Source organism: Tomitella cavernea (genome assembly GCF_016599145.1).
Taxonomy (GTDB): domain Bacteria; phylum Actinomycetota; class Actinomycetes; order Mycobacteriales; family Mycobacteriaceae; genus Tomitella; species Tomitella cavernae.
The window spans coordinates 57,232-114,902 of the sequence record NZ_JAENKO010000005.1; the positions used below are offsets into that span (position 1 = coordinate 57,232).

Annotated in this window: 47 protein-coding genes (2 of these 47 only partly in view); 23 read left to right on the plus strand and 24 right to left on the minus strand. The window is 68.6% G+C overall.

Annotation, left to right across the window (positions count from 1 at the left end; all coding sequences use genetic code 11):
* Nucleotides 1-27 carry the 5' portion of an SDR family oxidoreductase gene (locus JJ683_RS03660; RefSeq protein WP_200171335.1) on the minus strand. Its footprint begins 669 nt before the window's first position, so only the first 27 of its 696 coding nucleotides appear in the window; its start codon is at nt 25-27; the stop codon falls past the left edge of the window.
* A 78-nt stretch (nt 28-105) separates the two neighbouring features.
* Here JJ683_RS03660 and JJ683_RS03665 point away from each other — a divergent pair, with 78 nt between their 5' ends.
* Nucleotides 106-660 carry a flavin reductase family protein gene (locus tag JJ683_RS03665; protein ID WP_200171337.1) on the plus strand — a complete coding sequence of 185 codons (555 nt, stop codon included), beginning with the start codon at nt 106-108 and terminating at the stop codon, nt 658-660.
* Between the two features lie 19 nt (nt 661-679).
* Here the strand turns inward: JJ683_RS03665 and JJ683_RS03670 are convergent, their stop codons facing one another.
* The gene (locus JJ683_RS03670; RefSeq protein WP_200171339.1) at nt 680-2,035 is read right to left on the minus strand and encodes an MFS transporter; all 1,356 of its coding nucleotides are present in this window, start codon (nt 2,033-2,035) and stop codon (nt 680-682) included.
* Entirely contained in the window at nt 2,032-2,589 is a 558-nt protein-coding gene (locus JJ683_RS03675) for a MarR family winged helix-turn-helix transcriptional regulator (RefSeq protein WP_200171341.1), read from the minus strand. The genes JJ683_RS03670 and JJ683_RS03675 overlap by 4 nt, the downstream gene beginning before the upstream one ends.
* Nucleotides 2,590-2,695: 106 nt before the next feature.
* On the opposite strand from JJ683_RS03675, the gene JJ683_RS03680 reads away from it, so the two are divergent.
* A complete protein-coding gene (locus JJ683_RS03680) occupies nt 2,696-3,523 on the plus strand; it encodes an alpha/beta fold hydrolase (protein WP_200171343.1) in 828 nt (275 codons plus the stop codon).
* A gap of 117 nt (nt 3,524-3,640) precedes the next feature.
* On the opposite strand, the gene JJ683_RS03685 is transcribed toward JJ683_RS03680, so the two are convergent.
* From JJ683_RS03685 to JJ683_RS03695, 3 genes are all read right to left on the minus strand, one after another.
* Nucleotides 3,641-4,450 (minus strand): LLM class F420-dependent oxidoreductase, encoded by an 810-nt coding sequence (locus JJ683_RS03685; protein ID WP_200171345.1) that lies wholly within the window; start codon nt 4,448-4,450, stop codon nt 3,641-3,643.
* Nucleotides 4,451-4,582: 132 nt separating this feature from the next.
* Nucleotides 4,583-6,535: an arabinofuranosyltransferase gene (locus JJ683_RS03690; protein WP_200171347.1), complete on the minus strand. Its 1,953-nt coding sequence runs from the start codon at nt 6,533-6,535 to the stop codon at nt 4,583-4,585.
* A gap of 124 nt (nt 6,536-6,659) precedes the next feature.
* Nucleotides 6,660-7,061: a PaaI family thioesterase gene (locus JJ683_RS03695; protein ID WP_242474374.1), complete on the minus strand. Its 402-nt coding sequence runs from the start codon at nt 7,059-7,061 to the stop codon at nt 6,660-6,662.
* Between the two features lie 130 nt (nt 7,062-7,191).
* On the opposite strand from JJ683_RS03695, the gene JJ683_RS03700 reads away from it, so the two are divergent.
* From JJ683_RS03700 to JJ683_RS03725, 6 genes are all read left to right on the plus strand, one after another.
* A complete protein-coding gene (locus tag JJ683_RS03700; protein WP_200171350.1) occupies nt 7,192-8,010 on the plus strand; it encodes a helix-turn-helix domain-containing protein in 819 nt (272 codons plus the stop codon).
* A gap of 91 nt (nt 8,011-8,101) precedes the next feature.
* On the plus strand, nt 8,102-9,265 hold the full coding sequence (locus JJ683_RS03705; protein WP_200171408.1) for an ABC transporter ATP-binding protein: 1,164 nt from the start codon (nt 8,102-8,104) through the stop codon (nt 9,263-9,265).
* Between the two features lie 157 nt (nt 9,266-9,422).
* On the plus strand, nt 9,423-10,712 hold the full coding sequence (locus tag JJ683_RS03710; RefSeq protein WP_200171351.1) for an ABC transporter substrate-binding protein: 1,290 nt from the start codon (nt 9,423-9,425) through the stop codon (nt 10,710-10,712).
* 55 nt (nt 10,713-10,767) lie between these two features.
* A complete protein-coding gene (locus JJ683_RS03715; RefSeq protein ID WP_200171352.1) occupies nt 10,768-11,865 on the plus strand; it encodes a carbohydrate ABC transporter permease in 1,098 nt (365 codons plus the stop codon).
* Nucleotides 11,866-12,029: 164 nt separating this feature from the next.
* On the plus strand, nt 12,030-12,842 hold the full coding sequence (locus JJ683_RS03720) for a carbohydrate ABC transporter permease (protein WP_307810672.1): 813 nt from the start codon (nt 12,030-12,032) through the stop codon (nt 12,840-12,842).
* A gap of 40 nt (nt 12,843-12,882) precedes the next feature.
* Complete coding sequence (locus JJ683_RS03725) at nt 12,883-13,107, plus strand: hypothetical protein (RefSeq protein ID WP_207279923.1); 225 nt, start codon at nt 12,883-12,885, stop codon at nt 13,105-13,107.
* A gap of 50 nt (nt 13,108-13,157) precedes the next feature.
* Here the strand turns inward: JJ683_RS03725 and JJ683_RS03730 are convergent, their stop codons facing one another.
* The 7 genes from JJ683_RS03730 to JJ683_RS03760 form a co-directional block, all read right to left on the minus strand.
* Nucleotides 13,158-14,711: an endoglycoceramidase I gene (locus JJ683_RS03730; RefSeq protein WP_200171353.1), complete on the minus strand. Its 1,554-nt coding sequence runs from the start codon at nt 14,709-14,711 to the stop codon at nt 13,158-13,160.
* Between the two features lie 127 nt (nt 14,712-14,838).
* Complete coding sequence (locus tag JJ683_RS03735) at nt 14,839-15,318, minus strand: nuclear transport factor 2 family protein (RefSeq protein ID WP_207279907.1); 480 nt, start codon at nt 15,316-15,318, stop codon at nt 14,839-14,841.
* Nucleotides 15,315-16,244, minus strand: a complete 930-nt coding sequence (locus JJ683_RS03740; RefSeq protein WP_200171354.1) for an LLM class F420-dependent oxidoreductase — start codon at nt 16,242-16,244, stop codon at nt 15,315-15,317. The genes JJ683_RS03735 and JJ683_RS03740 overlap by 4 nt, the downstream gene beginning before the upstream one ends.
* 85 nt (nt 16,245-16,329) lie before the next feature.
* Nucleotides 16,330-16,941 carry an FKBP-type peptidyl-prolyl cis-trans isomerase gene (locus JJ683_RS03745; protein WP_200171355.1) on the minus strand — a complete coding sequence of 204 codons (612 nt, stop codon included), beginning with the start codon at nt 16,939-16,941 and terminating at the stop codon, nt 16,330-16,332.
* A gap of 142 nt (nt 16,942-17,083) precedes the next feature.
* Nucleotides 17,084-18,598, minus strand: coding sequence for an MFS transporter (locus tag JJ683_RS03750; RefSeq protein ID WP_200171357.1), 1,515 nt, complete (start codon nt 18,596-18,598; stop codon nt 17,084-17,086).
* Nucleotides 18,599-19,005: 407 nt separating this feature from the next.
* Nucleotides 19,006-20,106: an inositol-3-phosphate synthase gene (locus JJ683_RS03755; RefSeq protein WP_200171359.1), complete on the minus strand. Its 1,101-nt coding sequence runs from the start codon at nt 20,104-20,106 to the stop codon at nt 19,006-19,008.
* The gene (locus JJ683_RS03760) at nt 20,099-20,695 is read right to left on the minus strand and encodes a PadR family transcriptional regulator (protein WP_200171361.1); all 597 of its coding nucleotides are present in this window, start codon (nt 20,693-20,695) and stop codon (nt 20,099-20,101) included. The genes JJ683_RS03755 and JJ683_RS03760 overlap by 8 nt, the downstream gene beginning before the upstream one ends.
* Nucleotides 20,696-20,885: 190 nt before the next feature.
* On the opposite strand from JJ683_RS03760, the gene JJ683_RS03765 reads away from it, so the two are divergent.
* The 5 genes from JJ683_RS03765 to JJ683_RS03785 all read left to right on the plus strand — a co-directional run bounded on the left by JJ683_RS03765 (nt 20,886) and on the right by JJ683_RS03785 (nt 27,925).
* Complete coding sequence (locus tag JJ683_RS03765; protein ID WP_307810668.1) at nt 20,886-21,290, plus strand: DUF5318 family protein; 405 nt, start codon at nt 20,886-20,888, stop codon at nt 21,288-21,290.
* A 254-nt stretch (nt 21,291-21,544) separates the two neighbouring features.
* The gene (locus JJ683_RS03770) at nt 21,545-23,947 is read left to right on the plus strand and encodes a transglycosylase domain-containing protein (RefSeq protein ID WP_242474375.1); all 2,403 of its coding nucleotides are present in this window, start codon (nt 21,545-21,547) and stop codon (nt 23,945-23,947) included.
* Nucleotides 23,948-24,015: 68 nt separating this feature from the next.
* Complete coding sequence (locus JJ683_RS03775; RefSeq protein ID WP_200171367.1) at nt 24,016-25,647, plus strand: glycosyltransferase family 87 protein; 1,632 nt, start codon at nt 24,016-24,018, stop codon at nt 25,645-25,647.
* A gap of 55 nt (nt 25,648-25,702) precedes the next feature.
* Nucleotides 25,703-26,449, plus strand: coding sequence for a peptidylprolyl isomerase (locus JJ683_RS03780; RefSeq protein WP_372435232.1), 747 nt, complete (start codon nt 25,703-25,705; stop codon nt 26,447-26,449).
* A 366-nt stretch (nt 26,450-26,815) separates the two neighbouring features.
* Nucleotides 26,816-27,925, plus strand: a complete 1,110-nt coding sequence (locus JJ683_RS03785) for an N-acetylmuramoyl-L-alanine amidase family protein (RefSeq protein WP_242474376.1) — start codon at nt 26,816-26,818, stop codon at nt 27,923-27,925.
* Nucleotides 27,926-28,000: 75 nt separating this feature from the next.
* Here JJ683_RS03785 and JJ683_RS18875 read toward each other — a convergent pair whose 3' ends face one another.
* The 3 genes from JJ683_RS18875 to JJ683_RS03800 all read right to left on the minus strand — a co-directional run bounded on the left by JJ683_RS18875 (nt 28,001) and on the right by JJ683_RS03800 (nt 31,093).
* The gene (locus JJ683_RS18875; protein ID WP_242474386.1) at nt 28,001-28,303 is read right to left on the minus strand and encodes a helix-turn-helix transcriptional regulator; all 303 of its coding nucleotides are present in this window, start codon (nt 28,301-28,303) and stop codon (nt 28,001-28,003) included.
* A gap of 801 nt (nt 28,304-29,104) precedes the next feature.
* Nucleotides 29,105-29,482: a response regulator transcription factor gene (locus tag JJ683_RS19590; RefSeq protein ID WP_307810670.1), complete on the minus strand. Its 378-nt coding sequence runs from the start codon at nt 29,480-29,482 to the stop codon at nt 29,105-29,107.
* Between the two features lie 180 nt (nt 29,483-29,662).
* Nucleotides 29,663-31,093: a glycosyltransferase family protein gene (locus JJ683_RS03800; protein WP_200171372.1), complete on the minus strand. Its 1,431-nt coding sequence runs from the start codon at nt 31,091-31,093 to the stop codon at nt 29,663-29,665.
* Nucleotides 31,094-31,254: 161 nt separating this feature from the next.
* On the opposite strand from JJ683_RS03800, the gene JJ683_RS03805 reads away from it, so the two are divergent.
* The 7 genes from JJ683_RS03805 (at nt 31,255) to dnaB (ending at nt 38,260) form a co-directional block, all read left to right on the plus strand.
* The gene (locus JJ683_RS03805; protein ID WP_200171374.1) at nt 31,255-32,655 is read left to right on the plus strand and encodes an MFS transporter; all 1,401 of its coding nucleotides are present in this window, start codon (nt 31,255-31,257) and stop codon (nt 32,653-32,655) included.
* 6 nt (nt 32,656-32,661) lie between these two features.
* Nucleotides 32,662-34,233, plus strand: a complete 1,572-nt coding sequence (locus tag JJ683_RS03810; RefSeq protein ID WP_200171376.1) for a pyridoxal phosphate-dependent decarboxylase family protein — start codon at nt 32,662-32,664, stop codon at nt 34,231-34,233.
* Between the two features lie 163 nt (nt 34,234-34,396).
* Entirely contained in the window at nt 34,397-34,684 is a 288-nt protein-coding gene (rpsF, locus tag JJ683_RS03815) for a 30S ribosomal protein S6 (RefSeq protein ID WP_200171378.1), read from the plus strand.
* Nucleotides 34,685-34,887: 203 nt separating this feature from the next.
* A complete protein-coding gene (locus JJ683_RS03820) occupies nt 34,888-35,397 on the plus strand; it encodes a single-stranded DNA-binding protein (RefSeq protein WP_200171380.1) in 510 nt (169 codons plus the stop codon).
* Nucleotides 35,398-35,507: 110 nt separating this feature from the next.
* Nucleotides 35,508-35,762 carry a 30S ribosomal protein S18 gene (gene rpsR / locus JJ683_RS03825; RefSeq protein WP_182348395.1) on the plus strand — a complete coding sequence of 85 codons (255 nt, stop codon included), beginning with the start codon at nt 35,508-35,510 and terminating at the stop codon, nt 35,760-35,762.
* Nucleotides 35,763-35,778: 16 nt separating this feature from the next.
* Nucleotides 35,779-36,240: a 50S ribosomal protein L9 gene (gene rplI / locus JJ683_RS03830; RefSeq protein ID WP_200171381.1), complete on the plus strand. Its 462-nt coding sequence runs from the start codon at nt 35,779-35,781 to the stop codon at nt 36,238-36,240.
* Between the two features lie 622 nt (nt 36,241-36,862).
* Nucleotides 36,863-38,260, plus strand: coding sequence for a replicative DNA helicase (gene dnaB / locus JJ683_RS03835; RefSeq protein ID WP_200171383.1), 1,398 nt, complete (start codon nt 36,863-36,865; stop codon nt 38,258-38,260).
* A 237-nt stretch (nt 38,261-38,497) separates the two neighbouring features.
* Here the strand turns inward: dnaB and JJ683_RS03840 are convergent, their stop codons facing one another.
* The 7 genes from JJ683_RS03840 to JJ683_RS03870 form a co-directional block, all read right to left on the minus strand.
* Nucleotides 38,498-40,324 carry a sacsin N-terminal ATP-binding-like domain-containing protein gene (locus JJ683_RS03840; RefSeq protein WP_200171385.1) on the minus strand — a complete coding sequence of 609 codons (1,827 nt, stop codon included), beginning with the start codon at nt 40,322-40,324 and terminating at the stop codon, nt 38,498-38,500.
* Nucleotides 40,321-41,226, minus strand: coding sequence for a hypothetical protein (locus JJ683_RS03845; protein WP_200171387.1), 906 nt, complete (start codon nt 41,224-41,226; stop codon nt 40,321-40,323). Before JJ683_RS03845 ends, JJ683_RS03840 begins: the two co-directional genes overlap by 4 nt.
* Before the next feature lie 146 nt (nt 41,227-41,372).
* Complete coding sequence (locus JJ683_RS03850) at nt 41,373-46,355, minus strand: DEAD/DEAH box helicase (RefSeq protein WP_200171389.1); 4,983 nt, start codon at nt 46,353-46,355, stop codon at nt 41,373-41,375.
* A gap of 113 nt (nt 46,356-46,468) precedes the next feature.
* Entirely contained in the window at nt 46,469-48,649 is a 2,181-nt protein-coding gene (locus tag JJ683_RS03855) for a TniQ family protein (RefSeq protein ID WP_200171390.1), read from the minus strand.
* On the minus strand, nt 48,649-49,671 hold the full coding sequence (locus tag JJ683_RS03860; RefSeq protein ID WP_200171392.1) for a hypothetical protein: 1,023 nt from the start codon (nt 49,669-49,671) through the stop codon (nt 48,649-48,651). The genes JJ683_RS03855 and JJ683_RS03860 overlap by 1 nt, the downstream gene beginning before the upstream one ends.
* On the minus strand, nt 49,668-51,581 hold the full coding sequence (locus tag JJ683_RS03865) for a TnsB C-terminal domain-containing protein (protein WP_200171394.1): 1,914 nt from the start codon (nt 51,579-51,581) through the stop codon (nt 49,668-49,670). Before JJ683_RS03865 ends, JJ683_RS03860 begins: the two co-directional genes overlap by 4 nt.
* A gap of 272 nt (nt 51,582-51,853) precedes the next feature.
* Nucleotides 51,854-52,540 (minus strand): hypothetical protein, encoded by a 687-nt coding sequence (locus JJ683_RS03870; protein ID WP_200171395.1) that lies wholly within the window; start codon nt 52,538-52,540, stop codon nt 51,854-51,856.
* A 776-nt stretch (nt 52,541-53,316) separates the two neighbouring features.
* Here JJ683_RS03870 and JJ683_RS03875 point away from each other — a divergent pair.
* Nucleotides 53,317-53,691, plus strand: coding sequence for a hypothetical protein (locus tag JJ683_RS03875; protein WP_200171396.1), 375 nt, complete (start codon nt 53,317-53,319; stop codon nt 53,689-53,691).
* Nucleotides 53,692-53,824: 133 nt separating this feature from the next.
* Complete coding sequence (locus tag JJ683_RS03880; RefSeq protein ID WP_200171397.1) at nt 53,825-54,976, plus strand: hypothetical protein; 1,152 nt, start codon at nt 53,825-53,827, stop codon at nt 54,974-54,976.
* 100 nt (nt 54,977-55,076) lie between these two features.
* Here JJ683_RS03880 and JJ683_RS03885 read toward each other — a convergent pair whose 3' ends face one another.
* Nucleotides 55,077-56,039, minus strand: coding sequence for an ATP-binding protein (locus tag JJ683_RS03885; protein ID WP_200171398.1), 963 nt, complete (start codon nt 56,037-56,039; stop codon nt 55,077-55,079).
* A gap of 331 nt (nt 56,040-56,370) precedes the next feature.
* On the opposite strand from JJ683_RS03885, the gene JJ683_RS03890 reads away from it, so the two are divergent.
* Nucleotides 56,371-57,671, plus strand: the 5' portion of a protein-coding gene (locus JJ683_RS03890; protein WP_200171399.1) for a hypothetical protein. 805 nt of this gene lie beyond the right edge of the window; 1,301 of the gene's 2,106 nt are visible here — the first part of the coding sequence; the start codon lies at nt 56,371-56,373; its stop codon lies beyond the right edge, outside the window.

The following is a 57,671-nucleotide window of genomic DNA, read 5'->3' on the forward strand; positions in this document are numbered from 1 at the left end:
CCGTGTGACGGCGTCGGTGCTGGTCATGTGATGCCTCCAAGGTGCGGCCGTACCGGTCCGCGGGTCCGGGATGTGGATCGCTGTCCGGGCTGGGACGATGGCCGTATGGTAACTGCGGCGCGCGGCGGCGGACAGCGACGGCTGATCGACCAGGACGAGCTGCGGCGTGTACTGGGGAACTTCTGCACCGGGGTCACCGTGATCACCGCCCTGCACTACGGCGCACCGCAGGGATTCGCGTGCCAGTCGGTGACGTCGCTGTCGCTGGACCCGCCCTTCGTCTCGTTCTGCCCCGCCAAAAGTTCCCGTAGCTGGCCACTCATGCGCGGCGCGGGCGGGATCTGCGTCAACGTGCTCTCGCACGAACAGCTGCAGCTGTGCCGTCGATTCGCCACGAGCGGAGCGGGGAAGTTCGAGGACACCGCCTGGGAGCCCGCGCTCAACGGCGCCCCGGCGCTGCACGGCACGCTGGCGCGTATCGAGGCCGAGGTGGAGTTCGAGCACGACGCGGGCGACCACACGATCGTGATCGCCCGCGTCAGCGAGCTGGAGGTGCACCGGCAGGCCGATCCGTTGCTGTTCTTTCGCGGCGGGTACGGCAGCTTCGTGCCTTCCCGGCCGGGGGACGGGCAGGCGCGCTCCGGGTTCGCTCAGACCTGATGCCTCCCAGGCGGCCGGGTCAGGCGCGGGAGTGCACGGTATCGGTGTCGCCTGGGTGCGGCTCCAGTTCCGCCTCGTCGACCGCTTGCGCGGGTCCCTCGGCGGCGACCTCGTCTTCGAGGACCTCGAGCTCGCGCTCGGCGCGCGGCTGCGTTGTGGGGCGCAGCGCAAGGAAGCCGACGGCGACGAGGCAGCACAGCGCTCCGGCCCAGAACGGCGCGGCCATCGCGGGATCGTCGCCGGAGCCGAACCACTCGGCGAGGTGGCCGACGAGGATGGCGGAGACGGCGCCGCCCATCCAGCGCAGGAAGTTGTAGCCGGCGCTGGACACGGATCGCACCGTGCCGGCCGAGCTCATCGCCGCGCCGGTGAACAGCGTGTTGAGGACGCCGGACACCAGGCCGGAGACGACGACGCCGACGACGATGAGCGCTTCGGATTCGACGGCGGTGCCGACTGCGATGATGGCGAGCACGACGGCGCAAAGGAACACCGCGCCCATGAGACCGTGCCGCTCGCCGAATTTCGCCGAGACGCGCGGCGCGATGAATACGCCGGAGATCGCGACGCACACGCCCCAGCCGAAGAAGACGAAGCCGATGTAATAGGCCCCCTTGCCCAGGGCGAACGGGGCCCAGGCGATCACGGCGAAGAACGCTGCCGTGTAGAACGCGGAGCCGATGGACGTCATCAGCAGGTTCCGGTCTTTGAGTGCGCGGAGCGGGTCGGTGAGCCGGATCGGCGTGCGGTGCGCCTTGTCCCCGTCGCGCTGGAGCATGATGACGCACAGCAGCGCGCCGATGGCCATGAGGATGGCGGTGCCGGCGAACGGCCCGCGCCACGAGATGCTGCCGAGCACGGCGCCCGCCAGCGGCCCGACGGCCAGGCCGAGGCCCAGCGCCGCCTCGTACATGAGGATTGCGCCTTTCTGGCCGCCGGTGGCGGCGCCGACGATCACCGACAGCGCCGTGGCGATGAAGAACGCGTTGCCCAGGCCCCAGAGGGCTCGCAGCCACACGAGTTGCTCGATGGTGCCGGCGAAGGCGCACAGCCCGGCGGCGATGACGATGAGGATCAGCCCGGCGACTACGGTGCGCTTGGCGCCGAAGCGGTAGCTCATCAGCCCGGTGAGCAGCATCGCGAACACCTGCACGCCCAGGTAGGACGCGAACAGCAGGGTGGTCTGCGAAGGCGTGGCGTGCAGTGCCTCGGTGATGGTGTTGAGGATCGGGTCCACCAGGCCGATGCCCATGAACGCGATGACTGCGGCGAAGGCCGTGACCCAGACCTGCTTGGGCTGGCCCTTGAGCGCATCGAGCAGTCCGGGATGTTCGTCGGCGTGGGCTGGTGGTGCGCCCTGCGGGGTGGTGCTCATCGTGCGTGCGTCTCGCTTTCCTGGAAATGCGGTGTGCCGGGTCCGTCGGTGTCGCCCGCACCGGCGGGGCCCGGGAGGTCCAGCGCGAGCATGGCGTTGAGCGCGGGGACGGATGCGGCGATCGCCTGGCGGTCGCCGTCGGTGAGCTGTTCGAGGAGCGCGGCGAGTAGGACGTTGCGCTCGCGGGCCACGTGCCCCAGGCGTTCGCGACCGGACGCGGTGAGTTCGACGAGCACGGCGCGCCCGTCGTCGGGATCGGGCCTGCGCTGGACCAGTCCGAGTTTCTCCACGCGCCGGATGATGGCGGTGGCGGTGGGCATGCGGATCTGCTCGCGTTCGGCGAGCTCCCCCATGCGCAGCGGACCGTGGTCGAGCACGGTGGTCAACGCCGTGCTCTGCGCGGGTGTGAGTTCGACGGACGGTACGCGGCGGCGCACGAGGTTGTTCAGGCGCAGTAGCACCGGACGCAGGTCGGCGGCCAGCACGGCCTCGTCGCTGGAAAACCGAGGTGCCGTCGATTGGGACGCCTGTGCAGTCACCGTCTTGTCGGACATAGTTAGTAAGTCTAACTAACTATCACCAGAGCATAAAGCGGAGACGGCGTGGCGTCTGTCACCCGTCGCCCTTGCGGTAGCCGTGAACGTGCGTCACACTAAGAGCATGGAGCTGGCTTACGATATCCGCGGGGAAGGCCCCACCCTGGTGCTGGTGCACGGCGTGATCCATCGGCGCCACGCGTGGGACCCGGTGGTCGACCTGCTCGCCCGGCACCGCAGGGTGGTCACCGTCGACCTGCCCGGGCACGGTGACTCCCCGGAGATGCCCGAGGGCCCGAACCCGCTGCAGATCGGGGCCGACCTCGCCGTCGAGTTCTTCCGCGAGATCGCGCCCGAGGAGAAGGTGCACGTGGCCGGCAACTCGCTGGGCGGCTGGATCGCGCTCGAGGCGGCCGCGCGCGGCGAGGTCGCATCGGCCACCGGCCTGTCCCCTGCAGGCTTCTTCGCCGGCGCGCTCGACCAGGCGCGCGCGGTCAACACGTTCCGCACCCTGCGTTGGGCCACGCGACGGATGGGCGGGACGCGCGATGCGTTCGTCAGCAACCGCGTGGGGAAGTCGGTGGGTATGGGCGTGTTCATGTCGCACCCGTGGCGTGTGCCCGCGGAGACGGCCCGTATTGATGCGGAAAGCCTGCTCAGCAACAAGGTGATCGACCGCGGGCTCAGCGCGGACTTCGCGTTCAGCCGCCCCGTCGACACGTCCGTGCCGGTCACCGTGGCGTGGGGGAGGCGCGACCTCGTCCTGCCCTGCTACGAAGCCAAACGCGTGCATCAGGCGTTTCCGCAGGCCGAGGTGACGATCATCCCTGGCGTCGGTCACGTGCCGATGTGGGACAATCCGCAGCTGGTGGCGTCGATCCTGCTCGCCGGCAGCGCGGGGCCGACGGTGCCGCGCTGCGCACCGGGTGCGCAGGCCCGTCCGGCGAGCTGACGCCGCGAGTCGAACCGACGGGCAGAGTCGAACCGACGGGCAGAGTCGAACCGACGGGCAGAGTCGAACCGACGGGCAGAGTCGAACCGACGGGCAGAGTCGAACCGACGGGCAGAGTCAGGCCCGCGAGTCCCGCCAGGCCAGCGCCTGCCGGAGTTCGCCGAAGTCGTAGTCGGGGCCGCCGGATGCGACGGTGAACAGCGTGGCACCCTGCGCCACCAGCTGGTCTGCCCGCTGCTCGGGGGTGTGGCCGTCGTCCGAGGCGGTGGGCCAGGGCACCGAGCGTTCGATCTCCGCCGGGTCCCGGCCCACGCCGGCGCAGTGCCGATCCAGGGCGTCGAGCTTCTCCGGGTAGCCGTCCGGGTCGGCGAACGAGTGCCAGATGTCCGCGTGACGGGCCACGTGCCGGAGCGTCTTGCGCACTCCTCCCCCGCCGACGAGCACCGGGATCCTGCGTGTGGGCGGCGGGTCCAGGCGGGGCAGCCGCGCCGCGATGCGGTCGAGGTTCTCCCCCAGCAGGTCGATGCGCGAGCCCTTGGTGCCGAACTCGTAGCCGTACTGCTCGTAGTCCTTGGCGAACCAGCCCGCGCCGACGCCGAGGATGAGCCGCCCGCCGCTGATGTGGTCGACGGTGCGGGCCATGTCCGCCAGCAGGTCCGGGTTGCGGTATCCGCCGCCCGTGACCAGCGCACCGATCTCGATGCGCTCGGTCTGCTCGGCCCACGCGCCCAGCATCGTCCAGCACTCGAAGTGCGCGCCGTCGATGCGGCCCTGCGCATCCGGGTAGAGCGGAAAGAAGTGGTCCCAGTTGAAGGCGATGTCCACACCGGCGTCCTCGGCGCGCAGCACGGCGTCGCGGATCATTCCGTAGCGGGGGGCGTGCTGCGGCTGGAGCTGCACGCCGACGCGGATGGGGCGGTCCGTCATGGGCTGACCTCCGAAGGTGTCGGGTGTGCGTTCACCACGACTGTATGCACAAACCGCCGCGATCGCGCCGGGTCCGGCGGGTTGCGCATACGCTCGGCGGGGGTGACAGGCGGACGGCGGGTGCGCGCACCGTCACCGCCGTACGGCCACCACCAGGTGCCCCACCTCCTGCACCGCGAAGTGCGCCGGGTCGAACGCGGACGGGGAGAAAACCGCCGGCTCGCTCACGTCGCCCGGTTCGCGGGGCAGGCGTGAGACCGACAAGCTGTACACCCAGCCCTGCGGGGTGCGGCTGAGCACGAACACGTCGGGCGCACGTACCGGCGACGCGTCGAGCGCAGCGGCCAGCCCGTCGCCGGCCTTCGCCCAGTCGCGGATGAGCCCGTTGCGGTCGGCGAAGCCGGCCTTGGGGTTCGCATAGGCGGACGTCACCGTCTGGAAGCCCCGGTACGGGTAGAACGCCAGCAGGGAGTGGTCGTCTGTGAGCGCAACCAGGTCGCTCGCCTTCCGCCCTCCGCTGAGCGCGGAAATGGCGTCGTGGATCTCCTCTGCGGACGGGCCGCCCGCGGTGCGCTGCAGCTCGGTGCCTTCGGCGATCACGCCGTCCGGCCCCGGGGTGTTGAGTGCGGCCCGGTTCCAGGCGGGTTCGACGGTGCGCGTCTGGTAGGAAACGTGCAGCATGGACGCTACCGCGAAGGCGCCGACGAGGGCGGTGACGACGCGGGCCCGCTCGGCCGCCTGCGCACGCCGGGACGGATCGCGCACCCGCCGCCGGGCGAGCGCGGCCGCGTCGCGGATGCCGAGCACCCCGGCGCAGGAGAGAGCCAGTATCAGTAGCGGCTCCAGACGGAACGCGAGCAGCGTGGTGGACACGAGCGGCGCCAGGAACGACAGCGCGTACCAGAGCAGTGCGGTGCCGACCGCGAGGGTCAGCCCCGTCGCGACCACGTCGCGTCGCGCGCGCACCACCAGCCAGCCCAGGCCGACGGCGCACAGCGCCCCCAGGGGCGTCGCGTAGAAGACCGGGGTGGGGATGCGGGCGCCGATCTCCGGCAGGAACTTCGCCGCCGTGCTGTCCGGTTCGAGGGGGCTCGACGCGAGGAGGTACGGGACCCACACCACCGCGACGAACGGGAGCGCCGAGGCCACCGCGATCGCGGCGCCGCGCAGGAACCGGCGCAGGTGGGTGCGGGCGCGCGCCTGCAGGGCCACCGTCGCGACCACGGCTGCGAGGAACACGGCGGCCACGCCCGCGATCAGCGCGTGCGTGATCGCCGCGAGCCCCACGTAGACGCCGATCCCCGCGCACGCCCCGGCGTCGAGACGTCCGTCACGGAGCAGCCTGCGCGCCGTGCGCAGCGCCAGGACGGCCAGGGGCGGGGCCAGGGCGACGAGGATCCACGAATACGGGGAATAGGCCGCCGTGTGCAGTCCCACGAGCGCCGTGACCATCGCCAGGATCAGCGCCGTCGACGGCCGCACGACCCGGGCCCACAGGACGTGGGCCAGCGCCGCCGCCACCGCCAGGGTGACGATCGACCAGATCTTGTAGAACTCCCAGGCGTGGATCCCGGTGGCATCGGCCAGCCGTCCGCCCACCCAGAACCAGGCCGGCGAATAGTAGGGCGGCAGGTCGGGGTAGACGGCGTCCGCGAGGGCAGGCGAGTCGGTCATGCGGGTGAGGAATGCGGTGCGGAACTGCTGGTCGCCGCCGAGCCCGTTGAGGTAGAACTTCGTGCCGGTGAGCAGCCACGACTGGATCGCGGTGCTCAGCAGCGCCGGCAGCACCCACCCGGCCGCGACGATGAGGCGTCCCGAGCCGCGGTGCGGGCGGCGGCGGCAGCGGTGCCGGCTGCAGAGGAGCACCGTGCCCGCGAGGCAGGCGGTGACCGCGAGGGTGACGAGCGATGCGACGACCGTCGGCACCTCCGACGGCATCGGGAAACGCAGGCGCCGGTAGGCGGCCTGGTAGCCGATGCTCACCGCCGCGGCCACGATCGCGGCGCCGACGATCTGCGCGACGACGGACCGGCCGAGGCCGGTCCCCGGGTATACCGGCGCGCGGGGAGTGTGGGTCGAAGGCACGGTGACGAGCGTAGCCAGAGTGTCGACGGCTCCGGTCCGGGGGAACCGCGCGGCGGCATCCCGCGGACCCTCCCGGTAGGTCATGAGCAGGACGGATCCGCCCCGAACGCATCCGGCGGTGCGCTCAGGTGAGCACCGCCTGCGACTGGGTGACCTGGGCGACCGGACGCCCGTCATCGTCCACCAGCTCGACGACGACGGCGATCGTCCTGCGCCCCACGTGCAGCGGGCGCGCCGTCGCGGTGACGGTGCCGCCGGCAACGCCGCGCAGGAACACAGTGTTCGACGAGGTGGTGGACGTTCCGGCGCCCTCACGCAGGTTGAGGAAGGCCGCGACGGCCCCGGCGCTGTCGGCGAGCGCCATGATGGTGCCGCCGTGCAGGATTCCGCCGGCCGTGCACAGCTCCGGGGCGTGCCGCACCCTGGCCACGACCCGCTCCGGCGACGCCTCCATCAGCTCCAGGCGCAGGTGCTTGGCGAGCGGCATGAGCCCGCGCCACTGCTCGTCGGTCAGCGTGTCCGCCATGGCGTCCTCCTCGGTGATGGTGCCCCGCCGACGTCCGGCGGCCGAGTCCGATTCTGCCGCGCGGAGATCACCGCAGCGATTACCTCGGAGGTCATGGCGGGCGGACGCGCCGCGGCATACCGTCGGCACCATGACGCAGACCGCCCGGCACGGCACGGATACGGTGGGCGCCCTGCTGCACCGCTGGCGGCTGCGCAGAGGCCTCACGCAGATGGACCTGGCGCTACGGGCCGAGGTGTCCACCCGGCACGTCAGCTTCGTCGAAACCGGCCGGTCGAGTCCCACGGCGCCGATGATCGTCACGCTGTGCGAGGCACTCGAAGTGCCGCTGCGCGAACGCAACACGCTGCTGTTGGCGGGCGGGTTCGCCCCCGCCTACCGGGAGCACGGGCTCGCCGACCCGCCGATGGCGGCGGTGTGCGACGCCATCGCCCACATCCTCAAGTTCCACGAGCCGTATCCGGCTCTCGTGGTGGACCGCGGATGGGATCTCGTCGACGCCAACGGCGCGCTGACCCCGCTGCTGGCCGGCGTCGCCGACCCGTCGCTGCTGGAGCCGCCGGTCAACGTGCTGCGGCTGAGCCTGCACCCGGACGGCCTCGCCCCGCGCATCGAGAACCTGGCCCAGTGGCGGGCGCACCTGCTGCGCCGACTGGGCCAGGAGATCGAGGCCTCCGCCGACACGGGGCTGGAACGGCTGCGTGCCGAACTGCGCGGATACCCGTGCCCGGGCGGTGCCGGCACGGCCGCGGGCAACGGCGGAGCGGATGCCGGCGGAGCGGAGGACGGGATCATCGTGCCGCTGCGCCTGCGCACCGACGTGGGCGTGCTGTCGCTGCTCAGCGTCACCACGGTGTTCGGCACCCCGCTCGACGTGACGGTGTCCGAGCTCGCCATCGAATCGTTCTATCCGGCGGACGCGGAGACGGCCCGGGTGTTCACGGGTTGAGCGGGTGGCTGGTCCGGTGCTGCTAGCGTTCTGGCGCAACCCTCTACCCGGATCGTCCGGCACGTTCCTGCCGGTGAAGGGAACCGCCCTCATGGCCTCAGTGACCTATGCGCGCGCGTCGTGCATCTTCCCGGGCTCGGAGCGCCCGGCCGTCGACGCACTCGACCTCGAGATCATCGACGGCGAGCTGCTGGTGCTCGTCGGGCCGTCCGGCTGCGGCAAGTCCACCTCGCTGCGCATGCTGGCGGGGCTCGAGCACGTGAGCGCCGGCGGCATCAGCATCGGCGACCGCGACGTCACCGGTCTGCAGCCCAAGGACCGCGACGTCGCGATGGTGTTCCAGAACTACGCGCTGTACCCGCACATGTCGGTGGCCGAGAACATGGGCTTCGGGCTCAAGCTGGCGAAGACCCCGAAGGCCGAGATCACCCGGCGCGTGGCCGAGACCGCCGAGCTGCTGGGGCTCACCGAGTTCCTGGGCCGCAAACCCAAGGCGCTCTCGGGCGGGCAACGGCAGCGTGTGGCGATGGGCCGGGCGATCGTGCGCCAGCCGCAGGTCTTCCTCATGGACGAGCCGCTGTCCAACCTCGACGCCAAGCTGCGCGTGCAGACCCGTGCGCAGATCGCCGACCTGCAGCGCCGCCTCGCCACCACGATGGTCTACGTGACCCACGACCAGGTGGAGGCCATGACGATGGGCGACCGGGTGGCGGTGCTGCGCGACGGCGTCCTGCAACAGTGCGCCCCGCCCCGACAGCTCTACAACAGGCCTGTCAACGAGTTCGTGGCCGGCTTCATCGGCTCGCCGGCGATGAACCTGTTGCGCCTCCCCGTCGTCGACGGAGGCCTGCGGCTGGGCGACGCAGTGGTGCCGGTGGAACGCGGGGTGGCGGACCGCTCCGGTGGCGAGCTGGTGCTGGGCATCCGGCCGGAGCATTTCGTCACCGTCGGAACCGAGGGCGCGGGGGACCGCGTCACGGTGGAACTGAGCGTGGACGTGGTGGAGGAGTTGGGCGCCGACGCCTACATGTACGGGCACCTCGACGTGGCCGGCGCGATCGCGAGGCAGGGCGCGGTCGCGGAGGTCCCGGGGACGGGCGCGGTGCCGGGGACCGGCGCGGCCGGATCGGCGCACCAGATGGTGGCCCGGGCGGACTGGCGCACCCCGCCGCGGCGCGGGGACCGGGTGGCCCTGGCCTTCGACCCCGCCGAGGCCCACCTGTTCTCGACGTCGGACGGGACGCGGGTCGGTTGACGCGCGCGATACGTTTCGTGAACGACTGTGAACGTCTGCGGACGACTGCGGGCCGGTTTCGCCACGGCCGGTAAGTCATGTCACAGTAATCGGCGACAGGCGCGCGCAGACGTGACATGCTAGCGCCGACGGAATTCGGTAAGGGGAAAGGCGAACCATGCGTTCTTACATTCCACGGGCGGTCGTGGCGGTGACGGCGGCGGCCACGATCGCACTCGCCGGCTGCTCGAGCAGCGACGACGGGGGCGGGTCGTCCGCGGCCGGGGAGGGATCCGACGGCGGCAGCGGCAGCATCAGCTTCGCGATGGGATCGAATGATGCCGACAAGGTCAAGCCGCTGATCGAGAAGTGGAACCAGACGCACCCGGATCAGCAGGTGGAGTTCAAGGAGCTGCCGGCGGACGCGGACGGCCAGCACGACAAGCTCGTCCAGTCGCTCCAGGCGGGCAACGACGACTACGACGTCATGGCCCTGGACGTCACGTGGACCGCGGAGTTCGCCGCCAACGGCTGGATCGCGCCGCTGGAGGGCGACCTCGCGCTGGATACCTCGCAGCTCCTGCCCGCCACCGTGGAGAGCGCCACCTACAACGGCAAGCTCTACGCGGGCCCGCAGAACACCAACGCCCAGCTGCTCTACTACCGGACCGACCTCGTCGAGCAGGCCCCGGCCACGTGGGATGATCTCACCGCAAGCTGCGACAAGGCCAAAACCGCCGGCGTGGACTGCATGGTCACTCAGCTCAAGAACTACGAAGGGCTGACGGTCAACGCGACCCAGTTCATCAACTCCTGGGGCGGGTCGGTCGTGGGGCCGGACGGCAAGACTCCCACCGTCGACTCCCCCGAGGCCAAGGCGGGCCTGACGGCGCTGGTCGACGGCTACAACAGCGACGTCATCGCGAAGCGCTCCAACGGGTTCGACGAGGAAGCCACCAACAACGCCTTCGTGAACGGCGAAGCGATGTACGCCTACAACTGGCCGTACATGTACGACAACGCGGACTCCGACGGCAGCGGCGACAAGCCGAAGTCCGCTGTGCAGGGCAAGTTCGCGGTGGCCCCGATCGTCGGGGAGAACGGCCCGGGCGCGTCTACGCTGGGCGGCTACAACCTGGCCATCAACGTCAATTCCAAGGCCAAGAACACCGCGCTGGACTTCATCCGCTTCATGGAGAGCCCCGACAGCCAGATGTCGTTCGCTGAGAACGCCTTCCCCCCGGTGCTCGCGTCCATCTACGACGACCCGACCCTGGCGGAGAAGTACCCGTACATGCCGGTGCTGAAGACGGCGCTGGAGAACGCCAAGCCGCGCCCCGTGACCCCGTTCTACTCGGCGGTCAGCAAGGGCATCCGGGACAACGTCTACGCGGCGCTGACCGCGGGCAAGTCCATCGATCAGGCCGTCACCGACATCTCGACGGTGATCAAGAACGCCGGCCAGTAACCAGCCTGGATCGCCCCGCGCGGGGCGATCGGCGAGAACGGGGACGACGAAGAAGATGGCTGGATCTGCCGAGGCAGACGACGCCCGGGCCGCGGCCGGAGTCATTGACTCCGGCCGCGGCGCCCGTGCGGACATTGATCGGTCTTCCGGAGGCGATGCTCCCGGCGGCGGCGGCCCCGGCGGCGTGTTCGGGCGGCTGCGGGCGCGTGTCGCACGGTTCGACAGGCGCCTGATCTGGTTCGTCGGCCCCACGGTGCTGGTGCTGGCGGCGATCATCGGATATCCGGTGGTGCGCGCCGCCTACATGTCCTTCCAGCAGGACAAGGGCCTCGACCCGGATACCGGCATGTTCGTCCAGGGCGGCTTCGCCGGGCTGTCCAACTACAAGATGTGGCTGCTGGGCGACTGCGGCAGCGGCGCGTGGTCTTGCGTCCCCGGCACGCTGGGCCACGATTTCTGGCCGGCCGTCGGGATCACCTTCTTCTTCGCCGTCATCACCGTCTCGGTGGAGACGGTGTTGGGCATCTGGATGGCGACGGTCATGGGCCGCTCGTTCCTGGGCCGCTCGCTGCTGCGCGCGGCGGTGCTCATCCCATGGGCGATCCCCACCGCGGTCACCGCCAAGCTGTGGGCGTTCATCTTCGCGCCCGACGGCATCGCCAACAAGATCATCGGCCACCCGATCGCGTGGACCACCGATCCGTGGGCATCGCGGTTTGCGGTCATCATCGCCGACGTGTGGAAGACGACGCCATTCATGGCGCTGCTCATCCTGGCAGGGCTGCAGATGATCCCCAACGAGCTCTACGAGGCGGCGCGCGTGGACGGCGCCTCCGCGTGGCAGCGGTTCACGCGGATCACGCTGCCGCTGGTCAAGCCCGCCCTGATGGTGGCGGTGCTCTTCCGAACCATGGACGCGCTGCGCATGTACGACCTGCCCGCGATCCTCACCGGCGACTCGGGCGCCTCCCCCACCACCACGATGTCGATCCTCGTCACCGCCGACATGCGGCAAGGCAACTTCAACAGCGCCTCCGCGTTGTCGACGCTCGTCTTCATCATCATCTTCATCGTCGCATTCATCCTGGTGAAGTTCCTGGGGGCCAACGCCGTCAGAACGCAGGACGAGCAACGCAAGGGAGGCGCACTGTGACGGCAGGACGGCACCGCGCGCCCGACGAGGACACCGGCCCGGACCGAGCGCAGGGACCCGAAGACGGTCCGGCGGGCGTGGCGGGCGGCGGCGTGCGCGTCGCCGAGCGCCCGCGGGAATCCTCACCCGGCCCGACGACGCACCGCCGTCCCTGGTGGCCGACCGTGCGCACCTATCTGGGCGTGGCGGTGATCCTCGTGTGGGGGCTCGCGCCGTTCTACTGGATGGTGGTCGTCGCCTTCCGCGAGCGGTCGCACACCTACGACACGACGCCGTGGCCAACCCACCTGACTCTGCAGAACTTCGGCGATGCGCTCGACACCTCCAGCGGCAACAACTTCCTGGGCGCTATCGTCAACAGCCTCATCATCGGTGGCGTCACCACCGTCGTCGCGCTGCTCATCGGCATCTTCACCGCATACGCGCTCGCCCGCATGGAGTTCCGCGGAAAGTTCCTTCTCACCGGCGTCATCCTGGGTGCCGCGATGTTCCCGCCGGTGGCGCTGGTGACGCCGCTGTTCCAGCTGTTCGGCGACATCGGCTGGATCGGGCAGTATCAGGCGCTGATCATCCCGAACATCTCGTTCGTTCTGCCGCTGACCATCTACACGCTCACCTCGTTCCTGTCGGACCTGCCGTGGGAGCTCGAGGAGGCGGCGCGCGTGGACGGGGCCACCCGGCTGCAGGCCTTCCGCATGGTGCTGCTGCCGCTGGCCGCGCCCGCCTTGTTCACTACGGCGATCCTGGCGTTCATCTTCACCTGGAACGAGTACATGCTGGCCAGCCAGCTCTCGAACGAATCGACGCGGCCGGTGACGGTGGCCATCGCACTTTTCCACGGGCCGAACTCGTTCACCATCCCCTACGCGGCGATCATGGCGGCGGGCACCCTGGTGACTATCCCGCTGGTGATCATGGTGCTCCTCTTCCAGCGGCGGATCGTCTCCGGACTAACCGCGGGCGGGGTGAAGTCGTGACGGACGGCGCGGGGAGGCCGGCGACGCGCGAGGAACCGCGGTGACAGGCGCGGATCGCCGGCCCACCGAGGTGGAGCGGGCACGTCGGCGGCGCGGCCAGCGGCTCGAGGCGGTGCTGGGCTTCCTCGGCTTCTTTCTGGTGGTCACCGTCGTCGCGGCGGTTCGGGCGATCGTCATCGGCGGGCCGAGCATGCTCGCATCCCTGATCCTGCTGGTGCTGCTGGCGTTGACGGGGTGGGCGCTCCGCGAGCGACTGCGGTCCTGACGGCCGGTGCCCGCCCCGCGCCGGTCACCCCGGCGCCCGCCCCGCGCCACTCACCGTCCGTGCACGCGCACCGTCACCGGATCGGACCCGTCGGCGCGGACGGTGAGGTAGCGGCCCCCGGGCGCCGAGGTGACGGACCCGCCGTCCACCTCGGCCACGTAGCCGTCCGGGTAATGCAGGGCGGAGACGTAGATCAGCGTCTCGCCGGCGGGCCCCGGCTCCTGAGCGCGTGCGCCGGGCTCGTAGGTGTAGCTGAATGCGCCGGATTCGATGTCGAAGTCCATGGTCACCGGCGTGCCCGCCGTCGCCTGCGGATAGGTGCGCACCAGGTGCCGGCCGATGGAGGGCTGCCCCGGAGCGTGGGCCGCGGCGAACGGGTCCGGCTCGGTGTAGTCGGCCCCGCGCGTGGAGCTGTAGTGCCAGTAGAACCATCCGGCGAAGCGCTCGTCGGCGTTGCGCAAGGTGTTCCCCAGCACGGCGGGGTCGCCGTCGCCGAACTCGGTGACCACGGTGGGCAGCCCCGTGCGCGCGGTGAAGGCGTCGATGTTCGCCCACGTGTGATCCTGCTGCGCGGGGCACAGGCTCGCCAGTTCCGTGGATTGCCCCAGGTAGATCGACGTCTGGCTGGGGACGCAGTAGTCGTGCGGGGCGAAGACGATGCCGGTGTCGGTGATCGGCCGCTCGGTCCCCAACTTGGACGGCATCAGCTGGTTCCAGGTGACGTTGGGCTCCCAGTAAACGGGGATGTCCGGGTTCCGCGCCCGCACGGCGGCAGTCAGAGATTCAAGTGCCGCCTGGTAGCGGCCGTCGAATCCGGGGCAGCCCACGGGGAAGCAGGTGGGCGCGCTTGTGCCGGGCCACGGCTCGTTGAGCAGTTCGATGCCCATGGCGCCGTCGTGCCCGCGCACCGCCCCGGCGAGCGCGCCCAGCGCGTCACCGAGCCGGTCGAGCACCTCGTGGTCGTTGTTCCACACTTCGTCCCAGCCGACGTTCATGCTCGGCATCAAGTAGTACAAGGGGAAGCCCGGGTTCGGCTCGCCGGGCGGCGGCCGTGCTTCGATGGACCACGGGGGGAACCCGTTGCCGCCCCACACCGGGGACAGGCCGTCCTGGTGGTTGTCGAGCAGGGTGCGGATCCCGTGCGCCGCGAGCATGTCGACCATGCCGACGACGCGGCCGATGTACGCGTGGTCGATGCGGCCGCGCTCCGGCATGAGCCCGGCGAAAGAGACCCCCAGGCGCACGGCGTTGAAACCGTATCCGGCGAGGAGCTCGGCATCGCGGGGCGTGATCGTGAATCCGTCGCCGGACACCACCAGCTCCCGCGCTTGCCCGCCCGAGCCGCCCTTGTCGACGTTGTTCACGCCGTGCATGAGGATGGTGCGCCCGTATTCGTCGACGATGCGGGTCCCGTCGGTGTGCAGCGGCCCGGTGCGGAGGCCCACCGACGTTCCTGCAGGTGCCGCGGAAGCCGCGGTGGCGAGGGCCGTGCCCAGTCCGATGGTGACGGCGCACGCCAGCGCGGCCAGCCGGCGCAGGGCGTACTGCACCGGTGCTGCGCCGCGGCGCCCTGCACGGGCCGTCGACGAACGATGGACGCCCATACTGCCCCCTGGTGTGCGCGCTACTGCCCCGGTGCCGATCGCCCGCCGGGGCGCCTCGTGCACATGGACATTAGTCCAGAATGGCGCGCATCACAGTGCTTTCCGCCGAGGCTGTGAGTAGTCACAATCAGCGCGGCCGCAGGACGCCCACCGTGCGCTTCTCGATCCAGCCGAGTCGCAGAGTGCGCCCGGCGATCAGCCACGCATCGTCTGCTCGTCTGTAGGAGTCCTCGTATGTCAGGTGCCAGGCGTGGTCCACCAGCCGCTCGTCGGGGCCGGAGACATGGTGGGCGATGCACGCGACGCGCCCCCACGCCTGCCCGGGGGGTCCTGCGGTGAACACAGTGCCCACCATCGCGTGCTGCGTCGCGCGCAGGCCGTCGAGGCGGGCGAAGTTCCGGACGATCGCCTCGCGCCCGCCGACCACGTCGACCGGCGCCGTCTCCTTCGGCGGCCGCGGCTGGCGCAGGACCGCGTCGGCGGTGAACAGTGCGCCGAGCGCGGTGAAGTCACCGTCGTCGACCAGCGCCGCGTACCGGTGGACCAGGTCGCCCAGCGCGATCCTGTCCGCCAGAGTGATGTGGTCGGCCGGGGACGGCTCCGTCATCGCGCAGCTCCCGTCGCCGGGTTCGCGGTCGTGGGCGTCGTCGGCGCTGCGAGGCCCAGCCGTTCGGCGCAGGCGGACAGCTCGTCACACTGCTGCTGCAGGTCGGTGGCACCGCTGCCGGCGAGGACGATGCGCGAAGCGCCGGCCACCCTGAGCTTCGCGGTCCGTGCCGGATCGATCTTCGTCACCGCGTGCCCCAGGGTGAGCTCGACGGCATCCGGATCGCGGCCCGCGTCCTCGGCGGCCCGGCGCATCTCCGCCAGAGCCTGCTGCAGTGCGTCGCCGTGTAGGCCGAGCGGCTGGAATCCGTCGCCGCGCCGCCCCGCACGGCGCGCCGCGGGCTTCGAGTGGCCGCCGATGTGGATGGGGATACCGCCCGGCCGCACCGGCTTGGGGTAGGACATCGCACCGCTGAAACGGAAGAACTCGCCGTCGTGCACAGCGCCTTCGGCGGCGGTGTCCGCCCACAGCGCCCGGAGCACGTCGATGGATTCGTCGGCGCGGCGCCCGCGCGTGCCGAAGTCCGTGCCGCACGCCTCGATCTCCTCGCGCATCCAGCCCACTCCCGCGCACACGCGCAGGCGGCCGCCGGAGAGCCGGTCGATGGTGGCCAGCCGCTTGGCCAGCGGCACGGGGTGGTGGTTCGGCAGGATGAGCACCCCGGTGGCCAGGCCCAGGGTCTCCGTGCATCCGGCCAGGTAGGCGAGCAGGTCGAGGGGGTCCGGAATGGGGCAATCATCGGCCAATTCCATACGGCCCGAGGCGGCGTAGGGGTACTCGCTCGAGTACCGCGACACGACGACGGCGTGCTCGACGGCGACGATCGACTCGAAGCCGCAGGCCTCGGCGTGCCGGGCATAGGTGGCGATCCAATCGGGGTCGGCGGCGCGCCCGGTTTCGGTGGGCACCATCACGGCATAACGCATGATCTGCACGCTAACGCCGGGCGGCGCGTCGTGTGCACCGCGTCTCCCGGGTGCCGGAACGCTTCCGCGCTGCCCCCGCGCCGGACTACCGAGCGGCGAGGATCTTCAGCGCGAAGACGATCGAATCGCCGGCCTGGATCGCCCCGTCGGGCGTGCCCTGCGGGTAACCGTCGGCGGGCGGGATCGCCACCGCCACGGACGAGCCGACCGTCTGGCCCACGAGGGCCTGCCGGAACCCGGGCACTACGCCGGAGGCGGGGAACGCGGCGGGCTTGCCGCGCTGGTAGGCGCTGTCGAACACGGACCCGTCGCGCCCGTCGACGCCCACATAGCAGACCAGCACGGTGGACTGGGCGGTCACCTGCGGTCCGTCGCCCTTCTCGAGGGTCTCGACCTGCGTCCGGTCGACGGTGAACGGCGTGTCGACAGTGATGCCGGGGGCCGTGGAATCGGTCTGGCCCGTCACCGAGATCGCGCCGGTGGCGCCGTCGAGCTGCCACTGGACCGGGGCGTCGGCCGGCGCGGGATCGGATGGGCAGGTGGGGGCGCTCGACTCCTGCGCGCCGGCCTGCGTGGTCGCGGTCGCGGCCGGCGCGGTCGTGGTGTCGGCGGCGGTGTCGGTGGACGAGGAGCAGCCGGCGAGGAGCAGCGCGCACGCGGCGGCGGGGACGAGGATGAACGCCTTCGGGGTCTTCACGACCGCCCACTGTAGTGATCGCGGCACAGCATCCGCCCACCGCACCGCGACGGCCGTACGCCGCGGGGGGCGGCACACGGCCGTCGGACGGCGTGACGGTGGTGTTTCGCGGACGGTCTAGCGACCGGTCGTGACGTGCCGGTCAGCCCGCGGCCGGGACGGCGACCGGATCGGACCCCTCGGCGGCCGGCGCGCGGTAGGCGGCGAATCGAGTGAACCGGCGCGGGATGCCGAGCGCCATCACCAAGGCGAGGAGGCCCGCCCCGGCGGCCACGAAGAAGGCGGCGACATATCCGCCCTCGGTGTACACCACGGCCCCTCCCGTCAGCTGCGGGTCGATCGGCGCCATGAACGAGTTGTTCATGACGGTGTAGGCGATCACAGGGGTGATCGACGCGACGAGGCTCTGCGACACGCCGGTCATGCTCGCAGTCGAGGCCTGCAGCTCGGGCGGGGCCGCCTTGATCACCAGGTTGGGGATGGCGGCGTAGCCGAGGCCGGTGCCCAGGCCGAACACCGCGCCCCACAGCAGCAGCAGGCCCTTGTCGTCGTTGGCGAGCGCTGTGAGCGTGCCGCCGACGATGAGGAGCGCCGACCCGTTGAGCAGCAGCGTGCGCGCCGCGACGCCGCGGCCGCACAGCATTCCCACCACGATGCCGCCCACCATCGTCAGCGCGCCGATGGGCACCTGGAAGATCGCGAAGCCCTCGGCGTCCACGCCGAAGCCGTAGCCGAGGCCCAGTTCCGACGGCGTCATCGCCATGCTCGGCAGGATCGTGGAGTAGACGCTGGTCGCGCCGTAGACGGCGCCGGCGGCGGCCACGGTGAACAGCACCGGGCGCAGCCGCAGGATGTCGAGGCGCATCAACGGCTCGCTGATCGTGCGCGACGAGGCCAGCCAGGCGCCGAGCAGCACCAGGCCGCCGAACAGGTACAGGAGGGTGGATCCGGCTCCCCAGCCCCAGGTGGGGCCGAAGCTGACGGCGATGAGCACGCCGGCGATCCCGGCACCGAGCAGGATTGCGCCGATGAAGTCGATGCGCGAGCGCAGCCGGACGGCGGACTCGGGGGTGCCCACCAGGATGAGGACGCCGAGCACCACGAGCGTGACGGTGAAGAACCAGAAGATGCTGCGCCAACCGAAGTCGTCGATCAACCAGCCGGTGAGGAACGGGGCGGCGATGCTGATCAGCCCCATGCCGGCGGTGGCGATGCTCACCGCGAGCGGGACGGTCTTCGACGGGAACACGTCACGGATCAGCGAGTAGCTCAGGAACAGGCACGGCACGAGCATGCCGGCGAGCGCGCGACCGGCGATCATGAGCGCATAGCTGCCGGCCAGGGCCGACAGGAGCGAGCCGACGGCCGCGATGACGAGGCAGACGATGAGCAGTCGGCGTTTGCCGTGGATGTCTGCGAGTTTGCCGACGAGCGGGGCGGCGACCGCACCGAGCAGCAGGAACGCGGTGATGAGCCAGGCGGCCTGCGTGGTCTGGAAGTGCGTGGCGATATCGGGCAGCGCCATCGCGATCATCAAGTAGCTGACGCTGAGCAGTTCGAGCACGAGCACGATGGAGAACAGCGAGAACGCGAGCCGGGGCGACCAGCCGCTCCCCTCCGTCGGTCCGGACGCGGCGGCCGAGGTGGTCGGGATCATGATTTCCTTCCCGCCCCGCCTGGGTGTCGGACGGGTGCGTGTGCGGTGAAGTCATTGCTGACGTGACACAGCACACGCTCGACTCTCGGGGTGGAGAAGGGCTCTGTTCCGCGAGACGGGAAACCCCCGGTCCGTGGCCGTCGGGCGGCCGTACGCGGGCATCGCGATTACGCACGTCGACGCAGGTGTTCGACGGTTTCGCGTGGCTCCGGGGGGCGTGCGGGCGATGGGCGCGTGTCCGCCCGCTCACCGGGAGACGGGTGTCCGGGGGCCGGGGACGCACCAGCGCCGCCGATCGGGCCCCGCTGCGGATTCGGGTTGCGGATCCGCAGCGGCTGCCTGGTCGGCGGCGCTGGTGGTGTGGAGCAGGGGCGTCTAGCTTTCCGCCCCGATAGATGCCGTGGGCGTCAGCCCTCCGCCCCGATGATGAACGCCTCGAGCTCCTCCCGGGCGTGGGTGTCCTCCATCTGGACCGGCGGGGACTTCATCAGGTATGCGGACGCCGGGAGGATGGGGCCGGCCAGGCCGCGGTCCTTGGCGATCTTGGCTGCGCGCACGGCGTCGATGATGATGCCGGCGGAGTTCGGCGAGTCCCACACCTCGAGCTTGTATTCGAGGTTCAGCGGCACGTCGCCGAAGGCGCGGCCTTCGAGGCGCACGTAGGCCCACTTGCGGTCGTTGAGCCAGCCCACGTAGTCCGACGGGCCGATGTGGACGTTCTCGTCGTCGATCTTGCCGGCCAGCGAGCCGCTGAGGTTGCTGGTGACGGCCTGGGTCTTGGAGACCTTCTTGGACTCGAGGCGCTCGCGTTCGAGCATGTTCTTGAAGTCCATGTTGCCGCCGACGTTGAGCTGCATGGTGCGGTCGAGCGCCACGCCGCGGTCCTCGAACAGGCGGGCCATCACGCGGTGGGTGATGGTGGCGCCCACCTGGCTCTTGATGTCGTCGCCCACGATCGGGACGCCGGCGTCGACGAACTTCTGGGCCCACTCCGGGTCGGAGGCGATGAAGACGGGCAGCGCGTTGACGAAGGCCACGCCGGCGTCGATGGCACACTGGGCGTAGAACTTGTCGGCCTCGTCGGATCCGACGGGCAGGTAGGAGACGAGGACGTCCACCTGGGCGTCCTTGAGCGCCTGGACGACGTCGACCGGCTGGGCGTCGGCTTCTTCGACGGTCTCCTTGTAGTACTTGCCGAGGCCGTCGAGCGTGGGGCCGCGCTGCACGATCACGTCGGTGGGCGGCACGTCGGCGATCTTGATGGTGCAGTTCTCGGAGTTGTTGATGGCTTCCGAGAGGTCGAAGCCGACCTTCTTGGCGTCCACGTCGAAAGCGGCGACGAACTGGACGTCGCGGACGTGGTACTTGCCGAACTGCACGTGCATCAGGCCGGGGACGGTGGAATCCGCGGGCGTGTCCTTGTAGTAGTGCACGCCCTGGACCAGGGATGACGCACAGTTGCCCACCCCCACGATGGCTACGCGCACTGCGGTGCTGTTATCACCCATGGTCGGGTTCTCCTTCTTTCTTGGCGGCCGCCGCGTTGATCGTCGGCGGTTCGGTTGAGTCGGTCCGGCTCGCTCCGGACTCGGCGGCGATGACCTCGTTGAGCCAGCGGACCTCGCGTTCGCTGGATTCGAGGCTCAGCTCGTGGAGCTGACGGGTGTAGCGGTTGATGTGGCCGGAGGCGCGGCCGACGGCGTCGCGCAGGCCCTCGCGGCGCTCCTCCACCTGGCGACGCCGGCCCTCGAGGATGCGCATGCGGGCCTCGGCGGGGGTGCGGCTGAAGAACGCCAGGTGCACCCCGAAGCCGTCGTCGGTGTAGTTCTGCGGGCCGGTGTCGGCCACCAGCTCCGCGAAGCGCTCCTTACCCGCAGGGGTGAGGCGGTAGACCTTGCGGGCCCGTCGTCGCACCACGCCGTCCGCCCCCTCTTCGTCGGCGATGAGGCCGTGGGCCTGCATGCGCTTGAGGGTGGGATAGAGCGAGCCGTATGAGAACGCCCGGAAGGCGCCGAGCAGGCCGGTCAGTCGCTTGCGCAGCTCGTATCCGTGCATGGGTGATTCGTGCAGGAGGCCGAGGATCGCCAGCTCGAGCACGCTTCACCGCCTTTCGGGCGAGTCGGGTCCGATCGGGCGGCACGTCGGTGTGCCGGATCGGTCGGTGCGTCATTTGTATCGCGCCGATATATGTAGAAACTATAGACGACTTTCACACTTTGCCGACATGTCGGCGCGTTGTGATTCTCACCACCTCTCGCCCGGGCAGGCATGCACGTACCCTGAACGGGTGCACACGCAACGGCAGGTGGTGGACTACGCGCTGCGGAGGAGATCCGTGCTCGCGGCGGTGTCCGGCGGCCGCACCGGGCTGGACGAGGTCTGCGACGCCGGCCCGTACCTGCTGCGGGCCGCGCAGTTCCACGGCCGGCCCAGCGACGTGGTCTGCCCGGTCTGCCGTAAGGAGCCGTTGGCGCTCGTATCGTGGGTCTTCGGCGAGCGGCTGGGCCAGGTGTCCGGCTCCGCCCGTACACTCGACGAGTTGGAACGGCTGGCCGTGGCGCACGACGAGTTCACTGTGCACGAGGTCGAGGTCTGCCGCACGTGCAGGTGGAATCACCTGGTGCGGTCGTACGTCCTGGGCCGGGTTCCGGAACCCCGCGGCACACGGCGGCGGCGCAGCGCAGGCTCGTGAGCCGTATTATCGTGCGCGCGGAGTGCGCGCGCAGGCGTGCCGCCGTGCCGTAACGGTGCCGCGCTCCGCCGCGACGTCCCGCACAGCGGTCGCCGCACGGCCGCGGCGGGCCCGCCGCTACCACCGGCCGGAGGCGCCGGCCGGTGATCCGCGGCCGCAAGTGAACAATCATCCGAGCACCCGCCGCGGGCCCGCAACGATCTGGAGACGCATTGGTCTACATGCCACCGGGGTCATCCGAGCCCCACGACGATATGCCCGACGGCCGTGATCCGCGCGACCCCGCGCCCACCGGCGGGCGCAAGGCGCTGCGCATCTTCGGAAAGACGGTCAAGTACGGGCTCATCGTCCTGCTGGTGCTCATCGTCGGCGGTGCGGCCGCCGGGGGCGTGTACTACTGGCAGGCAGACATCCCGCAGCCAGGATCCATCCGGGCCCCGCAGACGGCCACCATCGTGGCCGATGACGGGACCACCGTGCTCGCCGAGATGGGCGCCAACCGCAAGGACGTCGACCTCGATCAGGTCCCGCCGCACGTGCGCAACGCCGTGATCGCCGCCGAGGACCGCAACTTCTACTCCAACCCCGGCTTCTCCGTGTCCGGGTATCTGCGCGCGGCCCGCGACAACGTGCTGGGCCGGGACAACGCCGGCGGCGGCTCCACCATCACCCAGCAGTACGTGAAGAACGCGCTGGTCGGATCGGAACGCACTGTGTGGCGCAAGATGAAGGAGCTGGTCATCTCCGCCAAAATGACCCGTAACTGGTCCAAAGACCAGATCCTCGAGGCCTACCTGAACACGATCTACTTCGGCCGCGGCGCGTACGGCATCGAGGCCGCGTCGGAGGCGTATTTCGGGGTGCCGGTCGAGCAACTCGACGTTGCGCAGGGTGCGGTGCTGGCGGAGGTCATCCGCAGCCCATCGGCGCTGGATCCGGCGGTCAATCCGGACATGGCGCAGGCGCGCTGGAACTACGTGCTCGACGGGATGGTGGAGATCGGTGCGCTCGATCCCGCCCAGCGTGCGTCCCTCGCATTCCCCACGGTGCTGGAGCAGGGCGCGAGCCAGGACCAGGAGAACCGGCTCGAGGGGCCCAACGGCCTGATCAAGACGCAGGTGATCCAGGAGCTCAAGGACGCCGGGATCAGCGAGCAGGAGATCAACACCGGCGGCCTGAAGATCACCACCACCATCGATCCGCAGGTGCAGAACGCCGTGGTCGACGCGGCCACCTCCAAGATGGAGGGCGAACCGGACACCCTGCGGACGGCCGTGGTGTCGGTGGATCCGCGCACGGGCGCAGTCCGCGGCTACTACGGCGGGCCCAGCGGCACCGGGTACGACTTCGCGAACGCCCCGCTGCAGACCGGCTCCACCTTCAAGGTGTTCGGTCTGGCGGCGCTGCTCGACGAGGGGCGCTCGCTGGCGACCACTTTCGACAGCTCCCCGTTGACGGTCAACGGCATCGACATAGGCAATGTCGGCGGCGAGTCCTGCGGCACCTGCACCATCGCGCAGGCGCTGAAGATGTCGCTCAACACGAGCTTCTACCGCATGGAACTGTCACTGGATCACGGCGCCGAGTCGGTGGCGGACATGGCCCACAAGGCCGGCATCCCCAAGAAGATCCCGGGCGTGGAGGGCACCAGCCTGCAGAACGACGACGGCAACGTCTCGAACGGCATCATCCTGGGCGAGTACCTGTCGCGGCCGCTCGACATGGCGTCCGCGTACGGCACGTTCGCCGCGTCGGGCATCCATCACGACCCGTTCTTCGTCTCCAAGGTCGTCACGTCCGACGGCAATGTGCTGCTGGACCGCGACCCGGGTGACGGTGAGCGCGCCATGTCCGCCGCGGTCGCGGACAACGTGACCGCGGCCATGGAGCCGATCGCCGCGTACTCGCGCGGGCACAGCCTCGCCGGCGGGCGCGACTCCGCCGCCAAGACGGGCACCACGCAGCTGGGCGACACCGGCGCCAACAAGGACGCCTGGATGATCGGCTTCACCCCGTCGTTGAGCACCGCGGTGTGGGTCGGCGACATCACGAGCGGCAAGCCGCTCACCAACTATGCCGGCAACACGATCTACGGCTCGGGCCTGCCCTCGGACATCTGGAAGTCCGCGATGGACGGCGCGCTCAAGGGGACCGACTTCGAGACCTTCCCCACACCCAAGTCGATCGGCGGGGTGGCAGGGGTGCCGCAGTGGACGCGGGAGTCGCCCACCACGACCACCGGTCCGGCTCCGACGACGACCGAGGGGCCGGCGCCGACGACGGCGCCCGGCAATGACCGGCTCCCGGACGTCCAGCTGCCGCAGATCTCGCAGACGGAGATCATGGGCGTGCCGGTGCCGGTGATTGTCCCACCGAACCGCGGCGGCAACGAGCAGGGGCCGGGCGGCGGCACCGGAGACGGCGGCACCGGAAACGGCGGCAACGGCAACGGCAATGGCGGTAACGGCGGTGACGGCGGCAACGGCAACGGCAATGGCGGTAACGGCGGTAACGGCGGCGGTGGCGGCAACGGCGGCGGCGCAGGCGACGGCGCGTCCGGCCCGACGGGTGACGCCGATGGCCAGGCGGACGGCGCCGTCGATGGACGTGCCGGCGCCGGCTACGCAGTGCAACCGGCGGGCGTCGGTGGTGCGTGACGCGCACAGGCCCGCCTGATCCCCCGGGGGAGTCCGGAACTCCCCCGGGGGATCCTGCGTCGCCGCACGTGGCGTCCCCCGGGCCGCCGCAGGCCGCGGACGCCGCGCCGCCGCCCGGAGTGGACGGCCGCGACCTCCCGTCACGCACGGACACGCTGACCGTCGGGCTCTCCACCCTGGTCGGCGGTCCGGTGGGCGTGCATGCGGACGTCGGGCGGCAACGCTTCTTCACGCCGTTGCGCGTGCTCCTGGCGCTGTCGGTGGCGGTCCTGGCGCTGTCGTGGCTCGGAAAGGCCCCGTGCATCCAGCAGTATCCGGGCGGCGAGGACGGGGCGATGACGCTCGACTGGCGGGGCAGCCGCCAGTACGTGGCGATGTGCTACTCCGACACGATTCCGCTCTACGGCATCGAAAAGCTCGCGCAGGGCGAGTTCCCGTACAAGTCGTCGTGGACCGACGGCTCCGTGGGCCCCGACGGGCAGCCGGTGATCCGGCACATGGAGTATCCGGTGCTCTCCGGGCTCTACCAGTACGCGTCGATGCGCATAGCCAAGGCGTGGCATGCGGGTGCCGAGGCCGGCATGCTGCCGGGCGCGCTCGAGGTGGTCATCTACTTCAACGTGGTCGCCGCGGGGCTCGCTCTGGCGTGGCTGATCACCGTGTGGGCGAGCGCGTCGCTGACGGGCCGCCGTCGCCCGTGGGATGCGGCGCTCATCGCGCTGAGCCCGCTGGTGCTGGTGCACGCCTTCACCAACTTCGACGCGCTGGCCACCGCGTTCGCCATGGGTGGGCTGCTGGCGTGGGCGCGGCGCAGACCGGTGCTCGCGGGTGTGCTGCTGGGCCTCGGCGCGGCGGCCAAGATGTATCCGGCGCTGCTGCTGGGGCCGCTGCTGGTGCTGTGCTTCCGGTCCGGGCGGATGCGCGCGTGGTGGAAGGCGGCCGCCGGCGCCGTCGTCGCCTGGGCGGCGGTCAACCTGCCCATCGCGGTGCTCTACCCCGACGGCTGGGCGGAGTTCTTCCGTCTCAACCGGTTGCGCCCCATGGACCCGGATTCGATCTACAACGTCATCGCCTCGTTCACCGGGTGGACCGGGTTCGACGGCCCGCTCGCGCCGGGCGAGACGCCGTCGACGCTCAACATGGTGACGATGGGGTTGTTCGCCGCCGCGTGCGTGGGGATCCTCGCGGTCGGCCTCACTGCGCGCCGTCGCCCCCGGGTCGCGCAGCTCTGCTTCCTGGTGGTGGCGGCGTTCCTGTTGACCAACAAGGTATGGAGCCCGCAGTACTCGCTGTGGCTGGTGCCGCTCGCGGTGCTCGCGTTGCCGCACCGCAGGATCCTCCTCGCATGGATGACCGTCGACGCCCTGGTGTGGGTGCCGCGGATGATGTTCTACCTGGGTGTGTCCAACATGGGCCTGCCGGAGCAGTGGTTCACGGCCACCGTCCTGGTGCGGGACATCGCGGTGGTGGGGCTGTGCGCGCTGGTGATCCGGCAGATCTACCGGCCGGGCGAGGACCTGGTGCGGGCGGCACCACCGGGCCCGGTCTTCGGTGCCGCGCCGGTCGACGACCCGGCGGGCGGCGTGCTCGACGGGGCGCCGGATGCGCCGGGCAGGACCCCGGCCCGCGGTGCCGCGGACCGGCCGGGCGCGCCGCCGCGTCCGCACAGGAGGCCGGTGGCACGCCTCGCGCGTCGGTGACGACGCCGGATCGGTGGCATATCCTGCGCTGGTGACTTCAGGACGATGGACATCGATCTCCCGCATCGCCGTCGCCGTGTCCGCCGCCGGCCTGGTGCTGGCCGGCTGCGGCAGCAGCGACGGTTCTTCCGACGCGGCCGCCGCCACGACCGCCACCGGCGCCGCCGGTACGACGGCCGCGACGACCCCGCCGCCCACGACGGAGGCAGGGCTGTGCGACTTCACCGCGTCGCCGCAGGCCGCTGCGCGCAACGTGCACCCGCCGAAGGACTCGAACCCGCCCACCACCGGCACTGTGCCCTTGACCCTGGCCACGTCGGTCGGAACCATCGGGCTCACGCTCGACCGCGCGCAGGCGCCGTGCACGGTCGAGAGCATGGTGTCGCTGGCCCAGCAGGACTACTTCGACGACACCCCGTGCCACCGGCTCACCGACCAGGGCATCTACGTGCTGCAGTGCGGTGACCCGACGGGCACCGGCCGCGGCGGACCCGGCTACACCATTCCCGACGAGTTCCCGCAGAACCTCGCGCCGGCCGAGGGCATGGGCCCCGGCACCGTCGTCTACCCGCGCGGGTCCATCGCGATGGCGAACACCGGCCGGGCGCACTCCGGCGGCAGCCAGTTCTTCCTGGTGTACAAGGACTCGCCGCTGCCGCCCGAGTACACGGTGTTCGGCACCATCGACGAGGCCGGGCTGGCGGTGCTCGACAAAGTCGCCGCCGCCGGCACCGAGCCGGGCCCGGGCGGCATGACGGCGCCCACCATGGAGGTGCAGATCACCGACGCCACCGTCGGCTGAGCGCCCCGGGCGTCGACTGTGCGCGCCGCACCCGCCGCCGGCGGACCGAACCCCGACGTGAGGACGGACCGCCCGCGGCGGGCTTCTTTATCACCGATTTCTCCCAGTCCCTCGCATTGACACGCGGTATCTGGTTCACTTGTGCAAGTTGAGACTGAAGTGGTTGCTGAGGCGTGCCTGATTACTGAAGCACATGTGATGCATGATGCCGTTGTGATTGACGCTCGAGCGACCACTGACGCCGATGCTCACCGAGAGGACTCGAGCGGCCGCGGGGCCTGGGCGTAGTGCCGACCCCGCGGTGGCAGGTCCGGACGCCCCTGAGGGAGGAGGACGACGCGTCGCCCGCGCGCGCGTCAACCGACGATGAAACGATCTGCTTTCGCTTCGCTGCTGCTGGCGGGCGTCACCGCGGCGGCCTTCGTGGTGCCGGCCACGAGTGCGGCCGCCGATGACGTCTCCGGCGACGCCCTGGCCGGCAAGACCGTGTTCCTCGACCCGGGCCATCAGGAGTCCGCGGCGGGCCACGACATGTCCAAGCAGGTGGACGACGGGTACGGCGGCACCAAGAACTGCCAGACCTCCGGAATGACCGCGCTGGGCGGCACCCCCGAGTATGCGATCACCTACAACGTGGCGGAGATCGTCAAGGGCGCCCTGCAGCAGCTGGGGGCGGACGTGGTCATGAGCCGCGGCGCCACCGGCTGGGGAGGCTGCATCACCGACCGCGCGGACAAGGCCAACGAGTCTGGTGCGGATGTGGCCGTGAGCATCCACGCTGATTCCACCTCGGCGGGGACGGACACCACGAACCACGGTTTCCACATGATCATCCCGAAGCTCGACGGGATCACGGACGCCAAGGCCGAGAAGGCGCAGGCCGACGGCGGGCGTGCGGCGTCGAAGATCATGCGCGACGTGTACCGGGACAGCGGGTTCACGCCGTCGAACTACCTGGGCCGGGACGGGCTGGATGAGCGTGGCGACGTCGCAGGCCCGGCGCTCACGGAGGTCCCGTTGGTGTTCGTGGAGATGGGCAACGGTTCGAATCCCGGTGACGCGAAGGTCCTCGAGAGCGCAGACGGGCAGGCGAAGCACGCCAAGGCCATCGCCGTCGGCATCGCGACCTACCTGGCCGGCGGCGGCGCGGCGGGTGCGGCCGCGGAGGACGCGGTGGCGGACGAGTCGGGGGCCGACGAACCGGGGGGTGGCTCGCCCGAGGCCGGGGGCGGTGCCACCGGCGGCACGGCGGACGGCGCCGGTGGCGGTGTTGTCGGGGGAGACGGCGGCATGCTCGACGGCGTCCTGGACCGCGTCGACGACGTGATGGACCTGTTCGAGCAGCTGATCTCAGTCAACGGCATCGACTCGCTGCTGGCGCTCATCAACGACGGCAACATCGCGAAGGTCGAGGGGATTCTCGGCACGGCGACGGACCTGGCGGGGCCGTTGCTGGCCGAGGCGGGGACCGCCTGACCGGCGGCGCCGCACGGACGGCGACCTGACGCCCGCGACGGGGGCCGCGCATCGGTGCGGCCCCCGTCGCGGGCGTCAGAGCTCGTCGAGAGTGACCAGGCCGTCCTGCACCGCCCGCGCGACGAGCGCCGCCTTGGAGTTGGCCGTGCGTCCCACCAGCTCGTACTTCACCCGGATGCGGGACAGGTACGTGGAGACGGTGCCGGGGGCCAGGCCGAGCTTCTCCGATACCGCCGCTTTGGACTCCGACTGGAACCAGGACAGCAGCACCTCCACCTCGCGCGCCGACAGGCTGGGCTTGGGCAGCGCCTGGCCGGGCCGTCCTGCCGGACCCGGTGTTCCAGTGGCGGATGCTCCCGGCCCGGGGCCGCCCGGCATCCGCCACGGGGGATCCTGGGTGCGCGGGTCCTGGCTGCGCGCACTCCGGGTGCGGGACTCCTGTTCCGGCTGCCTCCGCGGGGCCGGCGGGCGTGCCCCTTCCGGGCCGCGGTGGCCGGTGGGGCGGGGCACGACGCGACCGGGCTGGGGCCGGGGGTGCGGCCGCGCGCCGCTGGGGAGATCGGGACGCCCCGTCGGGTCGGACCGCATGGGACGGACGCGACGACGCGACCCGGCAGTGCTCGCGGAATCGGAGTGCGCCTCGTGGTCGGTCCGGTCATCGTCCGAGGGCGTGTCGTGTGCCAACGCTCCTCAACTCCCTTCGTGGACGGGACGGCCATGTCCCGCCGGTCGCGCCGCGAACATGCGTCCCGTGGCCGGTGCGATGCCGTCCCCTGCCGCACTGCCGACTGCGCGCAGTGCGGCCAGCCGGCGGGCGCTGTCGCCGTCGTCCGTCGGAAGTCCGGCGCTGCGGGCGGACGGATCACAGAGGCAGGGGGTTCCGGACGCATTGTTCTGCGGACCTGCACCACCCCGGACGAACCCGTTCGCGGAGGTGATCATCTACCGAAAAATTGCTTTCGTGAACGAGGCTAGTGACGGACTCCGACAACTTCTGCGCGATGCGTCCACGCCTGTCCGTTCGCAATCAAACTGTTGTTCTAAAATTGTCCGAGAGGTGTGGCCGGTGCATTGACGATGCGCGCCACGAAAGCCCGAAGGCCTGCTTTGATGCGAATGACATCAATGCAATTCATATCTTGCGGCACTGTGGCGTCCGCGCCGGAAGTCACGACTCGGTCACAGCTCTTCGAGGGTGAGGATCCCGTCCTGGAGTGCGCGCGCCACCAGCGAGGCCTTCGTGCCTGCGTTGCGGCCGACCGCCTCGTACTTGCCGCGGATGCGGTGCAGGTGCGACTTGATCGTGCCGGGCGCCACGTGCAGCTTGCCGCTGACCTCGGTCTTGGAATCCGAGAGCAGCCAGCAGCGCAGCACCTCGATCTCGCGGTGCGACAGCGTGGGCTGCGCGTAGACCCGCGCCTGAGCGGGGGGTGCGTCGGGCCGGAAGATGGTGGCCGCTCCCCGCCCGGGGGCGGCGGTTCCGCCTCCCCGCGCGCGTGTGCCGTCGGGTTCGGTGCCGTCGCCCGGCGTGTGCCGGCCGCGTTCCGGTGTGCGCACTAGATCCTCCCCAGATGCTCTCGCCGGCGGGCATCCATGCCACACCGCACGGCGCACCGGGATCGCCTCCGGCCCGCCGTCGCCGGTCACTGGTGGTGTGATCGATCACTGAGCCGAATTCGTTTCACAACCCGACGGTCGGTGACGGGGTGAATGGCGGGATATCCAGGAACGGGTGTTCTATAAAACGGTTGTTCTATCGGGCGGCTTTCCAGACGAAGGTTCTCGGCGCACCGGACTGCGGGGCGATCGCTGCGGGCCATCGCCCGTGGGGGACGCCCGCAGGAATACGGTGAAGAGGACGGCGAGAAGCGCGATCTGTCCCCACACGCCGAACCACACCGCGTACTCCCATCGGCGCGCCGCGTCCGGGTCGGTGCCCAGCGCCGCGTAGTAGCGGAACAAGGCGATTCCGAGCGCGGTGTTGGCAGTCAGATACCCGGCGACCAGCGGCCACGGCACGCGCAGCAGCACGAAGAACGGGAGCAGCCACAGCACGTATTGCGGCGAGTGCACCTTATGCAGCAGGAGGAACCCGCACAGCATCGCCGCCGAGACCTGCAGCCAGGGGTAGGTGCCCGTGCGGCGGGCGATCCGGACGCCGATCCACAACGCCAGCGCGAACGAGGCGACGACCAGCACGGGCGAGGCGACGGAGACGACGGCGTCGTAGGTGTCGTCGTCGCCGATGAGCGGACGCAGGCCCCAGTACCAGAGGGAGTTCGTGGTGATGTCCGCCGTGCGCTTGCCCTGGAAGGCGAACGACGCCAGCCAGCCGCGGAACCCGAGGACGGCGAACGGCAGGTTGATCGCGACGGCGACCGCGGCGGCGACGCCGACGGTGGCGAGCGCGCCGCGCACGTCGAGAGCGCCGGATCGCCATGGTCGGGCCGGCGTCCCTGCGTCCTGGTCGTCGGGCTCGGGGTCGTCGGGCTCGGGGTCGTTGGGTGGGGGGGCGGCGTGCCGCGTGACGGGGCCCCACAGGACCGCCAGCGCGACGGGCAGCACGAACAACCCCGGGTAGAGCTTGAGGCAGGCGCCCACCGCGAGCAGTGCTGCGGCGATCATCCCGCGGGTCCGCAGCGTGCCGGGGCCCTTCAGCATCACGAAGGCGGCGGCGACCGTGGCGGCCACCGCGGGCAGGTCCCAGTTGTGGAAGGCGAACAACACGACGGCCGGGCTCAGCGACCACCACAGTGCCCGCCACCCGGCGATCCGGCCGAGCAGCCACGCGGTGAGCAGCCCGAACGGCGCCATGATGATGGCGCTGTGGAGCAGGAAGGCGGCGTCGGTGTGCGATCCGATGCCGCCCAGCCACATGAGCAGCCCGCTGAGCACCGGGTACTCGACGGTGCCGCCGAACAGGCTCCCGGAGGCGGTGATGCCGCCGTGCAGGAATGGGAAGACGTGGTTGTCGATGTCGCGGCCGATCCACAGGTACTGGATGTCCGAATAGCACACGTCGACGTTCTTGAGGGCCTCGAACTTGAGGCTGCGTCCCAGGTCCGAGAACGGCGGCCCGGCGCAGCGCGCCTTGTTGACGTACCCCAGCACCAGGGTCACCAGGGATGCGAGGACGACGACGGTGGTCGTCCGGGCGGGCAGGCGCATGGGGGCCAGCGTAGGGAAGAACGCCCGGGGGCGACGGCGCGCGCCCGTTGATTCGCGCGCGCGGCCGGCCCCGCGCCGATACGCTGCGGACCAGGACGACAGCGTGCGGTGCGGCAGCGTCCGATTGCAGCTGCGACGGCCGGCGAGGGCGGAGGCGGGTTGTGACCGACGCGGAGGCCGGGCGTCCGGATACGCGGCCCGCGGGCCGGAACCTCACGCGCCGCCAGACAGTCGGCTACGCCCTCGGCTCGCTGGGGACGGGCGGATTCGGCGTGGTTCCGGGCCTCCTGCTGGCCTATTACCTGACGGACACGCTCGCGGTCGCCGCCGGGCTCGCCGGGACCGTGGTCCTGGTGCCCAAGCTGTGGGACGTCCTCATCGCGCCCGCCATCGGTCGGATGACCGACCGCACGCTCATGGCCCGCGGCGACCGGCGCCCGTGGCTGCTCGCCGGGGCGGCCGCGTTGCCGGCGGCGTTCGCGCTCACCTTCCTCACACCCGGTGCGCTGTCGGGCGGTGCGGCGGCCGGCTGGGTGGTCGTGTTCTTCCTGCTGGCGGCGACCGGCTACGGCGTCTTCCAGGTTCCGTACGTGACCATGCCCACCGAGATGACCGCCGACCCGGCCGAGCGCACCACCATCACAGCCTGGCGGATCGCCATGCTCACCGTCGGAATCCTGCTGTTCGGCGTCACCGCGCCGGTCCTGGTGACCGTGGGCGGCGAGGGACGTGGCGGATACGCGCTGATGGGCGTCGTGCTGGGGTGCGGGATCGCCGCCGGCATGGTGGCCGCGTGGCGCGGCACGCGCGGCATCCGCACCGTGCGGGTCGGCGAGGTCACCGGCACCGTCCGCTCCCAGCTGCGCGCCGCCGCCGGCAACAGGCCGTTCGTCGCGCTGCTCGCGGCATTCGTCCTGCAGGCGGTGGCCTCGGGGGCGATGCTCGCGGCGGCACCGTACTTCGCGCGGTACCACCTGGGCGACGAGGGACTCACCTCCGTGCTCTTCGCGTGCCTGGTGGGGCCGGCGCTGGTGACGATGCCGCTGTGGCACCGGGTCGCCGGGCTGGTGGGCAAGCGACCTGGGTACGTGCTGGCGACGGCGGTGTTCGCCGCGGGCGCGCTGGGCCTGACGACGGGCGGATCGCTGCCGGCGGCGGGCGTGTACGCGCTGGTGGCCGTGGTCGGCGTCGGGTACGCGGGCACACAGATGTTCCCGCTCGCCATGCTGCCGGACACGCTGGCCGACGACGCCCGCGCCACCGGTGCGTCGCGCGCGGGCATCCTCACCGGGGTGTGGACGGCGGGCGAGACGGTGGGCCTGGCGCTGGGGCCGTTCGTCGTCGTGTCCGTGGTGCTGGGGCTCAGCGGGTATGTCTCCGGCTCCGGCGACGAGACCATGGCCCAGCCGTCGTCCGCGCTGCACGCGATCACTTGGTCGATGTCGCTGGTGCCGGCGGCGTGCGCCCTGCTGAGCATCGTGTTCGTGCTGGCGCATCGCCCCCCGGATCACGGCCGGACCGGGCATGCTGGAGGAGGTGAGCAGATAGGACGAGGCGGGTGATGCCGGATGGATCCGGACGGACGAGAACAGGAACCGGCGGGGCGGCAGGATCGAGGCTCCGCGGCCGAAACGCCGTTGGGTACCCGAGCGCACCGGGTGCTGGCGGAACTCGCGGACCTGCGGCGCGATGATCTGCCCACCCGTGGCGGTACCACCACGGCGTACGTGTTCGACTCGGGGCTCGGCGAGGTCGACGCGGTGGCGCTGCGCGCCTACGAGCTGCTGGCGCACGTCAACGGCCTGGACCCCACGCAGTTCCCGTCGGTGGCCCGCATCGAGAACGACCTGGTGGCCATCGTCGCCGGTCAACTGGGCGGCGACGACGCGACCGTGGGGACCGTCACCAGCGGCGGCACCGAGTCGTGCCTGCTGGCGGTGCTCGGTGCGCGCGAGCTCTGGCGGCGTCGGCGCAGCACCGGCAATCCGCGGATCGTGGTGCCGGCGACGGCGCATGCCGCGTTCTTCAAGGCCGCGCACCTGTTCGGCCTCAAGGTGCAGACGGTGCCGGTGGATCCGGACACGCTGCGGGCGGATCCGGAGCAGATGGCGGCAGCCATCGGCCCGCGTACCGCGCTCGTCGTCGTCTCGGCGCCGTCCTACGCATACGGGGTGGTGGACCCGGTGGAGCCCATCGCCGCGGCCGCCGCGCGGTGGGAGGTGCCCTGCCACGTGGACGCGTGCATCGGCGGGTGGATTCTGCCGTTCCTCGATGACGCGCCGCCGTTCGCGTTCGACATTCCGGGGGTGACGTCGGTCGCCGTGGACCTGCACAAGTACGGCTACGTGCCCAAGGGCGTCTCCGTGCTGCTGCACCGGAGCGCCGAGCTGCGGCGGCTGCACTGGTTCACGCTGGCCGGGTGGGCGGGGTATCCCCTGGTCAACCCGACACTGCAGTCCAGCCGCCCGGTGGGCCCGATGGCGTCGGCCTGGGCGGTGCAAAAACTCCTGGGCATCGAGGACCGCGGCCCGGGCGACGGTTTGCCGGGGTTCCGGTCCCTGGCCGTGTCGGCGCACGGTGCTGCGCGTCGCCTCGCGGCCGGGATCGACGGGACCGACGGATCCCCCGGGATCGACGGGCTGCACACCGTCGGGGCGGTGGACTCGACGCTCGTGGCGTTTACCGACGACGGCGGGCCCGACGACCCGGACGTGCGCGTCGTGGTGGACGAGCTCGCGCAGCGCGGGTGGTACCTGCAGGTGCAGCCGTCGATGGGCACCGCGCCGCGTGCCCGGCGGGTGCCGATGACGGCGCACGCCTCCATCACCGGTGCGGCTGCCGGGCGGATCGACGAGCTGCTGGCAGCCCTGCGTGAGGCGGCCGACGCGGCCCGCGTGCACGGCCGGGTCGAGCCCGACGCGCGGCTGGTGGAGATGGCGCGCACCATCGAACCCGCCGAACTCAGCGAGGAGCAGGTCGAGGGCCTGCTGCGGCTGGCGGGCGTGGGCGACGGCGTCCCCGCCGGGCTGCCCACCCGCATGGCGCCGGTGCACGCGCTGGTGGACGCCATTCCCGCGCCGCTCGCCGAGCGCCTGCTCACTGCGGTGCTCAGCCGGCAGTTGACGCCGCCGCCGCCGTGAGGCGCACCTGCGAGAGCCGGCCACGGCGCACGGTGCCGGCACGGGCGGACATCGCAGGTCAGCAACCCGTCTGGTAGCTTGACGGGGTTGCTTGACGCAACGACCCTCCTGCCACGGATACGCCGTGGCCGTTTCTCAAGCCCATAGGAGGTGATGAGGTCCCGTGCGTCAGTACGAAATGATGATCATCCTCGAGCCGAGTCTGGACGAGCGCACCGTTACCCCGTCCATGGAGACGCTGCTGAACGTCGTCCGTGAGGCCGGCGGCAAGGTCGACAACCTGGACGTCTGGGGCAAGCGGCGGCTTGCCTACGAGATCGATAAGAAGACCGAAGGCATCTACGTCGTGGTCGACATGACCGCCGAGTCCGCCACGGTCAAGGAGTTCGACCGCCAGCTGGGTCTGAACGAGTCGGTTCTGCGTACCAAGGTGCTGCGCCGCAGCGCCTGAGCGTTCGCGGCACGGCAACCACCCATCGATCCGAGCACCATCCGATCCGACCACCGGCCGCTGCGAAAGGGCCGTTCCGGCACGACTGTTCCGATGATGGACAGCACGCCCGGAATCCGCGCGGCACGCCCGGCCGGTGAATGCCCGAGCATTCGCGTCAACCCGCGGCCCCGTCGTCGGGGCCGACCGCACGAGGAGGACACATGGCAGGCGAGACCGTCATCACCGTGGTCGGCAATCTGACCGCAGACCCCGAACTCCGCTTCACCCCCTCCGGGGCGGCGGTGGCCGGGTTCACCGTGGCGAGCACGCCCCGCCGGTTCAACCAGCAGACGAACCAGTGGGAGGACGGCGAGGCCCTGTTCCTGCGCTGCAGCATCTGGCGGCAGGCGGCGGAGAACGTGGCCGAGTCCCTCACCAAGGGCGCCCGCGTGGTCGTGCAAGGCAGGCTCAAGCAGCGGTCCTTCGAAACCCGTGAGGGCGAGAAGCGCACCGTTGTGGAGCTCGACGTCGATGAGATCGGCCCGTCCCTCCGCTACGCGACCGCCAAGGTCGAGAAGGTCAGCCGTGGTGGCGGTGGCGGCGGCGGATATGCCGGCGGCGGTGGCGCACCCTCAGGCGGCGGCCGGTCGGGCGGCGACGATCCGTGGGGCAGCGCCCCGCAGGCGTCGGGCTCGTTCGGCGGCGCTTCGGACGACGAGCCCCCGTTCTGACCCGCGCAGCCTGGGCCCCGCCGCGGTGGGGCCGGGCGGCGCCCGTCGGAGCCGGGTGAGCGCAGCGGGGCGGCAAGGCCCCGTGAGAACCCAGACTACGGAGAAGGACCATGGCCAAGGCGCGAGAGCGCAAGGCGCAGGCCACCAAGGCGCAGAAGACCAAGGCCTGTGCGTTTTGCAAAGAGAACAACACGGTGATCGATTACAAGGACTCCGCGCTGCTGCGCCGGTTCATCAGTGATCGAGGCAAGATCCGTGCCCGCCGGGTGACCGGCAATTGCGTCCAGCATCAGCGGGACGTAGCCGTTGCCGTCAAGAATTCGCGTGAGGTGGCGCTGCTGCCTTACACGCCGACGGCTCGTTGAGGAAGGGGATTTACCGATGAAGCTGATCCTCACCGCTGATGTCGAGAACGTCGGTGTTGCTGGAGAATCGGTCGAGGTCAGGGACGGCTACGGCCGCAACTACCTGCTGCCCCGCGGGCTGGCCATCGTGGCCTCGCGCGGCGCGCTCAAGCAGGTGGAGGGCATCCGCCGCACGCAGGAGGCCAAGCGCGTGCGCGACATCGATCACGCGGGCGAGCTGAAGGGCGCCATCGAAGGCCTGGACGCCGTGGAGCTGCAGGCGCGTACGGCCTCGGACGGCGAGAAGCTGTTCGGCTCCGTCACTGCCGGCGACGTGGCCGATGCCCTGCGGGCCGCCGGCGGCCCGAACATCGACAAGCGCACCCTGGTGCTGCCGAAGACGCACATCAAGAGCGTCGGCGAGTATGAGGTGTCCGTCAAGCTGCACGCGGGCGTCACTGCCGTGTTCACGCTGACGGTCACCGGTGCCGCGGCCTGATCCGGCCCCGGCGCGCGTAGGCCGCGCATCGCCGCCGACCCCCGCACCGACTTTCGGCGCGGGGGTCGGCGGCGTTTTCGCGTCGCACTGGAACTGGTACCAGTTCACTGCTGCGGGCGCGGTCTGCACGGCGGGCGAAGTGGTCGTCCGTCCCGGTCGGCGCGCTGACCGGCCTGGTCGTGACGGTCGTCACGTCGGCTTGTGGACAGCTTGTGGAAAGCGCGACGCGGCCGCAACGGCGACACGCCCGGATGCCGGGTCGGCGCGACACGCCGAAGAACCAACAATTCACAGGGTGTGATGTTCATCTGGCGGTCCCTACCTGCATGGATGGCATAACTCCAGAAGTTCATCCACAGCTTGTCCACAAGGGGTTCACAGGCTGGCGGCATGTCTTCACAGGTCTGCGGCGACTACTCACAACTTATCCACAACCTCATCCACAGGTGCAGTTGTCACTCGCGCGCGGACGTCCTACGGTCGTTCCGGGCGTCCCGTCCGCGGGTGTGCGCGGGGCTCTATACGGGCGGTCGGCGTGGCGTGATCAGAACTTGTCACAGGCCCGGTGTAGTTGTAGTTCGAAGGCCACTGGGGCCTTCGTGTGAGGGGAGGCTTGAAGCGCGTGTCGGTGGTCGACGATCGTGATCAGTCCGGGTTCTCGGACGGACCGCTGCCGCAGGAGCCCCCCACCGAGGACTTCGGCCGCCAGCCCCCGCAGGACATGGTCGCCGAGCAGTCCGTGCTGGGCGGCATGCTGCTGAGCAAGGACGCGATCGCGGACGTGCTTGAGGTGGTCCGGTCGTCGGACTTCTACCGGCCGGCGCACCAGAGCATCTACGACTCGATCCTGGACCTCTACGGCCGCGGCGAGCCCGCGGACGCCGTCACCGTGTCCGCGGAGCTGGACCGGCGCGGCGAGCTCAAGCGCATCGGCGGGGCCCCCTACCTGCACACGCTGATCTCCACGGTGCCCACGGCGGCGAACGCCGGCTACTACGCCGAGATCGTCGCGGACAAGGCCGTGCTGCGCCGTCTCGTGCAGGCCGGCACCCGCATCGTGCAGTACGGGTATGCGGGGGCCGACGGCCAGGACGTGGATGAGGTGGTGGACCGCGCCCAGGCGGAGGTCTTCGAGGTCACCGAGCGGCGCACCACCGAGGACTACGTGCCGCTCGAGGAGTTGCTGCAGCCCACGTTGGACGAGATCGACTCCATCGCCACGCGCGGCGGCCTGTCGCTGGGCGTGCCCACCGGGTTCATGGAGCTTGACGAGGTCACCAACGGCCTGCACCCGGGGCAGATGATCATCGTGGCGGCCAGGCCCGGCGTGGGGAAATCCACCCTGGGAATGGATTTTTTGCGATCATGTTCCGTTAAACACGGAATGTCGAGCGTGATCTTCTCCCTGGAGATGAGCAAGACGGAGATTGTGATGCGTCTTCTTTCCGCCGAGGCCAAGGTGAAGCTGGGCGACATGCGGGCCGGCAAGATGTCCGACGACGACTGGACTCGTCTGGCACGACGCATGAGCGAGATCTCCGAGGCGCCGTTGTTCGTCGACGACTCGCCGAACATGACGATGATGGAGATCCGGGCCAAGGCGCGGCGGCTCAAGCAGAAGCACGACCTCAAGCTCATCGTGGTCGACTACCTGCAGCTGATGACGTCGGGTAAGAAGGTCGAATCGCGGCAGCAGGAGGTGTCGGACTTCTCGCGCAGCCTCAAACTCCTCGCGAAGGAGCTCGAGGTTCCGCTGGTGGCGATCTGTCAGCTCAACCGTGGCCCGGAGCAGCGCACCGACAAGAAGCCTATGGTGTCCGACCTGCGCGAATCCGGATCGCTAGAACAGGATGCTGACATGGTGATCCTGCTGCACCGCCCCGACGCGTTCGAGCGGGACGACCCGCGCATGGGCGAAGCCGACCTGATCCTGGGCAAGCACCGCAACGGTCCCACCGCCACGGTCACCGTGGCGCACCAACTGCATTTGTCGCGGTTCGTGGACATGGCGCGAGGGTAGGGCGTGCCGCTCGCGCGGGATTCTGGGACTGAACGCGTTATACCTGGGATTCTGGGACTGGCTCCTGGGGTTTTGCGTTCGGTTGGGACTGGGAGCTCGGAGAAACACCAAGAAGGGAAGGCTATCCTGAGTGTCCGTTGTGCTTCCGTTCGCGCCTCGGCAGGGGGAAGCGGACGGCGTCCAAGCTGACGGCGCCGGCCCTACCGTGGTCGGAGAGACCGGCGTCGTGACGCTTGATCATTCGACGACGGTCGCGAAGCGTGCCCAGTCGGTGAACTCCCAATCCCATCTGCGGCAGACCCGTTCCCTTGGCAGTTCGTCGTTGCTGGGGTCGACGAGCATGAGCTTGACGTAGCGACCGTCCCCTATCAGCACTGCCAGCAGGTAGCCACCTGGGGATGCGAGCATCAGGGACATCTCGTTGTTCGTCATGGCAAACCGCGCATCCGCGTGGTCGACCTTCTTGACCTCGATTCGGACTGGCTCTCCGGCAGGGTCGCTGCCCGAGAGGTCGTAGCCGACATTCTGCCCGCTGACGTCTTCAAGGCGCCACCCGCGGCCATTGAGGTACTCCATGGTGGCGACTTCGGCAGTGCGCCACCTGGAGACGATGTCTGCCAGAGGCTCCCCCGTGGGGGGCACATGTGTTTGGCGCGCATCTTCTGTTGGGCGTTGGACGATGACTGGCGGGGAGGGCGGCGGCGACACGGTCGGCCCCCTGTCGACAACGCGCTGCTCGGCGGCGGTGAGCCTCCTACCGTAGCTACGGGCCATCTCTCCCAGGTGCGTGCCCAGGGTCGCAATCGACTCGTCGGACAACTTCGCGACCACAGATTCATCGACGAGCCGCTGGAGCTCGAGGGTGTCGAGCCCCAGGACGGACTTCAGCGCACGTGCATTGCGCTGGTTTTTCTTCGCATACAGCGCTACCGGTGCACCTGCTGGGAAGACGTAGGTGACCTCGTCGGTCGTCAGAGGTACCGGCGAGTAGGCGAAGGGCTTTGTCCGGGACTTCATTTCACGTTGGAGCGCACCGAGCAGAGCGCTGCTGGCTGTCACGTGCGAAGACACCAAGAGGGAGCGGAGATCTTCGCCCTCCAGGATTAACTCCCAGAGCCGCTGGAATAATGGAGCCTCTGGCGTAGTCAGCTCGTGTGCGATCGCGGAAGCGGCCTCTGCGAGCACCTGCCGAGTGGATTCGTCCTCGACAACGGCGTGTGTTCGTGACGGATCGGTTAGCAGATCTCCGGATACGGCCACGGGCAGGCCGGGTTCGTCGTCCAACGGCAACCCGCATGCGAGCCGGCCGCGAAGCCCAATTAGCGACTGGGCGCGTGCATCGAGCGGGACAGCGATCGTCGCCGACTCGTGCCGCAGTAGACCGAATCTCGCGGCCCCGGACTGGTCGTGGAGTGTCACGCCCCCTTCATTGCGATCCACACGGATGCTGATGGGTCGCTCGGAGGTGCTGATGTCGACTCGGTAGACGTGACGCAGGAACAGCAGACTCGTCGGGTCGATGGCGGCCAGCGGGGCATCAGCGCCGCCGCGGCCGAAGATCGTGAAAGTTGCGCCGTCGATCCAGTCGGTGTTGCGGATATCACACGGGATCCGGATCAGAGGGACTGCAGAGGGTGACCGTTCGCCGAGCAGCTGGGCAGTGACTTTTCGGTCGAAGGTAAAGGCCACGTCGGAGGACTGGATATCGACACGCGAGGCGATTGCAGCGAGAGACTTGAACCCGATACCGCGGTATCCAATCGAGTCACCGCCTCGGTGCTTGGTCGAACTTGCACTTCTACACAATGCCTCAGCGTCAACGGCGGGCAGCGATCGGCCATTGTTGGCCCACGACCATACGCTTCCACCGAGACCAGTGATGGTGATGATGGTGGATCCAGCATCATCGGAGTTCTGCAGCAACTCGTAGGGAACTCGATTGCGGTAGGTGTCGGCCAGCAGGTCTTCCATTCGGGCGATCTCCCCAAAAAGCCCTGGGGCCTGCCTATGCTCGTCGACCATCTGGGCTTGCAACGCTGACAGGTGGTGAATCATCTCGATCATTCTTCACCGTCGATAACGCGCACGACGACCCGGTGCGGATCACCTGGCAGGTCAGCGATGTCAATGACGCTGCGGCCGATCCACCGAGGCTGGCGACGGGGAGTAGCCCCCTGGGCGTCTACCGGTATGTGGCCATAAAACGTGCAGGGGCGATCATCGAGCAGGAACCCGCTGTCGTCCAGGATCTCAAATGTGATCTCGGGGACGTCCACTTCAAATGGTGCGAAATCCTTCACCGTGGATCCGTCATTTTCCCAATCAAGCCGACCCAGGTATGTCTTGAGAAGATCCTCCGCGCTACCGAATTCGAAGGAGCCTTCGGTGTGCACGGTCAATGTAGTGCGGTAGTCCCCCTTCGAAAGGAAGGCATTTGCGACGGCGACCTTCGGATGAGGAGCATCCACGCTGGTCTCGTCCACCACAGTGATCTCGAGAGGTGTAGTCGGACTTGGAAGCATGAGATCTGAGTTTATGAATAGGTTCCGAACATCGTCGAGATCGTGGGCCGTCAGGCGGAGATCGATTTCTTTCGTGGTAAGCGGGACACGACACGACCAGGTGTCACTCTTGGCAGATACGCGGATAAGGCCCTTCTTGGCCTTCCTTATCTTCTCAAGTACGATCCATTTATAGTCACTCGAAGGCGCGGGTGTATCGCGTCGATTCAGTGTAAGGAAGACCTCCGAAGCATAGTCACTGCCATCGCTATCCTTGAACCGATCAGTCCAGTCCTCGGGTAAGAACCGGAAGGAACCGGAGAAAGCAACCTGCTGCTCGTAGTCGTTCGCGTAGCCGGGTTTGGTGACGAGCCGCGCTTGAGCGTCTTCTACCTGCCATCCGACTAGCGATAGCGCCAGCTCGTCGACGCAAATGTTGATTGCCTCGGATGTCTTGTTTCCCACGGTATTCCTTTCGAAACGAATATTTGTCACGTAAAAACCTGAGCGACTCTATCGTTCGATGCGGACAGCGCACTCTCTGGCATGTCCGGAGATTCCGATCGTTACGAGCCACTGATACCTGAACCATGCCTGCATTCCGGGACGCATTATGGCTTCGTCTCTTCGGTGAGGCCATCGACGATCCGCATCGTCTCTACGGCAACGGCGGTCACCCGGCCGATGAGGTCGACGATGTAGCGGGGGGCGTGGTGTTCATCTGCCCAGTCGTTGGGGTCGTTGACGATCCCCGACGCCTTGTCGGTCTTGACCTGGTAGCGATCCAGGACCCAGCCGAGCGCCGAGCGTGAGCCCAGCAGGTACCGTTCCGCACCCTTCGGGATGCCGGTGATGGTGACCTTGGGGTTGTAGACGATCGCCGTGTGGTCGTCGACCTTCTTGCCCGTGTCGGGGTCGACGGTCTTGGCCCATTTCATCTTCTGCACCCGCCACGTCTCCCGGACGGCAGGATCCGCCCCCGCCTTGAGCTGGACGTCGAGCGGGTACGGTTCGACGTTCTCGTAGCCGATGTGCAGTGCGGCGAGCCGCCGGCCCGCATCCGCCAACTGGTCGAACCGTGCGCGGGTTTTGGGGGTGGGGATGTGCGGCAACATCTTCTTCAAGTCGACGGCGTAGGCGTGCCGGTAGGCGGGGTCGTGCAGGAGCCCGTAGACGTAGTCGAAGATGTCGTCCTTCGACACCGGCCCGCACAGCGCCTCGGAGTAGAGGTTCTGGATGGCGTCGGTGATGTTGTCGACCCGCCGATACCCCCACTCATCCACCACACCATCACCGGTGGCGAGGTCCAGGTGCCCGTCCGTGGCGGCGGCTTTCTCGTAGGTCCAGCGTGGGAAGAACTGACCTCCTTGGCCGAAGAAGTTTAGGTCTGGAAGAGAATCCACCATGAGCCCACAAAATGGTGAAGGTGTCCCCCCGACATTGAGTTGCATTCCGGTGTTGGTGTGGTGGGGGGTCGGGAACATCGACGCCAGCTGGTAGCGGCGTTCGTTGAGGGCGTTGGAGAAGTAACTTGCCTGCTTTTGGAACGGTCGGTAGAGCGACGTACGGAACGCATTATCGTCGCGAACGAGAACGTTGTCTCGGGCGAGCTGCTGCTTGAGGCTGGAGTTCCAACTGACCCGGCCCGTACCCGTGTACTCGGGGTGCGCGCGTAGGAAGGCAGTGACGTCTTGCTCGCTGCGGCGTGCGAGCCCCGCCTGCTGCGCGTGCGTGTTGAACTCGCGTCGCACCTGCGCGTACTGGTCGAGCATTTCGGTGACGTTCTCTTGGAGGCCGGCGCGTGAGGAGGTGTAGCACCATGCGTCACGCCCGGTAGCCAATCCACGAGAGTGAGCCGCGAAGACCGTGATCTGTCCGGGCTTGGGCTTCTTGTTGCCGATGGCGGGCCAGGTGGCGAAGGCGTCGTCGCGCTGGCCGAGCCAATCACCGTGGCTGTTCGGGGTGACGGCGGTCCAGCTGAGGTCCGTCAAGGTGGCTTTGTCGACGCGGTCGAGCTTGTCGTCGCGGGACAGGTAGTCGCCGATGTCGTGGTAGAACACCTCACACGGGCCCGTGTGCGCGGGGTTCTTGACGCCGAGGAAGATCGCGACGGTGTTGCGGCTGCCTGCGCCGAATACCTTGCCGCCCTCTTTGCGGGAGAGCTCGCCGGCGGTGCGCTGGTTGCCGCGCAGGTTGTAGACGTAGATGCGGGAGTATTCGTCGGCGAGGGACAGGCGGATGCCGTCGGCGGTGTTGCCGTCGACCCAGCCGCCATTGGACACGAAGGCGACGACGCCGGCGTCGCCGATCCGGTCGGTCGCCCACCGGAACGCCCGCAGATACGAGTCGTACAGGCTGTTCTTGTTCGTCCCGGTCGACCGCTTCGCGTAGGTGTCACCGATCCGATTGTCGAGGGTGGGGTAGGCGATGTTCGCGTTGAGGTCGTTGGCGCTGTTCTGCCCCACCGAGTAGGGCGGGTTGCCGACGATGATGTTGATCGGCACCCCCAGTTGCCGCAGAATCCGTTCGTTGTTCTGCGGGAACATCACGGTATCGAGGCTGTCGCCGTCCTCGGTGATCTGGAACGTATCGGCCAGCACGATCCCCTCGAACGGCCGATACCCGCCGCCGGTGCCGGCGTCGGGGAGGGCGTGGAAGGTGGTCTCGATGTTCACCGCGGCAATGTAGTAGGCCAGCAACATGATCTCGTTCGCATGCAACTCGTCCGCATACTTGCGGGCCAGATCATCCCGGTCGATGAGCCCGGACTGCAGCAGGCGGGTCAGGAACGTGCCGGTGCCGGTGAACGGGTCGAGAACATGCACACCCGCATCGGTGATGCCCCGGCCGAACGCGTCCCGGGATGCCTGGTCGGCGGCCCGCAGGATGAAGTCCACAATCTGCACCGGCGTGTACACGATGCCCAGCGCCTCGGCCTGACGCGCGAAGCCGAGTTTGAAGAACTTCTCATACAGCTCCGCGATCACCTGCTGTTTACCCTCGGCCGTGGTCACCTCCGAGGCCCGTACCCGCACGGACGCGTAGAACCCCTCGAGCCGCGCCGTCTCGGCCTCCAGCCCCGCGGCGCCGAGCAGGTCGACCATCGCCTGCATCGTGATCGAGACGGGGTTGTGGGTAGCGAACTCGTGCCCGGCGAACAGGGCATCGAACACCGGCTTGGTGATCAGATGCTGCGCAAGCATGCTGACCGCATCGTCATCGCCGATGGAATCGTTGAGGTTGTCCCGCAGGCCCTGCACGAACGCGGCGAACCCCTCCGCCACCTCGGTATCGGCCTGGCCCAGGACGGCGCGGATGCGGGAGATTAGCGCATTGGCGATGTCGGCGACATCGCCTGCCCAGTCCTCCCAGTAGGTGCGGGTGCCGACCTTGGTGACGATCCGCGCGTAGATCGCCTCCTGCCACTCCGACAGCGAGAACAACGCCATCTGCTTGGCGAGTTCCCGGTCCGCGGCGGCCGGATCCACCGCATACGGGTCGCCCCCGTCTCCGGGCTCGATGGTCTCGGTTTCCCCGCCGGTCGATGCCGGATTCGCGGCGGCGGTGGGGCCGATGTGCCCGCCGAGGATCGCCTCCGTCCCCTGCCCCGCATCCGCGCCGGCATCGGTGGTGGTGTTGAGGGCGATGGAGTTGACGATCGCGTTGAACCGGTCGTCGTGGGCGCGCAGCGCGTTGAGCACCTGCCAGACCACCTTGAACCGCTGGTTATCGGCCAGGGCTTTCTCCGGCGCCACGCCGGCGGGCACGGCCACGGGCAGGATGATGTAGCCGTAGTCCTTGCCCTCGGCTTTGCGCATCACCCGACCCACGGATTGCACGACATCGACCACCGATTTGCGCGGGTGCAGGAACAGCACCGCATCCAGGGCCGGCACGTCGACGCCCTCCGAGAGGCAGCGGGCGTTCGACAGGATGCGGCACTCCCCCGCCGGGATGGGCGCTTTGAGCCAGGCCAGTTCGCGGCCACGCTGCAGGGCGTTGAAGGTGCCGTCTACGTGCCGCACCTCGCACGCCAAGTCCAGGTTGGTGGTGTCGACGGGCTTGCCGTCATCGGCCGAGGTGTCGAGCATGTCGCGGTAGCCGTCCACCACCGCGGGGAAGACACTCGCGAGGAGTTTCGAGGCTTTGATGTTCTCGGCGAACGCGACCGCCCGGCGCATCGGCGGCTCCCCCGGCGTGAAGCCCTGACCGTCGGGGGCGGTGCCGGCCCGTTTCGCCAGCCCGTTCCAGCAGCCCACGATCTTCGACGCGTCGTCGAGGCGCAGCTCGCCGAACCCGGCAGACATCTGCGCCTGCAACGGGGCGGCGACCATGTCCTCGTCGACGGTGAGCACGAGGACCTTGTAGTCGGTGAGTAGACCCCGTTCGACCGCGTCGCCGAACGAGAGCCGGTGCAGCTCCGGGCCGTACACCTGCTCGTCGTCCATGGAGGTGATCTCGGCGGCATGCTCGTCGGCCTTCGCCCGCACCGCTTCGTCGTAGATGCGCGGCGTCGCCGTCATATACAGCCGCCGAGCGGCGCGGATGTAATCGTCGTCGTGGATGCGCACGAACGCCGACTCGTCCGCGCCAGCCAGGGTGACGCCGGTGGTGCGGTGCGCCTCGTCGCAGATGACCAGGTCGAACGGATCCACACCATCGTTCTGGGCGCCGTGGATGACCGGTAGGGACTGGTAGGTGGTGAACACGACCGTCAGGCCCTTGGCGCGTTTGCGGTGGCCCATCTCCGAGGCCAGGCGCGCTGGGTCGGTGGTGACCGGCACGGCGACGTCGTGGGCGGCGATGTCCTCGGCCGCGCGGGAGACCTTGGTGTCGGAGCAGACGGCGAAGGCCCGCATGTCGCGAGTGGTTTGGGCGGTCCACTCGCGCAGCGTCTGCGAGAGCAGGGAGATCGAGGGGACGGCGAACAGGATCCGCGCCGACCCGCCCGCCTCGGCGGCGGCGCGTTCAGCGATCTTCAGGGCCGTGAAGGTTTTGCCGGTGCCGCAGGCCATGATCAGCTTGCCCCGGTCGTTGCCGGCGGCGAAGCCACGGAAGACGGCGTCGATCGCCTCAGCCTGGTGTTTACGCGGCGTGTGTTTGACCGCAGGTGCGAGCTCGACTTCGAGGTTGCCGGCCGGCCAGGCGATGTCCCAGTCGATGGGCGCCTCGGCGATCTCGGCGAGCCCGATGCGCTGCACGGGGATCGTCTGATCGTCGAGGGCCTCCTCGGCGTGCGGGCCCCACTTGTCGGTGGTCGAGATGATCACCCGGTTCGTGAAGGGCTTTTTGCCCGACGCGGTGAAGAAGCTGTCGATATCGCCCTTGGCGAGGGTGTGGGCAGGTTCGTAGAACTTGCACTGGATCGCCGTGTACTCGCCGGAGTCGCGTTCGCGGGCGACCAGGTCGATGCCGGTGTCGGGTTTGCCGTCGCGGCCGGGCCAATCGGCCCACCGCCACACCTGGTCGTACTGCTGGGCGAGGGTGGGGTCGAGTTGGAGGTAGCGGACCATGAGTTGTTCGAACAGGGTGCCGCGTTCCGAGTTCGACGGCGCCTGCCGGAATGCCTCGATCACTTCATGCACCGACGCCACCGCGCCCCACCTCCCGCATCATTGTTGCCCGCGTGTCGCAGAGCAGCCGACTATCTGGTCATCATGTCAGGCAGCTCGGACGAATACCCCGGTGCTCACCACCGTGCCCGTACTCATCGGCTGGACTTGGGGTAATCGGGTGGCGAAGCGAAGGGGCCGGTGTATTCGGCGATGCGGCTCAGCCGGTCGATGTTCGCTCGGGCGAGGTTGTACAGCTTCGTGCCTTCGGCGGTGAGTGTGCGGGGTGCGGATCGTGTTCTTGGAGTGAAGATGTCCGCACCGAGGGCGCGGGAGAGGAACACCGATTCGCGTCCGATCTGGGTCGACCGGATTCCGTAGAGGGCTGCGGCGTCGCCGTGCGTAGGGCAGTGGGCGGTGTCGGCGAGGCGGCATAGTTTCAGGGCCACGGATTTCTCACCGGCACAGGCGAGGTGCACCAGCTCTTCAACGTCGCCGGCAGCGGAGGCGGCAAGGCGCAGCGACAGGCTGGTGCGGCGTAGGTCGGTGCGGCCGATCGTCTCGAGGAAGCGTTGCTCGCGGCCGTGTGGCGACCACGATTGGGTGGCGTCGTTGTACTCGGGGGTGTAGGTGACGGGTTCGCCGATGCGGTGCTTCAGCAGCAGCCGGGCGGCGACTTCTCCGGCAGCGTCCCGTAGGCCCTCGGGCATGGTTTGGACGAACTTGCGATAGCTGTACGCGGCCGGCCCGTGGAGGAGCTGCGCACCGTGGGTGACCAGTGGGTCGTTGCCTGTCAGCAGTTGCCAGACGTACCGCTGGATCTTCCAGGTGAATGCGTCAGTGAGGTACATGCCCCCGGCGCGGGCCAGTTGGCGGGTGTGGTTGCGTCCGATAGCGGCGGGCGTGGGGAAGAGCCGGCGTCGTCGCCGGTAGTCGATCGGTGGCGGGCAAGTTTTAAGGTGTGCGTGCAACTGGCATAGATAGTTGAAGACGGCGGTCCCGAGTTCGTTGCTCACCAGGTGGTTGAGCGCGCCCCGGACCTCGTCGGCGGCGAGGTCGTGTCCGAACTCGGCGGCAAGAAGCGCGTAGTCGACTCGGCGTCCCATCGTGGCGAGGGCGATTGGCGCGGTCAGCGGGAAGTTCCGGGCGACGCGCCCCACCATGGCGGGTGCGTGGTCACAGACGGCGGGCCAGATGTTCGTCGGAAGATTCATCGCATCGATCGGATCTGACACAGCGCTGTAGAGCGCTTTTGCTGAGTGTTGCGGGCGTCGGCGGCCGATGCGGTCGGTGACGGCCGTGCCAGTTCCAGTGGGTGGCTTGCGTCCCAAGAGTCGTAGCAGGTGCACTGTCGGACGGGCACTCTTCGACCGGGCCAGGTGGTTTCCCAGCTTCTTGATGCGCGATGGCGTCAACCATGTACCGGCAAGCTCCTTGGGGCCGGTGGCGGTGGTGAGGATTTCGACGGCGGCGGTCAGCGCGAGGAGGAACTGGGGGGTGGTCACGGCGGCGGCGCCCGTGCGGCCGGCGGATGTGCGCACGAAGTCGGCGGCAGTCAGCTGCCGCGTCCACGATCCGGGGTCGGATCCGCCGGGCAGTGTGCCGACGCCGTCGACATAGGTCATCGCGTTGAGAGCCGCCCGGACGATCGGGGCGGCATCCGAGAGGATGCTCTTGGCGGTGAGGTACTCGCCACCTGCGTAGGCGCACACGGCGCCACCGGTGTCGAGCACTGTGGTCAGCCATTGGTGCGCCCGGTACGCAGCGCTGTCGATCTCGATCTGATGCGCAGCACTCGCAGCGAGTGTCTCTGTCGAACAGGCGTAAGGACATCGAGCCAAGCGCCATGCAGACACTGGTGAACTGGCAGTTCGCGGGTGGTGGACTCGCGCGTCGCGAGCGCGTGAACCGCAAGCGGGGCAATAGTCGGCGAGCACTGTGCGGTGGGTGTCGCAGACGGTGACCCACCGCAGATGCCACGCGAGCTTCCACCGCAGGTTGCCCGCTTGCAGGCATTCGGGGCAGAAGCGGCTGCCGCGCACGTGCGACCACGCGCCCTCGCCAGCGCAATGGCCAACGGTATGAGCCAGCCCGACATTCTCATACCGCCGCATTGTGGCGTGGCGGAGCCGCTCAACGGGGACACCGGTATTCGTCGCGATCGTTTCCAGGGTGTGGGCATTGGCGTTCCGGGTGAACGGCACGGCCCGGTCATAGTTGCTTAGGTCGTATGTCCCGGTGATGTCGCGCGGTCGACAGGCGTTGAGGTCGACGAGATACTCGATCCACGAGTCCAGGGATTCGTCGGGCAGCAGGTCGGCGATGATCGGCAGCATCAGCGTGTCCTCCCCCGGGCTTTGGCTGCGGCGAGAAGGTCATCAGTCGTCGGGTGCCGATGCTGACTGATGGCGCGGATTACCGTGTCCTTGAGCAACTCGAACGACAACCCGGTGAGCCCGTCGGCCAAGCCGAACAGGTTCGCGGCAAAAGTCGGTTCCCGCAGTGACGTGGTATCGAGCCCGTCGATCAGCTCGAGGCGCGTCATCAAAGCGCCGACCCGTCGATGCCACGCGCGCCTTTGCGCGTCGTCTGTGCTGCTGAACGCGGCAAGCTCCCAGCGCTGCATGCGCCCCGCGAGTTGTACTGCTGCGGAGTACGCGTCTTCGGACCTGTCCGAACGTTTGAGCAGGGCACTGTGTTCGAGGCCGGCGCCGGCGAACACGAACGTCACCGGCAACGCGTCGAGAGTCAGTTTGAGATTGTCCGTCAGATCCCGGGCGACGCCGACGCGGCGGAGCATGTGGGCGTCGTCGACGACGATCAGGTGCGTGCCGAGGCGCGGCAGAACGGCGCGAAGCGTTCGGAGGATGTCGGTGCCCGGGTACGATCGGGCCACAGGAATGCTCGCGAACTCCGCCACCGATCGCAGCAGGTTCGGCCAGCTCGCGCCGGCGTCGCCGACGAATATTACCGGGATGTGGGCGGCGCGGATCCCAGTGCCGGGATCGTGTGGATAGCGCAGTAGTTCGTCATGAACGCGCAGCATGGCTGCGGTCACGGCCTGGGTTTTGCCGACCATGGCTGGGCCGTTGACAGCGAGCCACCGGCGGTCGGCGTTGACCGTATGCTGGTTGTGGTCGATGACCTGGTGCATGGCCTGTTCGATTCCGTGGATGTCGGACGTCTCGATCGGGCCAATTGACCGGATCCATCGAGTCACGGCGCTCAGATCGCCATCGAGTCCGCAGGGTGGCGGATCAGCGGTATCGCGCCTTCGTAGGCGAGGCCAATCCTTCAGGTTCTGCAGCACCGGCGGCGATGCAGCGGTACTGAGGCCGCCGAGCGTTGCTGTGCTCACCAGAGGTCCTCCGTGTCGTCGTTGGCGGTTCCGGTGTCCCATGTCGCGAATGTGTCGACATTGACAGGCGGAGGCGAGGGCGGATCTACGTTGGTGGTCTCGATCGACCCGGGGGTCGATGCAGGGTCGTTGACGGACGCTTCAACGCGGGCGCGGTCGCGGGACCAGCGCACAGTCTCAGTTCGGGCTTCATGTTCGGCGAAGCGGCGGAACGCTGTTCCGGCGCTCGCACGTTCCCCGCGTGTGAGACGGCTGCGTCCGAGGAACCGTGTCAGGTCGTCGGCGACGAGCTCACTGAAGGGCGGGAAGGTGCTGCCGTCATCGTGGATGGCGTGCAGGACGTGCCATCGGCCGTCGTGGTTGTCGCGGAAGAACAGGCGGGCGCGATCGTAAGGGTCGAAGTAGAACCGCCGCTCACGTCCTGGCCGGGACAGCGGAGACAGTGTGCCGTGGCGGATGGTGTTCAGGATCGGTGCGTCATACCGGAAGTTGCCGACGTGAACCCCGTCGGATGCGATCGTGAGTACTACAGAGTCCAGGAACGCGAACACGTCATCGGGGTGCGGTGCGACGTGGAGGTCGCCGCCGCACACGAGTGCCTGCTCGTAGCGCTGCGCTGGTGTCAGGTACCGGCCGGGGGTGGTCGGTGAGGGCAGGCCGCTGTGCGGCCGGTACGGATAGTAGGTGGTGGCCCACTCCTGGAAGATCGACTGCAGCCCTGCCAGCGTGAGCTCGGGCGTGACGCCATCGCCCCGGTGCTGGGCGCCGCGGCCCACGTATCCGGCCAGATCTTGCTGCATGATGTCGAGCGTGCGGTTGGCGGACTCGACGAACGGTTTATCCATGCCGCGGCGCGTGCGCGCGAACTCTATGGTGGCCCCGCAGCGGGCGAGCGCGTCGATGACCCGCAGGTTCTCGTATTCGCCGCCGTGATCCATGACCACAGTGCCGATGTTGAGGGCTGGGTTGAAGGCGACGACGTCGGGAACGCCGAGCGTCAGCGAGTGCGGGCGGGACCGCTCAGGCAGGACCAGCGGGGACATCAGATCGAACAGCAGCAGTCGGGTGTCACGGCCGGAGGGCTTGTCTGGGGACAGTCGGATGCTCATCAGCCGGGTGACGACGCAGACCGCCACCGACAGCCATGGCCGGAACCGTCGTCCCGTGTGCGGGCAGTACACCTCGATGTTTGCCTGTGTAGCGTCGATCTCGATGCGTTCGCCCGGCATGGATGGCGGCGGGCGTCGGTAGCCGCGTTGTGCACGTGCCCCCTGGGAGCGGCGGGACTTCGCGGTACCGGTCAGCCCGATCTCCTGGGATACGAACCGGACAGCCATTTCCAGGGTGTAGGGGGTCAGGCGGGGATCGTCGATGCCGTGGGAGTCCAGCTCGCGGCGGATGCGGTTGATGCGGGCCTGCAGGTGGACGGTCGAGCCGTGGCGCTGGAGATCGGTCAGCACCCGGAGGATGACCTGGTACGAGTCGTCCTGCAGGCCGATAAGGGGGTTGTCGTGGCGTGGTCCCTCGGGTTGGTGCGGGGCGAGGGATCGCACTCCCCCACTCTCGAACTTTCCGATCATGCGGTAGAAGCTGGAGCGAGAATAGCCGGGGGTTTGCGCGAGATCGCCGACCTTCTGGGCGATGCGCTCCTTGCGGGTTGTGACGGTGGGATCGAAACGCGGGTCGCTTCCGGCCCGCCAGGTCCCAGAGGGGTCGCCGTAAAGGGCCTCGCGTACATGATGCGCGCGTTCGAGCGCGAGCGAGCGGGCCCTGTCGGGGAGATCGTCGAGGACGTCGCCCGGTTCGGCGAGCCGGGGGCGGTCGGCCTGATGGAATGCCTGGAACATGCCGATGGCCTGCAATAAAGGGATATCGAGGTACTCGCCGTCATCGGTGCGGACGGTGACCACCGGCGGAGTTGCTGCCGCCGCGATGGTGACGATGGAGCACAACTGGCCGGCGAGCTCGAGGCGCGCCCCGATCCCGAACCGTGGGGTGTCGCCGTTGCTGCTCATCGCCACCACAGCCTCGACGAGAGCCGGATCGGACGGTCTAGATCGGTATCGCAGTGGCACTGGGCGAGTGTGCGCAGCACGCGCGCCCGGCCTGTGGGGCCGCCGCCATATGCGTCGGCGGCGGCGCCGAGCGTGGTCGTGGTCCGCGCCAGGCTGTCGGTCTCGGTCTACCACTCCTCGCGTGTGACAGGGCATTTCCAGCGCAGTGCCCCGAGAAGCCGCAGGTTGACGGCGTGCTGGCGGGGCATACTGCCGCGGAGCGTGTAGTCGATGCCGTGTGCGCCGAGCGTGTCGGGCATCAGGTCGGCCAGCATTGCGCGGGCGTAGTCGTTGAGCAGCGACTCGGAGCGCACACTCGCGATCTCGATGCCGCTGTCAGTGGTGATCAGTAGATCAGGGATCTGAAGGATCTTCTTGGTGCCGATCGGCCAGACCAGGATGCACGGCTGGCTTTGGTAGCCGGTCACGTCGGCGCGCCGGTCGAGCGCGATCATCCACAGCTCCTCGAGCTTGGATTCGGCCCACACGACGGCGGGTCTGCCGCTGCTGCGGGTGGTGTGCAGCATGAGGTTCGATCTGGCCTGCATGTGCGAACCGAGCCGCCGCACTGGAAGCGCCCCGCCGCGGGCCACGCCGGCGAGTGCGTCGAGCCTGATGATGCGGGTATCGGAACCGTCCCAGATCACCGCCGTGCAGCCGGCGACGGCGCGGCGACGCACCTCTGGCTCCTGCAACGCGGCGAGTGCCTCGTCATTGGACAGCGTGTTCGACAGATGGGTGCGGATCTGGCTAGGGGTGCGGCGGACTCCTTTGCGGGCGCTGACAGAGGTGCCGGTGATGAAATCCGACCTCACCACGCCACCTCCGCCCGGGGAGTCGGGCGCCGCAAAACCGTAGGGCGGGCAGTGCGGGGGTTGACAGCAGCCCGTAGGCAGGCTGAAATAGACACAGCGAACCTCCAAGAGGTGCGAGAAGAGATATGAGCAGCGGCGCCAACCGCTGTGAATACTGTGGAAGAGGCCGGGTGGCAGCCCGGTCTCTTCGCTTTTTGCGCTCATGGCCCCGCACGGGACCGGCCGGCTTCCGGCTCGCTGTCACACAACGCGTCGATCGCTTCGGCGGTGATGGAGCTGAGGGTGCGTTCGGTCTGACCGGCGCGGGTGTACAACCGCTGGGCGGTTTCCGCGGGGAGCCGAACCTCGATTCGGACGACCTGGCCCGCGGCGACAGTGCGCAATACGCGACGACCGAAATGCGTCGGCGGAAGATGGATCATCGAGTTGCGAACCTCTCACGAGAAGACCAGATTCCTGTGAAATTATCGGTTGCAACTCCGATGTGACGCACACTACCGGCATGTGCCGGTAGTGGACAAGGGCTCGTCCGAAACGGTGCTGCGGCAACATGATCAACCTCGGTTGGCGTTGACAGTTCTCATGCGAGAGCAGATCCGGGGCCGCCGGGGCCGGGGCTGTGCGGTGCGCTCGAACCCCAAGCGCCGACAGCGCTCGACCCTGGAGGGGGTGCCGCCGGCCGAAGACATGCCGGAACTTGTCGTAGCCGCGTGGTCCCATTCCCGGTAGGAGGCGGACGCCGTCGGCCGCCCCGGTGAACGGAGAGGACACACATCGTGACCATCACAGCACCGACCCCGCCCACAGACGACGACATCACCCGCATCGTCAGCGACTACGTGGCCGAGCGCGCATCTATCGGCGTGAAGTTCGCGCAGGCGCACGCCACCGTCACCACCACCGAAGGGGAGGTGACCGTCGTCTTCGATCCGGCCCTCGCCGGCATGACCGACGAGCTGTTCGCCGAGCTCCGCCCCTTCGACAACCTGGCGGCCTGCGCCGGCAACCCGCTCGCCGGCAACGACGACGTCGGCGCCTGGCGCCGCACCCGGCTCATCCGCGTCGACACCCTCTTACGCGGCGGCAACGACCTCGGATCGCTGACCGTCCACGAGCTGCACCAGCGGGCCACCGTCGTGCCGAAGCCGTAGCGCACGCCGGCCACGCAGCCAGTCGCCGCACCGGAGCATGAGAGAGGAGCACCCCGCACGCACCGAGCCGGAGGCGCCGCCCCCCACGGAGCGAGCGCTGGACCTGGCAGTACTTGACGCGAAGGACGATGCAATGACCATGACAACGGCCAGTGATCCGCTCGGGCCTGGCACCGAAATCCAGATAGCGCTCCTCCTCCCCGCCCATGAACACCTGGCGCCCGACGACGCGCTCGTGGCGCTGCATCGGGCCGGACTCGACGCGGCGAGCGCCCTGTTCATCGATACACCGACGACCGATATGAGCCGGTGGCCGGCCGCCGACGCGGCGTTCCGCGAGGCCATCGCCGCCGCCCACCCGCGAGCAACGACGACGCCGCTCGTCTGGGCCAGGGTGCGCACGGCACCTGAATACCCGTCGGTATCCCAGATCGAGATGGAACGGTACGGCAGCCAGCGAGAGCCCGCGCCCCGCGATCCCTCGTGGCCACCCGACTTCACCGGGGTTCCCGTCGCGGCGCTGCGCGACCGCAGGGAGGCGGCGCCCGGCAGCCGGATTCTGCAACACATCCCGCCCGGCGACGGCTGGCACCGTGTCGCCTGGACACGCTTCGACTACCCGAACATCAACGCCGTCGACCTGCTGTGCGAATGCTCGATACAACAGCTCCACCACCCCGACGGACACACCATGGGGTTCGCCGGTAACGACACATGCGCCTACCGATCCGCGGCCGCCTATCTGCGGGCTCTGTCACGCCAGCGGGAATTTCCGCACACCGCGCCCACCGCATTGCGGGACATGCTCGACCTCGCGCTCGCCGGCGAATGGCTCGGCCAACCGGGCGGCAGCGCGTTGTGGGGATCGAACCTTTACCTGCAGACCGTATCGATACTGCTCGACACCGACATGCCCTGGGACCTCGCGAACGAGGCCGTCCAGCAACGCCTGATCGACATCAACGGAGCCGTGCTCGGGATGCCCCGTCCCGCACGTACCGCGCCGGCCGGGCCGATCATGGACTGGGACAGCAACGCGGCGACCGACGGCGACTGGCTGATCTGGTGGTCCCGCCTCGACCGCCGCTACCAGGTGGAAGTCATCCGCGACCCCGCCCACAGCAGCACCGGGCAGCTAACCGTTTACGACCACGAGGCCGACGACACGCCACTGCACAGCGAGAAGGTCGTGCTGTCGTACGGGGCGGTGTTCGGCCCCGACGCCGGCGACGTGACGGAGTGGAAGCAGATCGCCGCCGCAGTAGTCGACGCGCGCGACGGGTAGCGCCCCCCGGCAGCGGGCCCCAGCGCCAGGTGTCGTAGATCAAGTGCGCTTGGCTGGCGGACCCTGTCATGGGTCGGCGATCGGGGCCCGAGGTAGCTCATCAGCGTGTGTCGCGCAGGCACTCGCGTAGGTACGGGAGCGCGAACGCGACGCGCCGTTGGCCGGCGGGCTCGATCAGATCCGCCTCTGTCAGCCACAGTGCGCACGCTTCCGCATCGCCGGGGGTGGAACCTGTGCGTGCCGAAATATCGCAGAGGAAGCTGGGGTGGTCGTCGGCCGCCATCGCTTCGAGGAATCCGAGCTCAGGCGGGGCAAGGCGCCGCAGTGAGGGCTCGTGGATCATGCGGCCCACGAGACGAGCTGCCTCGACGCTGGCGCTTGTGACATCGGCGCTGGTGATCGTGGTACTACCGGGGCGGCGGCTCCATGCGAGGTGTCCGACGAGCTGGATCAGGAACGGATAGCCGCGCGCGGCGGCTGCTGCTTTGGCGAGAGCATCATCGCTGATGGTCCGTCCCGCACGCTCAACCGGTACGCGAATGGCAACCGCTGCCTCGTCATGGTCGATCATGCCCAGCTCGACCCGGTGAGCATCGCGAAGGAGCGGCAGCGCACGCTGTCCGGCGAGACTTGTTGCGGCCGGCGGTAGCCCAGCGACGACCACGTCGACGCGGGGGCCGCCGCGCGCAGCGGCCTTGCATGTGGTGAGCACCGTGCGCAGCTCGTCGATGTCACCGCCATGGACCTCGTCGATTGTGATCAGCACGTCGATCGTTCTGCCGCTGGACGGTGGGTGCAGGCGGTCGGCGGTGATCCGGGCCGGCAGGCCACGGGTAGCGGTCTCAGCCACGACAAGTCGGCCACGCGCCCTTGAGATGGCCTCAAGCTTGTTCAGCAGCACCGTCTTGCCCACACCGCTGTGTCCGGTGACAAGGGAAACGGAAAGTGAGCTGCCAGTGGGATCGTCGAGACTGGTGGCGAACGCCTGGATCGTGCCGCCGCGCCCGGCCAGCAGCGGTGGCGACACGCCGAACGAGGGGCGAAATGGGCTGTGGGTGGTCACTGACTCCTCCCTGCTTCTTCGGCATCGGACACCGGTGCGAGCGCCACAGCCAGTATCAAGAGCGATGCGGAGATGCGGGGGCGCTTCGCGTCGGCGGGCCTCTGTATCGCCGCGACCAACCGCGGCCAGTGCTGACCCGTTCACAGCGCATCCTTGACCAACCTGGAGCCAGACGGAACGACTGCACGGTAATGTGACTCGAGCGGTCAGCCGACCGTGCAGCAGATCATGTGCCAATCCACAATATTATGCACGACCCACGCGTTGGCGGGGCTTGCGACGCGGAATACTCCTTCTATGATTTCGTCTATTCTAGTAATTCTGGTACCGCATGGCCCAACACTTTTCCACAACAGGGGCGCTGGCACTCTGGAAATTCCGCGGTTGCTCGCTGTGTCAGTTATCTGGCAAATCAGATACAAGTAGAGAGGGTGATCTATTGACGTCGGCAGGTCTATTTCAACAACGAGAAAGATGGCTTGAGGAACTGGGCCAATACGTCAAGAACGGGGAACGAATAATCTGTGAAGCCGGATATGTACCACTTTCTGCAATTGCAGAAGAATTTGTCGATGCGGCGAATGACCCTAGGCCGCATGACGGTCAACAGAAAAACGACTGGCAATCACGCGTACGGGACATCATGGATACGGTTGAGTGGTTAGGGCCAGAGTTCACCAGCATTGTTTACACAACTGTGAGCGACCTGCACTCTTCCGTCACCAATGGACTTCTGGTGCATAAGAAGGGCAAATTGAACCTAGATGATTCGAAACGACCTATAGTGGCGCAAAATGCCTCATCAGTCGTCAAGTTACTCGATAGTGACGATGTTCTCATCGCCGCCTGGCATGATCTGATTGCGGCTTGCAAAAGTTCTGATCATGCGATATTCCCGGTTGAGCGTGTTAAATTCCTCCGCGATAATGTGGTTGCGCTATGCAGACGCCGCCGACAGGACCCTGGCCATTTCGGTCCGCTTCAGATGGCATACAGCGTTCTCCTAGGACATGACCACGCCGTGCGCTATGCGCAATCGAGAATTGGCGACGAGATATCGCCGTCAGCACCTGACCCGGACGCAGCGTCCTCCTTGACGCCGGACGCGCTCGAACGACTATCAGAACGGTGCATTGTCGCATCTTCATTGACCGAAAATTGCGTAGTTTGGTTCCGAATTTCCCCGGCCTTCGTGAAGGAGGCCATATCTATAAGTCATGGCGCAGTAACGTTCTATGCAGCGCAGAATCTCGCTGCGGTGCTCACTAATCAGAATGTCGCACGAGAATTGTACGATGTTGTGCCAGAAGAACTCCTAACCGACGACGTTCGGAATCTCCAGCTTTCCCGTAATGGGTCAGATGAGAATCGGGGGTTCGAGTCCACGCCCACTCTCGTGTATGCCCGAGTTATAGTTGAGTCGGTCGAAAGGCACTTGGCAACATCTAATGCTCGCGTGCTTCTTGACGCAGTCTTGAAGGTTATTGGTACACCTGCAGGATTATGGCACGTGCTTCGCGGCTCGCTCCTTTTTGTAGATGGAGACTATCGCCAAACTAACTATTTTGACTGGGGGCCGAAAAGTGAGTTTGTCAACCATGAATTGGACTACGTAAATGATGATTTCACCAC

What these genes read in the sequence shown, in the direction of transcription:
- JJ683_RS03740 (WP_200171354.1), bottom strand. Translation starts at nt 16,244, where the DNA reads ATGCGTTATGCCGTGATGGTGCCCACCGAAACCGGGCGCGCCGCCGAC.
- JJ683_RS03695 (WP_242474374.1), bottom strand. Translation starts at nt 7,061, where the DNA reads ATGGCGGACACGCTGACCGACGAGCAGTGGCGCGGGCTCATGCCGCTC.
- JJ683_RS03755 (WP_200171359.1), bottom strand. Translation starts at nt 20,106, where the DNA reads ATGGGTGATAACAGCACCGCAGTGCGCGTAGCCATCGTGGGGGTGGGC.
- JJ683_RS03665 (WP_200171337.1), top strand. Translation starts at nt 106, where the DNA reads ATGGTAACTGCGGCGCGCGGCGGCGGACAGCGACGGCTGATCGACCAG.
- rplI (WP_200171381.1), top strand. Translation starts at nt 35,779, where the DNA reads ATGAAGCTGATCCTCACCGCTGATGTCGAGAACGTCGGTGTTGCTGGA.
- JJ683_RS03800 (WP_200171372.1), bottom strand. Translation starts at nt 31,093, where the DNA reads ATGCGCCTGCCCGCCCGGACGACCACCGTCGTCGTCCTCGCATCCCTG.
- JJ683_RS03670 (WP_200171339.1), bottom strand. Translation starts at nt 2,035, where the DNA reads ATGAGCACCACCCCGCAGGGCGCACCACCAGCCCACGCCGACGAACAT.
- JJ683_RS03810 (WP_200171376.1), top strand. Translation starts at nt 32,662, where the DNA reads ATGGATCCGGACGGACGAGAACAGGAACCGGCGGGGCGGCAGGATCGA.
- JJ683_RS03705 (WP_200171408.1), top strand. Translation starts at nt 8,102, where the DNA reads ATGGCCTCAGTGACCTATGCGCGCGCGTCGTGCATCTTCCCGGGCTCG.
- JJ683_RS03675 (WP_200171341.1), bottom strand. Translation starts at nt 2,589, where the DNA reads ATGTCCGACAAGACGGTGACTGCACAGGCGTCCCAATCGACGGCACCT.
- JJ683_RS03685 (WP_200171345.1), bottom strand. Translation starts at nt 4,450, where the DNA reads ATGACGGACCGCCCCATCCGCGTCGGCGTGCAGCTCCAGCCGCAGCAC.
- JJ683_RS03785 (WP_242474376.1), top strand. Translation starts at nt 26,816, where the DNA reads ATGAAACGATCTGCTTTCGCTTCGCTGCTGCTGGCGGGCGTCACCGCG.
- JJ683_RS03715 (WP_200171352.1), top strand. Translation starts at nt 10,768, where the DNA reads ATGGCTGGATCTGCCGAGGCAGACGACGCCCGGGCCGCGGCCGGAGTC.
- JJ683_RS03680 (WP_200171343.1), top strand. Translation starts at nt 2,696, where the DNA reads ATGGAGCTGGCTTACGATATCCGCGGGGAAGGCCCCACCCTGGTGCTG.
- JJ683_RS03770 (WP_242474375.1), top strand. Translation starts at nt 21,545, where the DNA reads ATGCCCGACGGCCGTGATCCGCGCGACCCCGCGCCCACCGGCGGGCGC.
- JJ683_RS03735 (WP_207279907.1), bottom strand. Translation starts at nt 15,318, where the DNA reads ATGACGGAGCCGTCCCCGGCCGACCACATCACTCTGGCGGACAGGATC.
- JJ683_RS03820 (WP_200171380.1), top strand. Translation starts at nt 34,888, where the DNA reads ATGGCAGGCGAGACCGTCATCACCGTGGTCGGCAATCTGACCGCAGAC.
- JJ683_RS03840 (WP_200171385.1), bottom strand. Translation starts at nt 40,324, where the DNA reads ATGATCGAGATGATTCACCACCTGTCAGCGTTGCAAGCCCAGATGGTC.
- JJ683_RS03710 (WP_200171351.1), top strand. Translation starts at nt 9,423, where the DNA reads ATGCGTTCTTACATTCCACGGGCGGTCGTGGCGGTGACGGCGGCGGCC.
- JJ683_RS03700 (WP_200171350.1), top strand. Translation starts at nt 7,192, where the DNA reads ATGACGCAGACCGCCCGGCACGGCACGGATACGGTGGGCGCCCTGCTG.
- JJ683_RS18875 (WP_242474386.1), bottom strand. Translation starts at nt 28,303, where the DNA reads ATGCCGGGCGGCCCCGGGCCGGGAGCATCCGCCACTGGAACACCGGGT.
- JJ683_RS03880 (WP_200171397.1), top strand. Translation starts at nt 53,825, where the DNA reads ATGACCATGACAACGGCCAGTGATCCGCTCGGGCCTGGCACCGAAATC.
- JJ683_RS03855 (WP_200171390.1), bottom strand. Translation starts at nt 48,649, where the DNA reads ATGCTGCCGATCATCGCCGACCTGCTGCCCGACGAATCCCTGGACTCG.
- rpsR (WP_182348395.1), top strand. Translation starts at nt 35,508, where the DNA reads ATGGCCAAGGCGCGAGAGCGCAAGGCGCAGGCCACCAAGGCGCAGAAG.
- JJ683_RS03730 (WP_200171353.1), bottom strand. Translation starts at nt 14,711, where the DNA reads ATGGGCGTCCATCGTTCGTCGACGGCCCGTGCAGGGCGCCGCGGCGCA.
- JJ683_RS03750 (WP_200171357.1), bottom strand. Translation starts at nt 18,598, where the DNA reads ATGATCCCGACCACCTCGGCCGCCGCGTCCGGACCGACGGAGGGGAGC.